60 protein-coding genes, 1 pseudogene, 3 riboswitches and 1 other annotated feature (2 of these 65 running past the window's edge) are annotated in these 56,779 nt (G+C 48.6%); of the genes and pseudogenes, 25 read left to right on the forward strand and 36 right to left on the reverse strand.

Translation table 11 applies throughout. From position 1 onward, the window contains the following. From sppA to FO446_RS23870, 6 genes and pseudogenes are all read left to right on the forward strand, one after another. Positions 1-166: the end of a signal peptide peptidase SppA gene (gene sppA, locus FO446_RS23845; RefSeq protein WP_173609994.1), read on the forward strand. The gene continues 800 nt to the left of window position 1, outside the view; 166 of the gene's 966 nt are visible here — the last part of the coding sequence; its start codon lies beyond the left edge, outside the window; it ends in the stop codon at positions 164-166. 28 nt (positions 167-194) lie between these two features. Further along, positions 195-686 (forward strand): RDD family protein, encoded by a 492-nt coding sequence (locus FO446_RS23850; RefSeq protein ID WP_173609993.1) that lies wholly within the window; start codon positions 195-197, stop codon positions 684-686. A 118-nt stretch (positions 687-804) separates the two neighbouring features. Next, complete coding sequence (locus FO446_RS23855) at positions 805-1,815, forward strand: CAP domain-containing protein (protein ID WP_237899285.1); 1,011 nt, start codon at positions 805-807, stop codon at positions 1,813-1,815. Positions 1,816-2,087: 272 nt separating this feature from the next. Next, a pseudogene (locus FO446_RS23860) lies at positions 2,088-2,321 on the forward strand (DUF4280 domain-containing protein); the annotation flags it as partial. Between the two features lie 121 nt (positions 2,322-2,442). Further along, entirely contained in the window at positions 2,443-2,643 is a 201-nt protein-coding gene (locus tag FO446_RS23865; protein WP_232773468.1) for a hypothetical protein, read from the forward strand. Positions 2,644-2,658: 15 nt separating this feature from the next. Then, the gene (locus tag FO446_RS23870; RefSeq protein WP_221867856.1) at positions 2,659-3,168 is read left to right on the forward strand and encodes a DNA polymerase III; all 510 of its coding nucleotides are present in this window, start codon (positions 2,659-2,661) and stop codon (positions 3,166-3,168) included. 228 nt (positions 3,169-3,396) lie between these two features. On the opposite strand, the gene FO446_RS23875 is transcribed toward FO446_RS23870, so the two are convergent. The 10 genes from FO446_RS23875 to FO446_RS23920 all read right to left on the reverse strand — a co-directional run bounded on the left by FO446_RS23875 (position 3,397) and on the right by FO446_RS23920 (position 13,929). Next, positions 3,397-3,549 carry a hypothetical protein gene (locus tag FO446_RS23875; protein ID WP_197245029.1) on the reverse strand — a complete coding sequence of 51 codons (153 nt, stop codon included), beginning with the start codon at positions 3,547-3,549 and terminating at the stop codon, positions 3,397-3,399. A 132-nt stretch (positions 3,550-3,681) separates the two neighbouring features. Further along, complete coding sequence (locus tag FO446_RS23880) at positions 3,682-4,866, reverse strand: MFS transporter (RefSeq protein WP_221867855.1); 1,185 nt, start codon at positions 4,864-4,866, stop codon at positions 3,682-3,684. Positions 4,867-4,894: 28 nt separating this feature from the next. Then, positions 4,895-6,979 (reverse strand): ABC transporter ATP-binding protein, encoded by a 2,085-nt coding sequence (locus FO446_RS23885; RefSeq protein WP_173609990.1) that lies wholly within the window; start codon positions 6,977-6,979, stop codon positions 4,895-4,897. 19 nt (positions 6,980-6,998) lie between these two features. Further along, positions 6,999-8,741, reverse strand: a complete 1,743-nt coding sequence (locus FO446_RS23890) for an ABC transporter ATP-binding protein (RefSeq protein ID WP_173609989.1) — start codon at positions 8,739-8,741, stop codon at positions 6,999-7,001. A 136-nt stretch (positions 8,742-8,877) separates the two neighbouring features. Then, a complete protein-coding gene (locus FO446_RS23895; RefSeq protein WP_173609988.1) occupies positions 8,878-9,453 on the reverse strand; it encodes a GNAT family N-acetyltransferase in 576 nt (191 codons plus the stop codon). A 98-nt stretch (positions 9,454-9,551) separates the two neighbouring features. Then, positions 9,552-10,592, reverse strand: a complete 1,041-nt coding sequence (mtnA, locus tag FO446_RS23900; protein ID WP_173609987.1) for an S-methyl-5-thioribose-1-phosphate isomerase — start codon at positions 10,590-10,592, stop codon at positions 9,552-9,554. Next, positions 10,589-11,818 carry an S-methyl-5-thioribose kinase gene (gene mtnK, locus FO446_RS23905; protein ID WP_173609986.1) on the reverse strand — a complete coding sequence of 410 codons (1,230 nt, stop codon included), beginning with the start codon at positions 11,816-11,818 and terminating at the stop codon, positions 10,589-10,591. The genes mtnA and mtnK overlap by 4 nt, the downstream gene beginning before the upstream one ends. A 158-nt stretch (positions 11,819-11,976) precedes the next feature. Continuing rightward, positions 11,977-12,122: riboswitch (SAM riboswitch) on the reverse strand. Positions 12,123-12,218: 96 nt separating this feature from the next. Continuing rightward, entirely contained in the window at positions 12,219-13,406 is a 1,188-nt protein-coding gene (locus FO446_RS23910; protein ID WP_173609985.1) for an anti-sigma factor, read from the reverse strand. Beyond that, complete coding sequence (locus FO446_RS23915) at positions 13,406-13,609, reverse strand: RNA polymerase sigma factor (protein ID WP_330873224.1); 204 nt, start codon at positions 13,607-13,609, stop codon at positions 13,406-13,408. Before FO446_RS23915 ends, FO446_RS23910 begins: the two co-directional genes overlap by 1 nt. A gap of 53 nt (positions 13,610-13,662) precedes the next feature. Then, entirely contained in the window at positions 13,663-13,929 is a 267-nt protein-coding gene (locus tag FO446_RS23920) for a sigma factor (RefSeq protein WP_237899288.1), read from the reverse strand. Positions 13,930-14,059: 130 nt separating this feature from the next. After that, positions 14,060-14,237, forward strand: a riboswitch (SAM riboswitch). Between the two features lie 85 nt (positions 14,238-14,322). Between FO446_RS23920 and FO446_RS23925 the strand changes: the two genes are divergently transcribed. Genes FO446_RS23925 through FO446_RS23940 form a run of 4 tightly spaced genes read left to right on the forward strand, consistent with a single transcriptional unit; the run spans position 14,323 to position 17,388 of the window. Beyond that, on the forward strand, positions 14,323-15,537 hold the full coding sequence (locus FO446_RS23925) for a 2,3-diketo-5-methylthiopentyl-1-phosphate enolase (RefSeq protein ID WP_237899290.1): 1,215 nt from the start codon (positions 14,323-14,325) through the stop codon (positions 15,535-15,537). Then, a complete protein-coding gene (locus FO446_RS23930) occupies positions 15,534-16,202 on the forward strand; it encodes a 2-hydroxy-3-keto-5-methylthiopentenyl-1-phosphate phosphatase (protein ID WP_173609983.1) in 669 nt (222 codons plus the stop codon). Before FO446_RS23925 ends, FO446_RS23930 begins: the two co-directional genes overlap by 4 nt. Before the next feature lie 3 nt (positions 16,203-16,205). Beyond that, a complete protein-coding gene (locus FO446_RS23935; protein ID WP_064201529.1) occupies positions 16,206-16,862 on the forward strand; it encodes a methylthioribulose 1-phosphate dehydratase in 657 nt (218 codons plus the stop codon). A gap of 13 nt (positions 16,863-16,875) precedes the next feature. Then, positions 16,876-17,388 (forward strand): 1,2-dihydroxy-3-keto-5-methylthiopentene dioxygenase, encoded by a 513-nt coding sequence (locus tag FO446_RS23940; protein WP_015893125.1) that lies wholly within the window; start codon positions 16,876-16,878, stop codon positions 17,386-17,388. Between the two features lie 51 nt (positions 17,389-17,439). Here the strand turns inward: FO446_RS23940 and FO446_RS23945 are convergent, their stop codons facing one another. The 8 genes from FO446_RS23945 to FO446_RS23980 form a co-directional block, all read right to left on the reverse strand. Then, the gene (locus tag FO446_RS23945) at positions 17,440-18,558 is read right to left on the reverse strand and encodes a Ger(x)C family spore germination protein (protein ID WP_221867852.1); all 1,119 of its coding nucleotides are present in this window, start codon (positions 18,556-18,558) and stop codon (positions 17,440-17,442) included. Next, positions 18,555-19,655 carry a GerAB/ArcD/ProY family transporter gene (locus FO446_RS23950; RefSeq protein ID WP_173609981.1) on the reverse strand — a complete coding sequence of 367 codons (1,101 nt, stop codon included), beginning with the start codon at positions 19,653-19,655 and terminating at the stop codon, positions 18,555-18,557. Before FO446_RS23950 ends, FO446_RS23945 begins: the two co-directional genes overlap by 4 nt. Beyond that, on the reverse strand, positions 19,655-21,199 hold the full coding sequence (locus FO446_RS23955; protein WP_173609980.1) for a spore germination protein: 1,545 nt from the start codon (positions 21,197-21,199) through the stop codon (positions 19,655-19,657). The genes FO446_RS23950 and FO446_RS23955 overlap by 1 nt, the downstream gene beginning before the upstream one ends. 313 nt (positions 21,200-21,512) lie before the next feature. Next, positions 21,513-23,291: an acyl-CoA dehydrogenase family protein gene (locus FO446_RS23960; RefSeq protein WP_106785262.1), complete on the reverse strand. Its 1,779-nt coding sequence runs from the start codon at positions 23,289-23,291 to the stop codon at positions 21,513-21,515. Positions 23,292-23,316: 25 nt separating this feature from the next. Next, a complete protein-coding gene (locus FO446_RS23965) occupies positions 23,317-24,495 on the reverse strand; it encodes an acetyl-CoA C-acetyltransferase (RefSeq protein ID WP_173609978.1) in 1,179 nt (392 codons plus the stop codon). Positions 24,496-24,513: 18 nt separating this feature from the next. Beyond that, positions 24,514-26,922 (reverse strand): 3-hydroxyacyl-CoA dehydrogenase/enoyl-CoA hydratase family protein, encoded by a 2,409-nt coding sequence (locus FO446_RS23970; RefSeq protein WP_232774084.1) that lies wholly within the window; start codon positions 26,920-26,922, stop codon positions 24,514-24,516. A 359-nt stretch (positions 26,923-27,281) separates the two neighbouring features. Next, a complete protein-coding gene (locus FO446_RS23975; protein WP_237899291.1) occupies positions 27,282-28,403 on the reverse strand; it encodes an S-layer homology domain-containing protein in 1,122 nt (373 codons plus the stop codon). Positions 28,404-28,850: 447 nt separating this feature from the next. Beyond that, positions 28,851-29,267 (reverse strand): hypothetical protein, encoded by a 417-nt coding sequence (locus FO446_RS23980; protein ID WP_173609975.1) that lies wholly within the window; start codon positions 29,265-29,267, stop codon positions 28,851-28,853. A 152-nt stretch (positions 29,268-29,419) separates the two neighbouring features. On the opposite strand from FO446_RS23980, the gene FO446_RS23985 reads away from it, so the two are divergent. From FO446_RS23985 to FO446_RS24015, 7 genes are all read left to right on the forward strand, one after another. After that, on the forward strand, positions 29,420-30,040 hold the full coding sequence (locus FO446_RS23985) for a hypothetical protein (protein WP_237899292.1): 621 nt from the start codon (positions 29,420-29,422) through the stop codon (positions 30,038-30,040). Positions 30,041-30,096: 56 nt separating this feature from the next. Continuing rightward, positions 30,097-30,344: a binding site (T-box leader), on the forward strand. Between the two features lie 123 nt (positions 30,345-30,467). After that, the gene (gene proB / locus FO446_RS23990) at positions 30,468-31,568 is read left to right on the forward strand and encodes a glutamate 5-kinase (RefSeq protein ID WP_173609973.1); all 1,101 of its coding nucleotides are present in this window, start codon (positions 30,468-30,470) and stop codon (positions 31,566-31,568) included. A gap of 40 nt (positions 31,569-31,608) precedes the next feature. After that, on the forward strand, positions 31,609-32,877 hold the full coding sequence (locus tag FO446_RS23995) for a glutamate-5-semialdehyde dehydrogenase (RefSeq protein WP_232774082.1): 1,269 nt from the start codon (positions 31,609-31,611) through the stop codon (positions 32,875-32,877). Positions 32,878-32,897: 20 nt separating this feature from the next. Further along, entirely contained in the window at positions 32,898-33,740 is an 843-nt protein-coding gene (gene proC / locus FO446_RS24000) for a pyrroline-5-carboxylate reductase (RefSeq protein ID WP_173609971.1), read from the forward strand. Between the two features lie 78 nt (positions 33,741-33,818). Continuing rightward, positions 33,819-34,625, forward strand: coding sequence for a hypothetical protein (locus FO446_RS24005; RefSeq protein ID WP_173609970.1), 807 nt, complete (start codon positions 33,819-33,821; stop codon positions 34,623-34,625). A 104-nt stretch (positions 34,626-34,729) separates the two neighbouring features. Then, entirely contained in the window at positions 34,730-35,050 is a 321-nt protein-coding gene (locus FO446_RS24010) for a ferritin-like domain-containing protein (protein ID WP_142497014.1), read from the forward strand. Positions 35,051-35,063: 13 nt separating this feature from the next. After that, positions 35,064-35,396 carry a spore coat protein gene (locus FO446_RS24015; RefSeq protein ID WP_173609969.1) on the forward strand — a complete coding sequence of 111 codons (333 nt, stop codon included), beginning with the start codon at positions 35,064-35,066 and terminating at the stop codon, positions 35,394-35,396. 42 nt (positions 35,397-35,438) lie between these two features. On the opposite strand, the gene FO446_RS24020 is transcribed toward FO446_RS24015, so the two are convergent. Next, positions 35,439-36,887: an aminotransferase-like domain-containing protein gene (locus FO446_RS24020; RefSeq protein ID WP_237901088.1), complete on the reverse strand. Its 1,449-nt coding sequence runs from the start codon at positions 36,885-36,887 to the stop codon at positions 35,439-35,441. A gap of 147 nt (positions 36,888-37,034) precedes the next feature. Here FO446_RS24020 and FO446_RS24025 point away from each other — a divergent pair, with 147 nt between their 5' ends. The 3 genes from FO446_RS24025 to FO446_RS24035 all read left to right on the forward strand — a co-directional run bounded on the left by FO446_RS24025 (position 37,035) and on the right by FO446_RS24035 (position 39,374). Beyond that, the gene (locus FO446_RS24025) at positions 37,035-37,649 is read left to right on the forward strand and encodes a LysE/ArgO family amino acid transporter (protein WP_173609967.1); all 615 of its coding nucleotides are present in this window, start codon (positions 37,035-37,037) and stop codon (positions 37,647-37,649) included. 81 nt (positions 37,650-37,730) lie between these two features. Further along, complete coding sequence (locus tag FO446_RS24030) at positions 37,731-38,348, forward strand: DUF47 domain-containing protein (protein WP_221867848.1); 618 nt, start codon at positions 37,731-37,733, stop codon at positions 38,346-38,348. Positions 38,349-38,366: 18 nt separating this feature from the next. Next, the gene (locus tag FO446_RS24035; RefSeq protein WP_173609965.1) at positions 38,367-39,374 is read left to right on the forward strand and encodes an inorganic phosphate transporter; all 1,008 of its coding nucleotides are present in this window, start codon (positions 38,367-38,369) and stop codon (positions 39,372-39,374) included. A 114-nt stretch (positions 39,375-39,488) separates the two neighbouring features. Here the strand turns inward: FO446_RS24035 and FO446_RS24040 are convergent, their stop codons facing one another. The 4 genes from FO446_RS24040 to FO446_RS24055 form a co-directional block, all read right to left on the reverse strand. After that, the gene (locus tag FO446_RS24040; RefSeq protein ID WP_173609964.1) at positions 39,489-40,037 is read right to left on the reverse strand and encodes a DUF4825 domain-containing protein; all 549 of its coding nucleotides are present in this window, start codon (positions 40,035-40,037) and stop codon (positions 39,489-39,491) included. Beyond that, positions 40,027-40,716: a permease prefix domain 1-containing protein gene (locus FO446_RS24045; RefSeq protein ID WP_173610241.1), complete on the reverse strand. Its 690-nt coding sequence runs from the start codon at positions 40,714-40,716 to the stop codon at positions 40,027-40,029. Before FO446_RS24045 ends, FO446_RS24040 begins: the two co-directional genes overlap by 11 nt. Beyond that, a complete protein-coding gene (locus tag FO446_RS24050; protein ID WP_173609963.1) occupies positions 40,716-41,063 on the reverse strand; it encodes a PadR family transcriptional regulator in 348 nt (115 codons plus the stop codon). The genes FO446_RS24045 and FO446_RS24050 overlap by 1 nt, the downstream gene beginning before the upstream one ends. A gap of 230 nt (positions 41,064-41,293) precedes the next feature. Beyond that, complete coding sequence (locus tag FO446_RS24055; RefSeq protein WP_232774080.1) at positions 41,294-41,539, reverse strand: hypothetical protein; 246 nt, start codon at positions 41,537-41,539, stop codon at positions 41,294-41,296. A gap of 106 nt (positions 41,540-41,645) precedes the next feature. On the opposite strand from FO446_RS24055, the gene FO446_RS24060 reads away from it, so the two are divergent. After that, complete coding sequence (locus FO446_RS24060; protein WP_173609962.1) at positions 41,646-42,035, forward strand: cupredoxin domain-containing protein; 390 nt, start codon at positions 41,646-41,648, stop codon at positions 42,033-42,035. Here the strand turns inward: FO446_RS24060 and FO446_RS24065 are convergent. The 3 genes from FO446_RS24065 to FO446_RS24075 form a co-directional block, all read right to left on the reverse strand. Continuing rightward, positions 42,025-43,245 carry an MFS transporter gene (locus tag FO446_RS24065; RefSeq protein WP_173609961.1) on the reverse strand — a complete coding sequence of 407 codons (1,221 nt, stop codon included), beginning with the start codon at positions 43,243-43,245 and terminating at the stop codon, positions 42,025-42,027. The two genes, FO446_RS24060 and FO446_RS24065, sit on opposite strands and share 11 nt — an antisense overlap. A gap of 67 nt (positions 43,246-43,312) precedes the next feature. Continuing rightward, a complete protein-coding gene (locus FO446_RS24070; RefSeq protein WP_173609960.1) occupies positions 43,313-44,248 on the reverse strand; it encodes a 4-hydroxy-3-methylbut-2-enyl diphosphate reductase in 936 nt (311 codons plus the stop codon). 60 nt (positions 44,249-44,308) lie between these two features. Then, on the reverse strand, positions 44,309-45,238 hold the full coding sequence (locus FO446_RS24075; protein ID WP_173609959.1) for a ketopantoate reductase family protein: 930 nt from the start codon (positions 45,236-45,238) through the stop codon (positions 44,309-44,311). A gap of 225 nt (positions 45,239-45,463) precedes the next feature. On the opposite strand from FO446_RS24075, the gene glnA reads away from it, so the two are divergent. After that, positions 45,464-46,882, forward strand: coding sequence for a type I glutamate--ammonia ligase (gene glnA / locus FO446_RS24080; RefSeq protein WP_173610240.1), 1,419 nt, complete (start codon positions 45,464-45,466; stop codon positions 46,880-46,882). 122 nt (positions 46,883-47,004) lie between these two features. After that, positions 47,005-47,718, forward strand: coding sequence for a L,D-transpeptidase family protein (locus FO446_RS24085; RefSeq protein ID WP_173609958.1), 714 nt, complete (start codon positions 47,005-47,007; stop codon positions 47,716-47,718). A 381-nt stretch (positions 47,719-48,099) separates the two neighbouring features. Here FO446_RS24085 and FO446_RS29125 read toward each other — a convergent pair whose 3' ends face one another. From FO446_RS29125 to FO446_RS24135, 10 genes are all read right to left on the reverse strand, one after another. Next, the gene (locus FO446_RS29125; protein WP_419466136.1) at positions 48,100-48,276 is read right to left on the reverse strand and encodes a YjcZ family sporulation protein; all 177 of its coding nucleotides are present in this window, start codon (positions 48,274-48,276) and stop codon (positions 48,100-48,102) included. 21 nt (positions 48,277-48,297) lie between these two features. Beyond that, complete coding sequence (locus tag FO446_RS24095; protein WP_232774078.1) at positions 48,298-48,744, reverse strand: hypothetical protein; 447 nt, start codon at positions 48,742-48,744, stop codon at positions 48,298-48,300. Positions 48,745-48,871: 127 nt separating this feature from the next. Further along, positions 48,872-49,426 (reverse strand): delta-aminolevulinic acid dehydratase, encoded by a 555-nt coding sequence (locus FO446_RS24100; protein WP_221867845.1) that lies wholly within the window; start codon positions 49,424-49,426, stop codon positions 48,872-48,874. Between the two features lie 200 nt (positions 49,427-49,626). Further along, positions 49,627-50,121 carry a hypothetical protein gene (locus FO446_RS24105; RefSeq protein ID WP_173609954.1) on the reverse strand — a complete coding sequence of 165 codons (495 nt, stop codon included), beginning with the start codon at positions 50,119-50,121 and terminating at the stop codon, positions 49,627-49,629. Positions 50,122-50,307: 186 nt separating this feature from the next. Then, positions 50,308-50,472, reverse strand: a complete 165-nt coding sequence (locus tag FO446_RS24110; RefSeq protein WP_173609953.1) for a hypothetical protein — start codon at positions 50,470-50,472, stop codon at positions 50,308-50,310. A 55-nt stretch (positions 50,473-50,527) separates the two neighbouring features. Next, positions 50,528-51,376, reverse strand: a complete 849-nt coding sequence (locus FO446_RS24115) for an energy-coupling factor ABC transporter ATP-binding protein (RefSeq protein WP_221867844.1) — start codon at positions 51,374-51,376, stop codon at positions 50,528-50,530. Next, positions 51,373-52,170 (reverse strand): cobalt ECF transporter T component CbiQ, encoded by a 798-nt coding sequence (gene cbiQ / locus FO446_RS24120; protein WP_237899296.1) that lies wholly within the window; start codon positions 52,168-52,170, stop codon positions 51,373-51,375. Before cbiQ ends, FO446_RS24115 begins: the two co-directional genes overlap by 4 nt. After that, positions 52,167-52,451 (reverse strand): energy-coupling factor ABC transporter substrate-binding protein, encoded by a 285-nt coding sequence (locus FO446_RS24125; protein ID WP_173609950.1) that lies wholly within the window; start codon positions 52,449-52,451, stop codon positions 52,167-52,169. Before FO446_RS24125 ends, cbiQ begins: the two co-directional genes overlap by 4 nt. Continuing rightward, positions 52,448-53,212 (reverse strand): energy-coupling factor ABC transporter permease, encoded by a 765-nt coding sequence (locus FO446_RS24130; protein WP_016742902.1) that lies wholly within the window; start codon positions 53,210-53,212, stop codon positions 52,448-52,450. The genes FO446_RS24125 and FO446_RS24130 overlap by 4 nt, the downstream gene beginning before the upstream one ends. Positions 53,213-53,354: 142 nt before the next feature. Beyond that, positions 53,355-53,549, reverse strand: a riboswitch (cobalamin riboswitch). 133 nt (positions 53,550-53,682) lie between these two features. Beyond that, positions 53,683-54,774, reverse strand: coding sequence for a quinone-dependent dihydroorotate dehydrogenase (locus tag FO446_RS24135; protein ID WP_173609949.1), 1,092 nt, complete (start codon positions 54,772-54,774; stop codon positions 53,683-53,685). A gap of 151 nt (positions 54,775-54,925) precedes the next feature. On the opposite strand from FO446_RS24135, the gene FO446_RS24140 reads away from it, so the two are divergent. Both FO446_RS24140 and FO446_RS24145 read left to right on the forward strand, forming a co-directional pair. Next, positions 54,926-56,026, forward strand: coding sequence for a GerAB/ArcD/ProY family transporter (locus tag FO446_RS24140; RefSeq protein ID WP_237899298.1), 1,101 nt, complete (start codon positions 54,926-54,928; stop codon positions 56,024-56,026). Next, a protein-coding gene (locus tag FO446_RS24145; protein ID WP_221867840.1) for a spore germination protein crosses the window boundary here: on the forward strand, positions 56,016-56,779 show its 5' portion. It continues 619 nt past the right edge of the window; 764 of the gene's 1,383 nt are visible here — the first part of the coding sequence; the start codon lies at positions 56,016-56,018; its stop codon lies beyond the right edge, outside the window. Before FO446_RS24140 ends, FO446_RS24145 begins: the two co-directional genes overlap by 11 nt.

Here is a 56,779-nt window from a genome sequence, read left to right on the forward strand (position 1 = left end):
GTCTGGAGAAAAAGAAGCCATGGTCATCCGCTATGCAGACCAGCTCTCCATCAGCAAGCTGTTATTCAGTATGAAGCAGTACTGGTCGAATCCTGATCCGCTTGGTCTCAATCGAATATGGGACCGCCAAAGCTCCCCTCGCCTCCTGTATCAATTCATGCCTTAGCCTGTTATTACGGAAAGGAGTGGTTATCATGAACCAGCTTCCCGACGAAGAAAAAGCACGTGAGCCTGATTCCTTTGAGCCATATTCAGAAGCCCATCCACAACATTTGTATGCTGGCTTCTGGATTCGTGTGGTGGCCTCGCTCCTTGATTCGATGTTCTTGATTGGGGTTAGCTACCTCATTTTCAATCCGTTGCGTCGTGTTTTTGCGGTTCCTTACGCCTCTTTTCCGTTCATAGATTTGTTGGAGATTTTGTTTGATCTCCTCTATATGATCATGCTGACCTGGTGGACCGGACAAACCTTGGGAAAGCTGATCACAGGCATCCGGGTCATCAGTGCCAAGCAGACGCGAGGCAATCTGACAGGCGGACAAGTATTATTACGAGAAGTCATCGGCAAATTCCTCGCTTCGCTCGTATTCGGCCTGGGCTATCTATGGGTTGCATGGCACCCACGTAAGCAAGGCTGGCATGATCTGATCGCCAAAACGTATGTCATCCGGGATCGTCGACCATAACCTCCGCTCCATTGCGGGGGTTTTTATTTTTGCTTCCTTGGTCCCTATTTTTGTAGAAGCTTCCTGCCGATACCATTACCAACAAGGCAGATTCTATCCCAACCGAGGAGGAAGATACATGCGTAAACACAAAGTAACTAGCATCCTCGCCCTGAGCCTTTCGCTGGCTCTGCTCGGCCACGTTGCCCCTGTCCTTCCTGTTTCAGCTGCAACGGCTGCCCCTCAAGCAACAGCCGTTAAAACGAATAATGTCTATAACCTTCAACTAGGAATGAGCACCGCGCAGGTAGAACAAACATTAGGCAAGCCTGCTCGCATTGATCCTAGTCATACGGGTGTGGAATGGTGGATTTACAATCAGGATTTGAACAACTACATTCAAGTCGGCATGCAAAACGGCAAAGTCGTAACATTGTTTACCAATGGCGCCAAGCTGAATCTGAATGGTGTCACGATTGGATCTACTACTAAAGACCTACAAAATAGCTGGGGTGTACCGCAAGAAACGCTGACGATCATCCCGAGTCTGCGTATCCAAAAAAATACCCTTGCTCACCCGACCTATATCCAAAACAATCAGGCGATCACCTTCTCTATCGATCAGCTGGGTGGAAATAAGGTCGCAGGAGTGCGCATCTCTACTCCTGAGCATTTTGCCACCATTGCGATTGGCTTGATGTATCCCATTTCCTATACAAAGTTACCTGAACTGCCGAAACTGGCAGACGTACAAATAAAGCAAGCAGCGCTTGCATACGAGAAACAAAATTTGGACTTGCTCAACGTCGCAAGGCAACGTGCCAAGCTGTCGGTTGTCACTTGGGATGAACAAGTTGCAGCAGTGGCCAGAGCCCACAGCCAAGACATGGCCCAGCATAACTTTTTCAACCATACCTCCCCATCTACGGGTAGTCCGTTTGATCGTTTGAAGAAAGCTGGCATTCGTTACAGCTCAGCTGGTGAAAATATTGCCTACGGACAGCTAGACGGGGTCGAAGCCCACATAAGCTGGATGAACTCCGCAGGTCATCGTCAAAACTTGCTCTCTCCAAAATTCAAGCAGCTCGGTGTCGGTATCGTTATGAAAGACGGCCGCCCGTATTTCACGCAAAATTTTGTTACTCGCTAAGTTTTGGGTAACTGATACAAAAGACGACCCTGTCCTCAAATTTTGGGGAATAGGGTCGTCTTTTCTCTGTTCCATCTAATATTTCTATCCAAGCACCTATAGATGTACGGTACATTCGAGACTTTCTATCTATTGTTTGTCACCACTACACATCCGATATCTCAATATATGGGCATTATTCCCTTTATTTATATAGATTGGATATCAGTCATCATCTTTCAACACAAGCATCTTCCATCTGTATAGGAATCTGCCTGAGAGGAGGAGACTGCATGCCCAATATTGAAGATGTCACCGTCCAGAAGTCGAATGCGGAACGAAAGAGTTACGTGGTTGTTGGTGCCATTCTATCATGTAGCAACGGCAGTAAGGTAAGTCGGTTAAAAATGCCATTCAGTCATGGTGTTTTTGTAAAAGGGAAACCCCAAATGAACATCATGGATTTTGTCCCCAATGTAAACATCATGCCTTTTGGTAAATGCAGTAGCTTGAAAAATCCCGTAGTCGCTTGGGAGCGATCCAAATAATTTTGTAAATGAGCATGCGAAAAAACATATGTACGATCCTAGTAAACCTTCATCCCAGTATGGTCAGGATGTTGATGTAAAAGAATTGAGAAGGGAAACCATGACCAATCCAGATAAAGCTTATACAAATTGGCCCAATCCTAATAATCCAAATCCAAATAAAATAACGAAATATTATAAGGAATTTGACGGGAATATAAGCACAACTGACACACCGACAGGAAGTCACAGGGTCTTCGAAAATTTAGATAATCCGAAAAACAGTTCCCACTTTCCGCATGTTCCTAGAAATAAAGAATAGAAAGCAGGTACACAAATGACTATGTTTCTATATCATGCAATATTGCCTGAAGATCATGATCATCATGTTTCAATCGAAGAAATTATGAGTCGAGGGATAAACTATTCAACAAAATCTAATAACTGGTATGGAAATGGTGGGGAGATTAAGTCACAGATAGCTGATAAGTTAAAACCTCTTAATGCACCTATCTGGGTGAACTTTCAGACAGCTATAGGAGTAAACTTAGAGCCTCACAAGCCGAAATCGTTTTACTTTCCTGTCTTTACTGAAAAAATTTTAGTTTTTGATGGGAATATTACAATGAATATATATGACCAATCTTTCTATGAAGATAATAAATTCACCTTTGAAGAGGCGTTGGATTTTGATACTGGTGAATCTCTTGAGCATTGGATCAATTTGTATTGGAATAGTATGATGACACTAGAAGAGTACTTGTTAAAAAAACCTTACCTAAAACCAGAAGTATTGGTTTTTGAGTCAATACCTAAAGAGATCATAGGTGTATGTGAAAATTCGTAAATATGTACATATGTCGATTTAACCTCTCAAAATTTCAGAAATACTTCCTTATTCTTCTCGCTTTGTCACCTGCATGCCCTTCAAATCTATAGGAGTCTTGGAAAAGATATCAAATAAGCACAATCGCATTTTTTCTAAAGGAAAAAAGGTACAGTCTCCTCATCTTTTGTGAGTGACTGTACCTTTCTCAGATCAACCGGTCTTTTTTTGTAGCCTCTTTGTCAGTTGCTATGGCTGCGAAGTTGCATTTGTAGTAGCAGGTGCAGGTGCAGACGGTTTCGGAGCCTGATCGTCATCTGAGAAAAACGGGATGATTACCAGACTAAGCACGAAAAATAAAATCCAGGCAATGCCTCTTCTGAAAATGCAAGGTGTCAGCATCGGGTAACCCCTTCCAATCATGCTGTTCTACTTACTATTCATACGCTTCCCTCCTTGGTGCCCGTTTATGCTTTTTTGGGCAAAAAATAAAAGCCTCGCCAAAAACTTGGCGAAGCTTATCCCTCATGGTTCTTACCCCTGTTTTTGCAACGGCATTGAATACGTCTGTTCCTGGGTTGCTTTTTGCTTGAAAAACAGGCAAGCTGCCGCGAAAACAATGAGCAGCGATCCCATCAGCCAAAAGATCGTCCACGGCTCCCACACGTCCATCAGCAGGCCATTCACATTCGGAGCCAAAATACTGGCGACACCAAAATTGACGCCCGCGATGATTCCTGCGGTAGGAACCATCGATGCTGGTAAAATATCTGCCGAAAAAGCCAAGCCCAGCGAGTAAAAGGAACCGACAGCCGCTCCTGCTATGGCCAACAACAGCATCATCAGCCATACGTTTTCACCTGCAAACGGGAACAGGAAGAAGGCCAATCCTCCTACAAGCGCACACACGAGCATGACCTGCTTGCGTCCTACACGGTCACTCAATGCCCCCAATGGCATCTGCAAGATAATGCTTCCCACGACAAACGACGGAAGGATCAAGGAAACCCATTCAACGGACAAGCCGGTACGCAACGCGTAAACAGGAAAACTGCCGTTGAGTGACGTTTCCATGAATCCGTACAAAAACGAAGGAATCAGCGCCAGCCAGGCAAGTCGCAAGACAAACGCATATTTGTTTTGCTTCTTTTCCGTTTGTTCGATCTGTGCCGGGAATTCATTTTTGATCCGGGATAATAATAAGAAGGCAATCAGATACAGAACGAGCAGACCGCCAAAAGGTACCCAAATCCCCAAATGCAGCACGCTTAAGCCTAGTGGACCAACACTAAAGCCCACGCCATATGCCAACCCGTAAATGGAAAGATCACGTCCACGATTCTCCGGAGCTGCGATCTTGGTCACCCACATTTGGCTGGCATAATGTAAACCACTATCGCCCACACCCATCAGTAAACGCAATACGAACCAGACCGCCAAATGACTGAACAGTGGGATGAGCGCTGTTGCGATTGTCACTAACAGCAATCCCCATAATATCGTGGCCCGGTATCCAATGCGCCGCAGTGGGATTTCCAAAAATGGATTGACCATGACCATCCCAATATACAAGGCAGCGGCGTTGAGTCCGTTCATCACGGATGAAACACCTTGTTTTTCCAATAAAACCGTCAGCATCGGGATCGTCAAGCCTTGGCTCACCCCCGCAATACCGACAACCAAAATCAACACCCAAAAGGTGTAACGTGACTGTGACATGGTGTTGTTTCTCCTCCCCAGCCCCCTACTAAGCACTCTCTACGGAAGCACTCCCCTGCTGAAGCTGATACATTTTTTGATAAAGACCATTTTGCGCCATGAGTTCATCATGGGTACCTCGTTCCATGATTTCTCCACGGGACAAGACAAGAATCTGGTCGGCGTGCTGAATCGTCGACAATCGATGTGCAATGATGAATGTCGTCCTACCTTTTGATAGTACATGCAACGCTTCCTGAATGGCTAGCTCGGTTTCACTGTCAATGCTTGCCGTTGCTTCATCCAAGATCAACATCGCGGGATCAGCAGCCAATGCACGTGCAAAAGAGATCAATTGGCGTTGACCGGCAGATAGTGTCATGCCTCGCTCGACGACTGGCTCGTCATAACCGCCCGGCAGCTTGGAAATGAATTCATCAGCACGGACGGCTTTTGCAGCCCGCTTCACTTCTTCATCCGTAATCGTATCCTTGTACATACGAATATTGAATCCAATGCTTCCCGTAAACAAGAACGGGTCCTGCAAAACGAGACCGACATGACTGCGCAATGAGTGCGTATCAATCTGTCTCATATCTTGTCCGTCGATCAAAATGCTCCCTTTCGTCACCGGATAGAACCCGAGCAGCAAATTCATCAAAGAGCTTTTTCCCGATCCGGTGTGCCCTACCAGCGCAATCGTTTGACCAGGCTGAGCCGTAAAGGAGACGTTTTTCAAGATATAATCGTCACCCTGATAGGCAAAAGAAACGTTATCAAAGACAACCTCTCCACGCGGGCGCTCGATTTGTGCACCCGTTTCTTTCTTCTCTGGCATCTCATCCATAATCTCGAAGACACGTCCCGCCGAAATAGTCGCCTGCTGCATTTGCGACAACCGATTCATGATCATGTTGATTGGTTCGAAAAAACGTCCCATGTAATCGACAAAAGCAAAAAGCGCCCCGAAGGAAATCGCGCTATGGAAGGAAGTTGAGCCGTAATACCAGACGATCAGGGTCAAGGAAACTTTCCAGATCAAATCCACCGCTGGGCGCAAAAGCAAGGATTCGAGGTTGATTTCTTTCATCCGCACCTTGAAGTAGCCTTCGTTTACATCAGCAAACTCCTTTTGTACACCTTTCTCCCGACGAAAAGCCTGCACGATCGTCATGTTTTGGATCATTTCATTGATCGTAGTGTTCATATCACCGAGCTTCGCGCGAATCACGGCATAGTAGCGAGAGCTGTACCTTTGATACACGTAGACTAACAGGACGAGCACTGGCACCGTCAAAAAGCAGAAGAGGGCGAGCTCAGGCTGCAAAAGGTAGAGCGCGATCAAGATTCCAATCAAGTAAAGACCGTTCTGTACAAATGTGGCGAGCACACTTACATACAGCTCACGGATGGCTTCTGTATCATTGCTCACACGGGAGACAAGCGCACCTACTGGCGTTTTGTCAAAAAAGGCAACCGGGAGCTTTTGCAAATGGATAAACAGCTTCATCCGCATTTGCTGAATGATGCGCTGGGCGATCTTTTGCAGCCACAAAATCTGGACGTAGTTGAAACCAGCTGAGAGCAAGATCAATGCTCCATAACCTACGGACAGCCAAACAATGGGCAAGACATCCCCCTGATACATCTCCTTGACTTCCTCTGCGGTCAGCCGAATGCCTGTGGAGGTCATCTTTTGACCTGATTGATCCTTCGTTGTTACCTCGAAGCGTTCCCTGCCGTTTTCTGGCGTAATCGGGGTGAATTGCTTCTCCGTGTTTGGATTCACTTTGCCGGACACCAGGTAATAGGTCGTGCCCTCAGTCAGTACCGTTACTTCTTTTTGATTGATCCTGTCCAAAGCAAGACCCGTCTTTGCTGCGACATCTTCACGAATATAGTTCGTACCGTTCAATGAGGCGACTTGCCCCGCTGCTTGTGGTGGCACTTCGTCCAGTTGATACCAAGGTTTTTGGATCGCCAGAATGTGATTATCAATCATGACCTTGGCTAAAAAAGGACCCGCCAGCTCTGCACTCGTCCCCAGCAAGAGCAGGAACAGCGCGCCCAGTATTTGCTTTTGAAATGGCCTGGCGTACTCGGTCAAACGCCCCCATACATTTTCTTTGCTCATGAAACGCTTTCCCCCTCTCTCAACCAGCCACATCCTGTTCCATTTGCTGACGACGGTACTGCTCTGCATACCAGCCGTTGCGTTGCATCAGCTCATCATGTGTCCCCCGCTCGACGATCTGCCCCTCATCCAGCACGAGAATCAGTTGAGCGTGCTGTACCGCAGACAGACGATGGGCCGTAATAATGGTCGTTTTATCCGCGCGCTCCTGTCGCAAATGACGAAGGATGCTTTCCTCCGTCCGCGCGTCCACAGCCGATAAAGAATCGTCGAGAATCAGAATACCCGCATCCATCAAAAGCGCGCGTGCAATGGAAATGCGCTGTTTTTGTCCCCCGGAGAGGGTGACCCCCTTCTCTCCAACCATGGTTTGCAATCCATCTCTGAATTGCTCCAGATCTCTCTTCATCTCCGCAAGCTCCAACGCATGCATCACTTCCTCGGTCGTCGCTTGTGGTTTTCCGAATGTAACATTTTCTGCAATCGTCCGTGAGAACAGCAAATGCTCCTGAGGCACGTAGCCGATTTTTTCCCGCAGCGTATCAAAAGCAAGTTCTTCAATCGGGATGCCCCCGATAAACAGGGCATGTTCCTTCATCTGATATTGATGCAATAAGGCACGGCACAACGTCGACTTGCCGCTCCCTGTCCGTCCGACAATCCCAAGCGTCTCTCCTTCACCCAAACGAAACGAGATGTCGGTGAGTGCCGGCTTGTCAGTGCCCGGATACGTAAAGGAAAAATGGCGTGCTTCCACGGTATTGGCTATTTGACTCGTGACCGGATTCGCTGCCTCTGTCACATCTGGCTGCTCCACCATTAGCTCTGTAAAACGCTTATGGGATGCGCCACCGCGCTGCAACACATTGACCAGCCAACCAAAGGCGAACATCGGCCAAATTAAAAGTCCCAAGTATAAATTGAACGCAACCAAATCCCCTAAGGAAATGGCGCTGGTGAACACCAAATACGTCCCATAGCCTAGCCCGATCAAAAAGCTGAAGCCAATAATAATCGCGATCGTCGGCTCGAACAGGGCGTCGATCCGCGAAACGCTCACATTTCGCTCCAACGTTTTCTCACTAACCCGGCGATATGCCTCGATATCGGCCTTTTCCTGAACAAATGCTCTCAATACCCGAACGCCAGATACGGATTGTTGAACATGATCATTCATCTCTCCGAAGGCTTCCTGCGCCAAGTAAAAACGCTCATGCAGCAGTCTTCCATAGTACGCCGTTGACCAAGCCAAAAACGGCATCGGGATCAGTGCAGCCAGCGTCAGCTTCCAATCAATTGCTGTTACCATGACGCCTAGTGTTAACAAGGTCATGAACAACGCATCGACAAGCGTAAGCACCCCTGTACTCGCCGTTTGTTCGATGGCAGGAATGTCGTTGGTGGCGACAGCCATCAGATCACCACTGCGTTTGCGATGAAAAAACGACGGGGTCATTCTGGTCAAATGGGCAAAAAGTCGCTCGCGCAACGTCCTCTCGAGAATTAAAGCTCCTCCATTTAACAAATACCGCCAGAGAAACCGCAATCCATACAAGCTAACACCCAATACGAGCAAGATGACCACTGTTTGCGTCAAATCAGCGTCCGTCAGGGAACTGTTGCGAATCGAATCCACCGTGTCCCCGATTAATTTCGGCGGCCAAAGCATGAGGACGTCGATGATAAACAGCACAGCGATTCCAATGACGTACCGTTTCCAATAGGCGCGGAAAAACCAAGATAATTGCCGAAGTGTCTGCATGTATTTCACCTCTATTTTTTTCAAGCCTAACAGCACGACTAAAAAAGGGCTTGCGAATCACACGCAGCCCTCTTGATCTGTCTTCACCATCGTAATTTACAGAATTTTCATTGTCAATCGAAGCATACAGTTCAATCTAAGATTTTTTATCGGCTTTCCAGTCAAGCCATTCCTCTTTTAGCAAGCTGTAAGTAGCATGATCCACGTAATGATCGTACAGGAATTCATTCCGGCGCAGTATCCCTTCCAGTTGAAAGCCTAATCGCTCCGGGATCGATCTGCTCTTATAGTTTTCTGTAGCAGCCTGAATCGTTACTTTTTCCAAATCCCATGACCCGAAGATTAATACGTCCAAGTAGGTCGCCACTGCTTCTGTCATCAGACCCTTGCCCTGAAATTGCGCACCCAGCCAATAGCCAATGGACGTCTTTTTGTTGATCCAATCTATCGTATGTACGCCGACTGTGCCAGCCAGACGTCCTTGGTACCAAATGCCATAGTTGATGCCGCGATTATCGTTGTACTGATGGATCGTCGCTTGGATGAATTGACGAGAATCCTCTACCTTCTTCGTATAATTCAGCCACGGCAGCCATTCCATAAGACTTTCCCGGTTCGAATCCGTAAGCAAAAATAACTCCTCAGCATCAGCTAATTCTAATTGTTTCAAGTACGTATCTTCATTGATGGCTATCCGTTGAATCGTTTGCATACGAATCTCCCCTTTTCTTGGATATTTTACTGGAAAACACCAAAATGAGCAAAAAGCGCCCGCCAGCAACAAAAGGCGAACGCTTATAAAAAGTTCTTTTATTTTTTGCTATTGCCGATCTCTTCCGGCTTGAAAATGCCTGTCTCCGTGACGATCGCTGTAATGTACTTCGCAGGCGTTACATCGAACGCAGGATTGTACACTTTGATATCGTCTGGAGCTACCTGTTTGCCCAAGCCATGGGTAATTTCCTCGGCTGGACGTTCTTCAATCGGAATATCTGCGCCTGTCGGTGTCTCCAGATCGACGGAGGACAAGGGAGCTGCCACGTAAAAAGGAATGCCGTGAGCTTTTGCCAATACCGCAACCCCATACGTACCGATTTTATTGGCGACATCTCCGTTCGCTGCTACGCGGTCTGTACCCACGATGACAGCCTCTACTTTCCCTTGGGACATCACCATCGCCGCCATGTTGTCGCAGATCAGCGTCACATCAATCCCTGCTTGCTGCAATTCGAATGCAGTAAGACGAGCGCCTTGCAGGACAGGACGAGTTTCGTCCGCGTACACCTTTAAGTTCCAGCCGCGTTCCTTTGCCAAATAAAAGGGAGCGGTAGCCGTACCGTACGCTGCCGTAGCCAATGCTCCTGGATTACAGTGCGTGAGAATTCCCATACCGTCATGCAACAGAGTCAGCAAATGCTCTCCGATGGTCCGGCATACTTCAGCGTCTTCCTTTTGAATCGCCAGTGCTTCATCGAGCACGGACGCCTTCAACTCGGCAATCGACGCACCGCTTTCTTTTTCAACACGAGCCTTGATGCGATCCAACGCCCAGAACAGATTCACGGCTGTCGGACGGGAAGAGCCCAAGTAGTCTGCCTGCTGGTTCAGTTCCTGCCAAAACTCGTCGTAGTTACTCGCTTCACTGCCACGAATGCCCAGGTAGAGCCCGTAAGCCGCCGCCATGCCAATCGCTGGTGCGCCACGGACTTCCAAGCGTCGGATGGAACCCCATACTTGCTCGGAGGTGGTCAAGTTCAAATAGATCGTTTCTACTGGCAGACGCGTCTGGTCAAGCAAGACCAATGCGTCATTCTCCCACTTAACAGGTGCCAATTGGGTGCTGGTTGTCATACTGTTGTAGCCTCCTGATAGTAACGTTCGGTCACAGTGCGTACGATGTCCGTGATATCTGTCGATTCGTCGATGCCGCCGCGACCGAGAATCAACGCTTCTCCTATCGAGAGCGCCAGACGTTCTGCTTCTGCGCGAGTCTGGTCGTCTTCAATGGCATTCAGGTCTGCTACGCCTGCCAAACCGATGACACGGCGCAAGATTTTGCAGCCGGCATAGCCTGCTGTATCCTGAATCAAGCGCTTCACGTAGCTTTGCCACAGCCCTTCGACATGGGCGCTGCGCTCTTTGGCGTGCTTGTGCCAGAGTTGAACGAATTGCGAAACGAATTCATTCCAGACATCCTCGACCGTTTCCAGTAAGTATTCGCGGTACGCTTCCCGTTCTCCTTGATCTTTTTGCAAACCGTGCTGGCCTGCGTAGTTGAGCAGCAGATTGGCAATGACCGCCCCGATGTCAAAACCGATTGGGCCGTAGTAAGCAAACTCTGGATCGATTGCTTTCAAGCTGTTTTCCGTGATGAAAATACTTCCGGTATGCAAGTCGCCATGCAGCAGCGCTTCCGAGCGCGTAAGGAAATCGTATTTCAGCTTGGCGATTTCCAGCTTCAGCGGCCGGTTGTTCCAGATCGCCTCGACTTCTCGGCGAATCAACGGATTGAAATCGTTGGTAGGCGCATTTTCATATGGATCGGTAAAGACGAGATCTTCTGTGATTTTGCATAATTCTGGATTTATGAATGTTCCGACTAGCGCTTTTTTATCGTACGGATGCGCGCCCAGATCGGATGTGAAGAACAAGGTTTGCGCGAGAAAACGGCCAATTTGCTTCGCGAATAGCGGGTACCGCTTTCCTTCGATCAAACCTTTGCGCATGATGATGTGGTCCCCGACGTTTTCCATGACAGTCAACGCAAGCTCCCCGTCGAAATGATACACCTGCGGCACCAGGTCTGGAACGTATTTGTGCTGAATGCGGAGTGCCTCGCTCTCGATGCGAGCCCGATCAATCGTAAGCGGCCAAGATTCTCCCACGACGCGGGCAAAAGGCAGTGCTTGCTTGACAATGACGCTCTTACCGGTTGCCGGCTCCAGAATGTCAAAAACCAGATTGAGGTTACCATCCCCGATTTCACGGCTGGTCAGCTCTGCTCCTTCGCTAAAAAGATCCGGTATTCCTTTTACGTACTCCACTGCTTCCTGTTCAGTCAATGCGCGATATGCCATGATTCCAAAACTCCCCTCTACGTATTTTTCCTCTATCTCTACTTGTTTTGTTTGTGTCCCGAGAGTATTAATTTTAAAATTCTTATCGACGAAAAAAGACCTCTTTTCCCGAAGAAAAGAGGTCGCCGTCGTCACGTGTAAGAACCGTGTTGATGTCCCCCTTATCTTCCAGACCACTTTTGTTTCTGCAGGAATTAGCACCGTGCATGTCGCCTGTCAATCAGTCGCTTCCTCGCGTCTGAATGGCGTCATGTCGGTTGCCGGGTATCATCGGGCCAGTCCCTCCACCTTCTCTGGATAAGGTATCCAAAACGTATTCGGTTTTTGATTTAGTTTGAATCATACAACCAACGCTTCCACGATGTCAACACCCTTTTGTGCAAAAATTCGCACCTTGCTATCAATAGCTGGATTGTGTTCCCGATGCCGCAGGGTGATCCCAATTCCACCAGTCTACTTTGCCTAAAAACGCTGCTGTTATCGACTTTTCGGCCTTGAGCTTCAACAGTTCTTTCGTCGGTCCAGTGAGGACGGCGCCGTAGATTCGCACTCCGTTTTGCTGCATGTAGTTGTATCGTTCGGCTATCTGAAGGTCGCTACGAAATAGCAAAGATCTGCCGACATCGCGAGCCAGATCTTCTTGCTCAGATAAGTACTTCATCTCTTCTAAGTAGGCGGCCATTCTTCTGTTCCCTTCCCCGTTTACCCGAATGGGCGCATCTCCGTAATCCAGTTCATGCTGCGCAAATCCCCACACGTACCCGGGACCGAGAAATCGATTTGCCCCATCGTCTTCTGCTTGCTTTCGCTCCACCCCTGTGTCTACCGCAAACCAAACCGTATCTTGTCCCGAAGAGGTGACATGGCGGGAAACCAATTCATAGTACTCCTCGTATGTTAGGAAGTGATCGAAGGAAATCGCGAGCTGAGAAACGGTCCCCTCAGGTAGCTTCTCCATCGTTGTCCAGGCAGGTGCAGTGCGAGATTCCGTATCCCCCATTTCCCCGTCTGTCGGATAACGGAAATACAGCTTCTGTTCCCTAACCCCGTTCGTCCATTGCGGCTTCGTATTTACGTTCCATAGCACATTCGTACTCTCAAAACGACCAGCGACCTTTTCTTCCCCCCCAACCCGCTCACGTAGTTCCATGCTGATGTTTCCGTACAGCAATCCGACCTGCGAGCCACTACTACCCACTCTCACACCTGGCTGAGTAAAATTGACTATCGACTTCGCAACGCGGAACAGATCTTCATGCATCAGCGACCCGACCCAGCCATTCAAAATCAGCAACACAACTCCGGCCAAAAAGGGAAGCCCTATGGTGAACCCAGCGTTGGACAACCGATTTTTCCATTTCCCCCGGCGCACAATGGCACGCTGTTTTTCAGCCGACAGTGCTTCAGGCTGGTTTATTTTCACCTTGTCCTCCCCCGTTTCTTCCCCCAACAAAAGCCTTTCCAACCGCTGTGCGTACTCCACGTCAGCCGCTATTTCTTCCTCGAATAGTTTTGAATCTTCTTCCGCCATTTCCCCACGCAAATAAGCAAGCAGCCTTTGCTCGCGATGATTCTCATCCTTGTTCATCACTGGCTTTCCTCCCTCCACAACTGCCGCATCTTTTGTCGTCCCCGAAACAAGGAACGCTTGACGTCTGCCAGCTCAATCCCGAGTACCTCTGCCATCTCCGCATAGGAAAACTGCAATGCAGACAACAAAATGACCTGTCTCTGCTTTTCCGGAAGCTTCTCCAAATAGTCGTGGGCCACTTCCCACAGCTCCTGATTCACGACATGCTCAGCCGGATCAACAGCCGAATGATCAGGTCTTTCTGGCAGGGCTTCTACAAACGCAAATCGTTGTTTCGTCCTCTCCTCTTACGATAACCATCCACGAAAGCGTGATAGGCCACCTTGAACAGCCAGGGCCGTACTTTTTCCCCACGGTAGTCGTCCAAGGAAGAGAAGGCGCGACAAAAGGTTTCCTGTGTCAAATCCTCTGCCAGCTTCTCATCTCGTGTCAGCCGGAAAAGATAGCGGTAAATATCGTTTACATGCAGCTGGTACACATCCTCCAGACCTACTTTCCCAAACCGTTCACACCCCTTCATCCCTTACCACGAAGGAATTGCCAAAAAGTTTCACCTTAGTCTCATTTTTCTCATAACTTGCTGCACATTCTCTGCAAAAACAAAGATTGACTCCTGACAATGAACGTCATATCATGGGGGAAACGAATAACTCTTATCGCGAGCTGGCTGAGGGACTGGCCCTATGATGCCCGGCAACCGGCGCTATACCATGATTCGTACGCTCATAATTGCGTACCTTGGATAGCGAAACGGTGCTAATTCCAACGGATAAGAGTCGAGATCGAGCACTTTGGGCTCGTTTCGGCTACTGACCCGAGAGATGAGAGGAGACGAGACGCTTTCATAGTCGACAACCGCCTCCCCGCTCAATGGGGAGGCTTTTTTAATAATTCAAGGAGGATTAGGCGTACCATGAGTGAACAACGTATCCTCGTCACCTATCTCACACAAGCAAAAGACTTGAACAAGAAAGCGCAAGCCATTGCTGTCGGCATGACAGTCGGTTCCTGGACGGACCTGCCGCTTGCCAAGCAAGCTGAGCTAGCGCCTTATCTCGGTGAAGCCGTGAGCGCGACACCGATTGCGACACTGGAAAACGGAGAAACACGCGGTCTGATTACCGTTAGCTATCCGACTCGCAATTTTACAGCAGACATTCCATCCTTGTTGACCGGAATATTCGGTAAACTGTCGATGGATGGCAAAATCAAGCTCGTTGACGTTGTTTTCCCTGACTCATTCCTTCAGGCCTTTCCTGGACCGAAGTTCGGCATTGATGGTCTGCGCGAACGTTTAGGGGCACATGACCGTCCACTCTTGATGAGCATTTTCAAATCGTGCCTGGGTCTTCCTTTCGACGATTTGAAGACACAATTCCGAGCACAAGCCTTGGGCGGAGTTGATCTCGTGAAAGATGACGAAATCTTCTTTGCAGACGACCGCGCTCCTTTTATCGAACGGATCAAAGCGTTTAAGCAGATCTCCCAGGAGACCGAAGCCGAAACAGGCAAGCCCGTCCTCTATGCAGCCAACCTGACTGGACCTGTGCATGAGCTGAACGAAAAAGCGAAGCGTGCGGTAGAGGCGGGTGCTGACTGCCTTTTGTTCAACGTGCTGGCGTTTGGCTTCGATGCTCTGCACCGTTTGGCAGCCGATCCTGATGTACACGTACCGATCATGGCACATCCGGCTTTGGCAGGGGCTTACTATCCTTCACCTGACTACGGTATCGCCACCCCGCTTCTACTCGGCACGTTGATGCGTGTAGCTGGGGCAGATTTGGTACTCTTCCCGTCTCCGTACGGCAATGTCGCCCTGGACAAAACAGAAGCGTTGCAGCTCACCAAGCATTTGACTGACCCACTGAATGGTGTACGACGTTCCTTCCCGGTTCCATCTGCCGGCATTCATCCGGGGCTGGTTCCACAGCTGTATCAAGACTTCGGTATCGATCAAATCGTCAATGCAGGGGGCGGAATCCACGGTCATCCTGGTGGAGCAACCGCAGGAGCAAAAGCTTTCGTTGCCGCGATTGAGGCAGTCACCGCAGGTCGAACATTGGAAGAGGCTGCTGCTGAATCACAAGAGCTGGCGATCGCTCTGGAAAAGTGGGGTGGCGCACGATGAGCAAGAAGCTCGTCCTGTTCTGCGATTTCGACGGAACGATTACCGAAAAAGACAACATTGTAGCGATTGTCCGCAAGTTTGCTCCCCCTGAGTGGGAAGGCTTGACGGAGCAAATCCTTTCGCAAAAAATAAGCGTTCAGGAAGGGGTTGGCAAGCTGTTTCAACTCTTGCCCTCCTCCTTGCGCCAGGACATTATCGATTTTATTGTCCATGAAGCGACCATTCGCCCGGGATTTGCTGAATTTGTGAGCTATTGCCGCGCAGAAGGCATCGAGCTGTTGATCACGAGTGGCGGCATCGACTTTTTTCTGGAGCCTATCCTGGCACCCTTCGATCTTACCGATGTGCCGATCTACTGTAATGGCAGTGATTTCAGCGGCGAGCGTATCACCATTACGTGGCCCAACGCTTGCGATGAACATTGCACGAACGGCTGCGGCATGTGCAAGACGACCATCATCCGTCGTTACGATCCAACAACTCATTTCCGCATCGTCATCGGCGACTCCATCACTGATTTGGCTGGAGCCAAAATCGCTGACTATGTGATTGCCCGTTCCTTCCTCGCTGACAAGGCGGAAGAGCTGCAATTGCCGCATAGCAAGTTTGCCACGTTCCACGATGTGATTCGCATTTTACAGCAAGTCCAACAGGAGGTCGTCTAATTCATGACTGCAACACTCGAACAACGTCTGGATGCCTTTCGCCGTCTGGATGACGCCAAGCTGACATTTGCCCGCCGGGACTGGTTTCCCGGCACCAGTGGCAATCTCTCTATTAAAATACAAAACGATCCCTTGCAATTTGCTGTAACGGCAAGCGGCAAAGACAAAACCAAGCTGTCCCCCGAAGATTACCTGGTTGTGGATCAAGACTCTCGTCCAGTGGATGAAACTGCTCTCAAGCCGTCCGCAGAAACACTCATCCACGCCGTCGTATACAAAACGTTCCCGAAGGCAGGGGCTTGCTTCCACGTCCATACCGTATGGAACAACCTCATTTCCGAGCTGTACTTTGGACAACGGGCTTTCTCCATACAAGGACAAGAGCTGATCAAGGGACTCGGAATCTGGGAAGAAAACGCACGCATTACTGTTCCGATTGTTGAGAACTTTGCTGATATTCCGACCTTGGCTACCGAAATTGAAAAAGTGATTACACCAGAAGTTCCCGGCGTACTCATCCGTAACCACGGTATCTACACGTGGGGCGGCAATGACTTCGAGGCTAAGCGCCACCTGGAAGCCTTTGAGTTCCTATTCGAGTATCACGCCCGCTGGCTGCAATTGCGCCAAGCAGTCGTGTCCACTACAACCACCAATTAAGGAGGAATAAACGATGGCACAAATTCGTTTTCACGACAACAATGAGTACATTTCCGCACCCGAGGAAGTTGTCTCCTTCCTGGATACCCAAGAGATCATTTATGAAAAATGGGGCGTGGATCGCCTTGATCCAAAGCACCGTGATAACTACAGCCCGACAGACGAGGAGAAACAAGAGATTCTCGACACCTTTAAACCGGAAATCGATGCAATCAGCCAACGTCGCGGTTACTTGACAGCGGACATTATCGTCCTCTCTGACAAAACACCTAATCTCGACGAGCTGTTGGTGAAATTCAAGGGCGAGCATCACCACACCGACGATGAGTGCCGCTTCTGCGTCGATGGTCACGGTATTTTCGCTATCAAGGGCAAAGACGGTCGCTACTTCGACGTCGAGCTGGAGCCGGGCGATCTGATCTCCGTACCACCGAACTACCGCCACTACTTCACCCTGATGGACGACCGCAAAATCAAGGCGATTCGCCTATTCGTCACTCCAGCAGGCTGGGAAGCGATCTATTAATAACGACCCCCTGGCATTTACTGATTGCCAGGGGGTTTTGTCTTTCACCCTTCATTTTATGACACCATTTCCCTTGATCGATACGTCTGGCTTGATTTCAACAACGGCATTGGAAAACGCCTTCGTCCAATCATCCTCTACCTTTTTGTATTCCTTATATTCATGAGCACGCGCATAGAGACCAAACCCAAACGGATCTATACCGGTTTCCTGGCATTTCTTGATTAACTTCATGTAATCCTTCTGCAACTCGTCACTGATCATTCGCTCCATCTTTTTGTAGTCCTTTTCCATGTTGAACGGAAACATGCGCTCCGATATGGAAACTCGCAACCTGAAATGAACGTCAAAATGAAACCGACCGTTCTGATAGGTTGTTTTTACTTTTTTTTTGACGCCCTTGATAAAAAAACTGATCCTGTCTTTCGTAATTTGTTTTTGATCGTCCGTATCTTTAATCGGGATGGTGACAGACAATTCCCCTTGTTTTTCATGGATCAGCGTTTGCAAAAGAATCGTATCCCGCGGTTCTATCGAGTCTACGTACGTTCCATTTTTTTTTAACAAAGCTGTCCCCATTACCTTGACCGCCCGCTTTTCTTTCTTCAACTCAGTCAAGCTAGGTGTCATCCCTTTTTCATACATTTGTCGATGGAGCTCCTGCGCCCTCGTCTTTACTGTCAGATTTCTTTTATTGGCTGTGTCAATCAGCGTTGTTACATGAATGGACAGACGAGGCTTGTCCTTTGGTTTATAATCAAACAACTCATGCAACGGACCATCAAGCATAGCCACGCGGGCGTTGACACTGAACTTTGCATCCCGAAAAACGACATCCAGCAACCGAAACCAGTCCGGGTGAGCCAGTAGCTTTTTCCCAAACACGAGCACCTGAATTTTGCCTGCTTGGGTCAAGCCTGTTACTCGCTCATCAAACCCCATTCTTGACTCTCTAATCGTAGATGACCGAATGCCGTATTCCTCAGATTTTTCCTTTGCCTCACGATTGAACACCGGGCTTGAGATATAAAAGAGAAGCTCGTTTTTTTCGTTCAAATCAATTCCGACCATCAGCGATAAAGTAGTATCCTCCAAATTGATTTGATCCCTGCAACCTGCCAACATGGTTACCAGCAAGCTCAATAACAGTACCTGAGCAAATGCCCTCATGCTTTTTTCCCCCCTTCTGCTCGTTTCGATAGCCTGATCGGCCCCCAAGCCAATAAAGGAAGTGCATAAGCAAAAACCAAGCCTGCAAAGCTCCAAATTTGTATCGATTTCTTCAGATCAATAAAGGATGGCGTATAAAACCATAGCGCCACTGGAACCAGAAGAAGGAACAGGCGCAAATGCTTGCGGTGATCCTTCATGCCGAATAACTGACTGGATGAAAAGACACAGAAATAGATGTACGGCAATGCAGTCGTTGACAATATAAACATATAAGTAGAGAGAAAAAGAATATCGACACGTTCTAAAAAGCGGAACTCAATGGCTTTCCATAAATTGAGCGTAGGCCATGTATACTGCGTGATTTCATCGGGGCTAAAGTATGCAAAGGAAACGACAACGACAGACAGATACACGAACAACGTCAATGTATTCGCAATGACAATGCCAAGAGGCGCATATTGCTTTTTTTGAAGAAAAGGGTAGGCAAAATAACCAAACTCAAATCCAAGAAAGGAGAGTACGGTCGATTTGCTCGCTTCCCATATCGGGTGCCAGCCCTCCTTGATCACTGGCAGCAAGTTTAGCCAATGAACCTCTCGATAAGCCGTCGTGAGAACAAAAGGTATCCAAAGCGTAAGATAGAATACGAGCTCGGCGTACCTTCCGATGGCGCGAACCCCTCCCTGGAGAACAAAATAAGTTGGCAGCGTAAAAAGGAACACGACGACATAGGCGGGTGTCTGAGACAGGAGCCAAACATTAATGATTCCCGTGGCATTTATCAGCAAAACGAACGCTGCAACCCCGCAATAAATGAACATGAGAACAATAGCGACTCGACCGAGCCACTTCCCCAGGATCAATGGGAATATATCGATGATCGTCTTCTCGGGATACTGCTTCATCATGTTCGTGATGACGAGACTGACTAGCGTTGCCGCAAGCCATCCGATCAAAAGCGATATCCATCCATCGGTGCTCGCCTTCTCCGCCAAATCTCTGGGAATCGTCAACACGCCGATCCCTACTTGTGCCCCATGAATGAGGAGAATGTACTGAAGGACGCTCAATTGGTTGTACGTGTACTTTTTCATCACCCGTCCTCCCTTGGCCGATTATCGCCTTGTCTTTCCTCTTCAATCGTATGGGTTGACAGGGGACGCTCTTTCATTTTCCACAGTGGCAGGCGGATAAACAAATCCTTCCAATCGCCGAAGCGCACAGGAGCAAGAGGGCCTCCATAAGGAACGCCTAATGATTCCAGCGTAATCAAATGGCCAATCAGTGCCATTAATCCCACAATAATTCCAACGAACCCAAACATCGCAGCGAGGATCATCATCAAAAAACGAATAAGCCTGACTGCCGAGGCCATATCGTAGTTCGGAATAATAAAGGATGAGATCGCTGTAAATGCAACGACGATCACCATAATATTGCTCACAATCCCTGCTTGCACAACCGCTTGACCAATCACGATACCTCCCACGATACCCACAGTTTGTCCAATAGGAGCCGGCAAGCGAATACCCGATTCCCGGAGCATTTCCAGTGTGAGCTCCATAATAAATGCCTCTAACAAGGGTGGGAATGGAACCCTTTCGCGGGACTCTCCGACTGACAAAATCAAATCGAGTGGGATAACCTCATAATTGAAAGAAATCAACGCAATATAAATCGCAGGTAAAAAAGTAGCAATCAAAAAAGCTAAATATCGAAGCAAACGAATAAACGTGGCAACAGGCCAGCGAGTACCATAATCATCCACACTTTGAAAAAAGGAGGCGAAAGTAGCTGGACCGATTAATACGCTCGGGGAGCGATCCACAACGACAGCAATCTTCCCTTGCAAGATGTGAGAGGCGACTGTATCCGGCCGCTCTGAGGTCAAAAACTGCGGAAACAGTGAGTAAGGATTATCCTCGATATACTCCTCCAGTTCAGACGCGTTGAGAATCGAGTCAACCTTGATCATCTTGAGCCGATCCTCCAGCTCCTGTAATATTTCCGGATTCGCCACATCAGCCAAGTACATGAGCGAGAGCTTTGTAAGGCCTCGTTCTCCCAACCACATTTCTTTTATTTTTAATTCACGGTTGGGAATATAGCGGCGAATAAGGGCAATGTTATGCGTGTCCGTTTCGACAAATCCTTGGTGTCCGCCTTTAAGCGCAGCCTCCAACTGTGGATCTTCTATCGCCCGCTGCGGCCATCCATTCGTTTCAATCACAAGCACTTCTTTTCGACCCTCGATAAATAAAAGACTGCTCCCAAGCAAAATCTCGGTTTCTACTTTCCGAAAGTCGTAAGCAACGGATACCTTTCCGACAGATAACAGGTCAAAAACAGTCGATTTCTCACCCTCTGGGTGTGACAAAAGCGGACGAAGCACATTGTTGTTTATAGAGTTTTTGTCAACCAAGCCATTCAGGTAGACGAGAGCAACCATCCCCTCTATATGCTGGCACGCAAACGTCCGAATGACCAAATCGGGTGTCAGCGTAAATATTGCATTCAGCTCCGCAAGGTTATCACTTAATCGCTCACTGATCTCACGGACACGGATAGGCTCACTCGAGTGGCTCATCCTGTCTTTGACAGATGTCTTTTTTCTTCTCAGCCACCCTCTCATCGCCATCTGCTACAGCTCCCGCCCTTTTCCGAAGTATGTTCCATTAGCGTTCGTGAGAGCCTCCCAAAATATGCATGCAACTTGGCACATCTTGCCGCTGAATCGAATAAATCCCAATACCCTGCAAATCGCAAATAACCGTAAGAATGGAAACAGAATGCAGCTAAATGGAGTGCTACCGCTTTAGCCATCTTCTCTGGAGGCGGTGAACGTCAAAGTGACGATTCACGGGGCGAGATTTCGAAGGTGAAGAAAGTGCGTGAAATGCGAAAAGAGCAAAGCATTGAGCTTTGCTCTTTTTCCCATTTCCTTTTTGAAACTACACTACATATGCTCCTGCTTCGATCACGCGATCAGCAATCGAACGTTTGAGTGCCACCGTGTTGATCGGTGTGCGGCGGGTCAGCTTTTTGAGGATCGAGAGGCGCAGTCGAAGCTCGTCGCCCTCTTCCATCGCCGCCAATGCTTCTTTTGCCCAGCCTTCGATTCGATCGAATGCTTCATGCACATAGACAGCGGTCATTTCCAGCTTTTGCTGCTCAGCTTCGATGCCATTTGCCGCCATTGCTTTCTCTGTCCGCTTCACGATGCTGTCCATAGCATACAGCTCGATCAGCATGTCAGCCGCAAATGCCAAGAGCTCCTGTTCTTTGGACATTTCCTGTTGGTATTTCATCAACGCAGATCCTGCCACCATCAAAATGATTTTGCGCGTGATGTTGATCAGATGCTTCTCCATTGCCAAAGGTGCATCTTCAATCTCTTCTGGATAATAGCTCATCAGATCTGCTTGCAGACTGCTCGCTGCTTGCATGAGCGGTAGTTCGCCTTTCATCGCCTTTTTCACGAGCGTATCCGGGATGAGCATGCGGTTGATTTCGTTCGTTCCTTCGAAAATGCGGTTAATCCGTGAGTCACGGTACATGTTCTCGATCTCATACTCGGACATAAAGCCATATCCGCCGTGGATTTGCACGCCTTCGTCCACGCAGTAATCCAAAACCTCGGTGGCAAATACTTTATTGATCGAGCATTCGATTGCATAATCCGCAATCGCCTTCGCAACCTCGGCGCCATCATCCGCTTTTTCACCCAATCGAGTCAGCGCTGTATCGAACAGACCGACTGTCCGATAGACGGAGCTTTCTGCCGCATACGTTTTCACTGCCATGTTCGCCAGTTTGTTTTTGATTAAAGTAAAATTGGCAATGGGCGTTTTGAACTGCTTGCGTTCTTTTGCGTAGTTCGTCGCGAGTTCCACCGCTTTTTTCGAGGAGCCGACTGCGCCCACCGCGAGCTTGTAACGACCAACGTTCAAGATGTTGAACGCGATCACGTGACCTCTTCCAGGCTCACCGAGCAGATTGGCTACCGGCACAGGTACATCTTGCAAAATGACCGTGCGCGTCGAGGAGCATTTGATCCCCATCTTCTTCTCTTCCGGTCCAAACGAAACACCTGGGAATGTACGCTCGACGATAAAGGCAGTAAATTTCTCGCCATCAATTTTCGCGTATACGATGAACACATCAGCAAAGCCAGCATTCGTTATCCATTGCTTCTCTCCGTTGAGAATATAGTGCGTGCCATCTGCGGAGAGCGTCGCTGTCGTTTTCGCTCCCAATGCATCTGAGCCAGAGCCTGGCTCTGTCAAGCAGTAGGCAGCGATTCGTTTTCCAGACGCCAGATCAGGCAGATAACGCTGTTTCTGCTCCTCGTTTCCGAAGTACACGATTGGCAGTGACCCGATACCGACATGGGCGCCGTAGCTGAGCGCAAAGCCGCGAGCCAGCGAGAACTTCTCTGTGACGAGTGCAGTGCTGACTTTATCCAGCCCCAGTCCCTCGTATTTCTCCGGAACGTCACCAGCCAACAAACCAAGCTCCCCTGCTTCCTTCAACAGCCGAACCGAAATATCAAATTGGTGGTTTTCAAGCTCTTCCAGATGAGGACGAACTTCATTGTTGACGAAATCCTCCGTCGTCTTGGCAATCATCTTTTGCTCTTCAGTGTACTCTTCTGGCACGAATACATCGTCAGCTGAACCTGCATCGATCAAAAAGCTTCCACCGCGGATCAAATCTTTTGTTTCTGCCATTACTATCCCTCTCCTTATTTTAAAATTAGATCATCTCAAAAACGCCAGCGGCTCCCATTCCCCCGCCGATACACATCGTAACGACTCCGTATTTGCCGCCTCTGCGCTTCATTTCATTCAAAAGCTGGACGGTCAGCTTGGCACCACTGCAACCGAGTGGATGCCCTAATGCGATAGCTCCACCATTTACATTGACCTTTTCAGGATCGAGTCCCAGCTCGCGAATGACGGCAATCGATTGAGAAGCAAACGCTTCGTTTAGCTCAAACAGATCGACATCCTCCAAGCTGATCCCCGCCAGCTTCAATGCTTTTGGAATCGCAACAACTGGACCAATCCCCATGACATCAGGGTCTACGCCGCCAACCGTAAAGGAACGGAACTTGGCAATCGGCTCGACACCCAGCTCGGCTGCTTTTTCGGCAGACATCACGAGAACTGCTGCCGCACCGTCGCTCGTTTGCGAGGAGTTTCCTGCTGTTACGCTGCCTTGCACGTGAAAGACTGGTCTGAGCTTGGCGAGTGCCTCCATCGTCGTGTCCGCGCGTGCTCCTTCATCCTTGTCGAAAACACGTTCCTGGACGTGAAGCTTGCCTGCTTCATCCACAAAATGCTGCTTGATTGTCAATGGTACGATTTCATCCTGGAATTTCCCTGAAGTAATCGCAGCCGTCGCACGCTGATGGCTTTGCAGAGCAAAAGCGTCCTGATCCTCACGAGAAATGTTGTACCTCTTCGCTACTTCTTCAGCCGTATGCCCCATGCTCATGTACGCTTCCGGCTTCGTTTCTACGAGAGTCGGGTTGAGTGCGATTTTGTGACCAAGCATCGGCACCAGACTCATGCTCTCCACCCCGCCAGCGACAATCACATCGGAGCTGCCGACCATGATCTGCTGAGCAGCGTAAGCAATCGTCTGCAAACCGGAGGAACAAAAGCGATTGATCGTGATTCCCGATACATTGGTCGGCAATCCGGCACGCAGTCCGATCAAGCGAGCCATATTCATGCCTTGCTCAGCTTCCGGTACAGCCGTCCCCATGATGATATCCTCGATATCAGCCGGATCGAGCTGTGGAACGCGGCGCAACAGGTCGCTTACAACTGCGGCTCCCATATCGACTGGGTGAAAATCCTTGAGACTTCCTTTTTTCGATTTACCGATAGCGGTGCGGGCGCCCGCGACAATAACTGCTTCTCTCATCGTTATCCCTCCCTCTCCCTAGTTACGCAAAGGCTTGTTTTTAGTCAGCATGTGCTGCATACGTTGCTGGCTTTTCGGCGTCTTGATCAGTTCGAGGAACGCTTGCTTTTCCAGCTCGAGAATGTAGCTCTCTGTCACTTCTGTACCCGCTGGCACGTTACCACCGGACATAACATAGGCAACTTTGCTTGCGATCAGCTCATCATGGTCTGAAATATATCCACTCTTTTTCATGGCGTAAATATTTTGGCGCAGGTTCGCATAACCCGTCTCGCCGATAACGCGAATTTTGCGTGGCGCAGGCGGTGTGTAGCCTTCTTTATCCATCGTAAGCACCAGTTGCTTCGCATCGTATAGCAGATGATCAGCATTCACGCTGATGCGGTCGGTCGGTCGCAGGTACCCCAGATTGATGGCTTCCTGACCACTCGTAGATACCTTTGCCATGGCAATGGCTTCAAACGCTTTCGCAACGAACGGGAACGGATCAACTGGCATGCTGCCCCCCTCCGGAACGTTTTCCATTGCTCGGAACAGCATCTCCTTCGTTCCTCCGCCACCTGGCAGAAGTCCTACTCCCACCTCTACCAATCCGAGGTACGTCTCTGCCGATACCTGCACACGATCCGCGAGGTAGACCACCTCCACACCGCCGCCCAGCGTCATGCCGAACGGTGCTGCGACGACTGGACGATGCATATAGCGCAGTGCCCGTGCGGTTTTGTGGAAGTTCGTGACAAGCATATCGAGCTCCAGCCAATTCTCATCCTGTGCTTCCATCAACGCCATCGCGAGATTCATCCCGACGCAGAAGTTTTTGCCTTGATTACCGATGACCAGACCGGCGAAGTTTTTCTGCACTTCCTCTGCGGCCTGACTTGCCATGTGCAAGACATCCATTCCGAGTGCATTGTGCGGGGAGGTGAATTCCAGACATGCGACTCCATCGCCCAAATCGATCAAAGCGGCACCCGCATTTTTCTTGATCAGCTTGCCTTGTTCCTTAAGGGCTGCCAAGTTGATGTTTTCCTTGCTCTCTTCGATGTCCTTGTATGTGCCTCCGATGGAAAACACGCTGCGCTTCCCTTGCTCTTTTTGATAAAAGGAAGTTTTCCCGCTCGCGAGCAGCTCCTCGACAAGTGCCGGAATCTTCTCGTTTTCTTCACGCATTTTTGCCACTGACTTTTCGAGACCAATGGCATCCCATGTTTCAAACGGCCCCATTTCCCACCCGAAGCCCCACTTCATGGCCTGGTCAACAGAGACGATATCGTCAGCGATCTCATAAGCCTTTTCCGCAGAGTACAGCAGTACCTTTTTGAAGACATTCCAGACAAACTCACTGCCCTTGTCCTTGCCATATGCGAGCGCTCTCAACTTCTCAGGCAAAGTCTTGGCTGTTTTGGCCGCTTCCAGGGAAGGGAACTTCGGCCTTACACTTGGACGGTATTCCAGCGTGTCAACCGACAATGCCAAAATCTCTTTGCCTTTCTCCGTTTTCACCTGCTTGAAAAAGCCTTGACCTGCCTTTTGCCCGATCCATCTTTTCTCCACCATTTGCAGAACAAATTCTGGCACTTCAAAAACGGAGCGCTCCTGCTCATCCGTGCTTTTGTTCCTGACGTTACCCGCCACATGCACGTACGTATCCAGTCCGACGACATCGAGCGTGCGGAAAGTCGCGCTTTTGGGACGGCCGATGACCGGACCTGTCAATGCGTCTACCTCATCTACTCCAAGCCCTAGTCGCACCATTTCGTGGATCGACACCTGCAACCCATATGTACCGATGCGATTGGCGATGAAGTTAGGCGTGTCCTTGCAAACGACCATTCCTTTACCGAGCACGTGCTCACCAAAATGCTTCATGAAAGAGATGACTTGGGGGTCTGTATCAAGACCTGGGATCAGCTCCAACAGTTTCAAGTAGCGCGGTGGGTTAAAAAAGTGTGTGCCGAGAAAATGCTTGCGGAAGTCATCAGAGCGTCCCTCTGCCATTTCGTTGATAGAAACCCCAGACGTATTGGAAGACACGATGGTTCCCGGCTTGCGATGCGCTTCTACCATAGCGAAGACGCTTTTCTTCACCTCGATGTTCTCGACAACTACCTCAATAATCCAATCGACCTCGCTCAAGCAAGTAAGATGGTCCTCGAAGTTACCAACTGTAATCAGGTCGATGTTCTTTTTATCGTAGAGCGGCGCCGGCTTCTCCTTCAAAAGTCGGTCACGGCCCGCTTGTGCTATCCTGTTTTTCACCACGCTATCAGACAAAGAAAGTCCCTTTTTACTCTCATCTGCTGTCAATTCACGCGGCACGATGTCCAGTAAATAAGTGGGAATACCGACGTTGGCTAAGTGTGCTGCGATCCCGGCGCCCATGACGCCTGAACCGAGAACTGCCGCCTTGCGAATTTTGCGTTCCATCTCCAAATCCTCCTTTTTAAAACCCTAGTCATGGCTTATTCATGGTCAAAAGAATGGCCTCGCAACAGTGAATACCTAATATTCAGACTAGCAGAGTATTTTTAAAACTTCTACTTTCTCCATAGATATTCCTGTGTGCCTCAACACATGTCTTGTGTTGAATGAATGCTCATTCAGTATGTGGGTTAAAAAATGACATCCCACTTTTTGGCTGTCTTACAAGCCCGGAGATGCTACGCTCCCACCAACTGAATCACCGTTCAGTTTTTATTGTAATCGAAAATTCTGTCAGTTGCAATCGTCACTTCACGAAAGAAATGAAAAAGGGCACACGGTTGTCCAGTGCCCCCTTTTCTGTGCTACTTTTGCGAATAAATCAGCGCTGTGATCTTGCGTCCGTAAGCGTTGGACGCGTCTTCTTCCAATCGGTATTCAATCTGGAAGTCTCCGTTTTTCGGGTCTTGATAATGAGCAATCACCCAGAGGGTTTTCGAATTGTTTTCGTCTGCCTTGACCGATACTTTTACCGGTCCGTTGTATGCAGGGACTTGCTCCAGCTTTGCCATGCTTTTTATCGCATCGTCTGTAAAGAGCGCAGACAGCTGTTTCTGATTTTTGGTTTCGTACGCCAAATTCGCAGCTCGTAAATACACCTGCGCGATGTGCTGCTGATTCGCAGGTGAACCACGGAACTGCAAAGCTACATCCGTCCGGTAATAATCAATCAGTCGATCCATCACAACGATGTATTCTGCACGCGTCAGGATCTTGTTTGGAGAAAAGTTCTTGTCCGTCAGAAACAGATTGAATTCCCGGATCGCCAGTGGGTATGGCGAATATGTATCCCGATAAAATCGGTCGCGCTTCCATTCATAATAGCTGTTAAAGAAAGAGACTGTATCTTGTGGTTTTATATTGGCCGTTCGGAATTTTTGTGGTGCGAGCATATGAAACATGATCAAGCTGGCCTCTTCTCTTGTCAGTGGCCACTGCATCCCGCCACTGGACATCCACCAGTCCGGATTTTCCTTTTCTTGCTTTTTCATCAAGTGCCCGGTTTCAGCCAAATATAGATAGTACAGCATCCGGTCTCCTGGATCAAACTTGCCCAGATCGTCCGTTTCGATTTTCATCATGGTCTTTAGATTGCTCAGCAGTTGCTCTACTTCCCCCCGGAGTAGATAGCGATGATCCAGGTTTGGCTTGCGTACTGGCTTTTCTATCGGTCCGTATACGGTTTCAAATACGCGATTCAGCATAGCCAAAGCTTCGCCTCGAGTAACTGGCTTGTTTGGGTAAAAAGGCTGATATCCCTGTCTCTTTATGATGCCCAAATCCGCCATTTTGTCGATCTGCTCACGTGCCCAATGTCCCTGTATGTCCGTATACATACCAGGCGTAGCCGCATTCGCACTCCCTGAAAAAACGCTTTGCACTACTAGCAGTGCCAAGAGAAAAACGATAGCAAAACGCTTTACCATGACTTACGATGACTCCTTTCTTTTCATGATCGTTTCCCTACTCCCTTTTTTTGGTAATTCGACCCCAGTAGCATCCATTCCTGCCATATTGGTCTATTTTCCTGGGTCTGATCTCTCCTTTTCTTGTATCGGGAGGAAGACCGAACTTTGTTATACTTTTTCAAAATAAATGAAAAAGAGCCGCACTTTGTATGAGCGGCCCAATTATATCCTTTTTCTCTATGCGCTGACTATCCTTCAATCTGCTCTGACCAGCCTGGTCCCTTGGTCACAAGCAGCCGAGATAAGAAAATGTTGATGAGGGTGAACAGGACGATAATCCCAAGAGCGGTCCCTAACAAGGATGTCCCTAGCGAAAAACTGTAGAACGACTAGGCCTCCTGCCATAAGGCCTGTAACCAGAGGAAATAAAAAAAGAGCCGTCGGTTATCCCAACAGCTCTCATGATTAGTTTTGTGGTACAAAGCTACCATCACGCAGCATAGTCAATTCGCCCATGATGAATGCTAAATCTTCGTTTTCGTCCAATTTGCCACTTTCTTCCAATGCTTCCAAACGACGCAGCAGCATATTGGCAAAATCTTGAATTTGTACCGGTTGTCCTTCCGTATCCGCATCATCCAAAATTACAAAACCAGTCAAGGCTTCCAAGTGGGTCACGATACGGAAACCGCCGATTTCCCCCAGGAACTCTGGCTTGTTCATTTTTGATTTCTCCAATTTTTGCAGCATGGACAAAATATCATTCGCTACCACGCTCGGAAAAGCAACCTGATAAAAGTTGCGATTTTTCGCTTCATCGGTTTTGATAATCAACACATCAATACCGTCCGGTTTTTTTGCTTTTTTGCCAAACCCAAACATATATTCCACCTCAATCGTTCGATCTGTCCAACTCTCTCCATGATAGACATAATCCGAGAGTCAGACAACCCCTATCCATATATTTACTAGGCTATTTGTCTTTTTTGACACACACGCTAACGTTAAACCACTGCTCCCAAGTGAGGTGCGCCATGAAAGTTAACTGGAAAAATTGGATGTTTATTCTCGCTCTTTCTTTACTCGTCACAGGATGCCTGACGCAAGTAAAGCAGGATCAGCAGGCAAAAACCAAGGCCAAAACACAGAGTAAGCCTGCCAAGCAGTCTGCCATCCAAAAGCTTGGCGACAACAAGATGGATGTCGTCCTTTTTTTGAAACAAGCCGAGCATCAGCTGGAAAATGTATATTACGCTGCTGCGGACAATGCGAAGGGCAAATCTGTGATTGAGGATGGTCTCGTCTTTCGGGAATTGCCTAAGCGCTTCGACAGTAAAGACAAGATAACTGGGTACTTCGGTCGTTTTTGGAGCCGTCCACTGGCAGAAGCCATGTACGACAACATGACAACCAAGCTGGTGAAGGAAAAAGTATACGTAGCTATCCCACGCGTCGACTATCCGACTTTGATCTCTGTACGAAACACGACTGTTCAAAAAAACAATGGAGAACTCAGTGTGACTGTAGAAGATGTAACCGATTCCTCCTTTGCTTCTGACCGCACGCTGCGCTACCGACTCGTACGCGATCAAAAGACAAAACGGTTCGAAATCAAATCACGGATGGGCGCTTATGGAAATGAACAATTTCAATAAGCCTCTTGACATTTCTTATGGACCCAGCGAATAATAGTGAATTAATAAGCACATAGTGAGCGGCAATGACGGGGAATAGTAAAACCGCCCTTCAGGTCCAGAGAGCGAAATCCACCGGCTGAGAGGTTTCGTCCTTGAATCGGTTTGAACCCACCCCAGAGCATCCAGGGAAGACCTGGACAGGTTTCTTTCACCTGTTATCAAAGAAAGAGAGCCGGGCGTTTCATGGCTGAAGTATGCCTTCAGTCCAAAACGTCAAATAAGGTGGTACCGCGTGAGGTCTTCAAGCCCTTTCGTCCTTATCAAAGAGACGAGAGGGCTTTTCTCTGTGAAAAACGTCTCGACGTTTTTCATAAAGGTGGATGCGACCGCTTGCGGTCAACAAAACGGTCATGACCGTTTTGTATGCAAGAAGGGGGTTTTGAACATGAAAAAGGGTAAGTTGCGTTTGGTAGTAAAGGTGGGGAGCAGTTCAATTGCAGCAGCTACAGGCGGTGTTGATCCGGCGAAAATGTCGCTGCTCGTCTCTGCTATCAGCCAGTTGCGCGAAGCGGGTCATCAGGTTGTCTTGGTCTCCTCGGGAGCTGTCGCCAGCGGCTATCAAAGTCTCGGCTACCAGCAGCGACCGCGATCCTTGGCAGCCAAGCAGGCAGCGGCAGCCATCGGGCAAAGCTTGTTGATGCAAACCTATACGCAAATGTTCGGCGCCCATAACTTCAGCGTGGCGCAAATCTTGCTCACACGCGGTGACTTTTCTCACAAGGAACGGTATCAGCACGCATTCTCCACGCTGTCACTGCTTTTAGATAAAAACATTTTGCCAATCATCAATGAAAACGACACGGTATCTGTAGCGGAATTGACTTTCGGCGACAATGATATGCTGGGCGCACTCGTCGCTGGTCTCATCCATGCCGATTTGTACATGATCCTGACTGATACGAATGGCCTGTATGACAAAGACCCGCGTTATCATGCGGATGCCAAACACATGGGCTGGCTCGAATGTGTGACGGACGAAATCGAGGCACTTGCAGGCGGAGCTTCCCAACTGGGAACAGGCGGTATGCGCTCCAAGCTGATCGCAGCCAAAACCGCCCAATCATTAGGAATTCCCGGCTTTATCGGAAAATTGACGAATCCCACTGATTTGCTAGATGTCCTTACTGGCAACGGGAATGGCACCTACGTCAACTATCATCCAGAAGCACCTGCAACGAACGGCGTTCCTACACGTAAGCAATGGATTGCGCTTCACTCCCCTACCCGCGGAAAAATTACGGTGGATAGCGGTGCAGCAGAAGCGATTTTGGAAAACAGCAAAAGCTTGCTCTTGGCAGGTGTCCGCGATGTATCCGGCATGTTCGAGCAAGGTGAAGTTATCGAGGTTTACTGTGAGGGTACGTTGATTGGTCGCGGCATCAGCAGATTCACTGCAGCACAGCTAAGTGACTTTCTTTCCCCTGATAACGTAACGCGACACAGCGGTACTGTTATACATCGGGATGAATGGACACCTGTCATCTAAACGAATCCATGTAGATAGAAAGATAGGAGTTGGAGAAACCATGGAAAACTTGAAGGAAAAAGTGCACACACAAATAAGCCTGGCCAAACAGGCTTCACGAAAAATGGCAATACTCTCACGCAAAGAAAAAGACGAGGTACTCGTCGCAATCGGCAACCAGTTGCTCGCTGATGAGGCCGTCATTCTCTCCGAAAACGCCAAGGACATCGCCATCGCGGAAGCAGACGGTCAGCCTGCCTCCTATCTGGATCGTCTCCTGTTGACGCCGGAGCGAATGGCACAGCTAGTAGATAGCCTGGCGCAGCTGGTATCTCTCGATGATCCGGTCGGGGAACGGATGGACTCATGGACGCGGCCAAACGGACTTTTCATCGAACAAATCCGCGTCCCTCTCGGCGTCATTGGAATGGTGTACGAAGCCAGACCGAACGTCACCGTTGACGCAGCAGCTATCGCCATCAAAACAGGCAATGCGATCGTCTTGCGCGGCAGCCACAGCGCTGTTCATAGCAACCTCGCGTTGGTGACCAGCATTCGTCAGGCGCTTACTGCGACCGGACTTGACGCGGAAGCGGTGCAGTACTTGCCTTTTGCCGAGCATGCCTCAGTCGATTACTTGTGCACCGCCAATGGTCTCGTCGATGTCATCATCCCTCGGGGTGGCGCAGGACTGATCCAGCGGGTTCTGCAAATCGCAAGTGTTCCCGTACTCGAAACAGGCGTCGGCAATTGCCACATTTATGTGGATGAGGCGGCTCACTATGACATGGCTGAAAACATCGTGATCAATGCCAAAACAAGTCGGCCTGCCGTATGCAATGCTGCCGAAACACTACTCATGCACCGCAGTTGGCCACAGGAAAATCAACGTGCCTTGCTCCAAAAGCTCCTGGCAAAGGGCGTTGAGCTCCGCGTTTGTGAGCGTACGATAGAGCTGCATTCCGACCTAGCCTCTCAGTTGCACCATGCAACATCAGAAGACTGGGATACGGAATACTCTTCTCTGATTCTGGCAGTTCGCACTGTCGATAGCCTGAGCGTGGCCATTGAACATATTACAGCGCATACTTCCGGCCATTCCGAGGCAATCGTAACGGAAGATGAAGTCGCTGCCCGTCAGTTTTTGACTGCGATCGATGCCACAGCGGTTTATCACAACGCCTCTACCCGCTTTACAGATGGGGGAGAATTCGGCTTCGGTGCTGAGATCGGCATCAGCACGCAAAAGCTTCACGCTCGTGGGCCAATGGGCTTGTCAGCGCTCACTTCTTACAAGTATGTCGTACGCGGAAACGGTCAAATTCGATAGTCAAAAGGGAGGGAATCACCATGGGTAACCAAGCAACAGCGATTACAGAAGGACGGATCGGTTTTCTCGGTGCAGGCTCGATCGTGGAGGCCATGCTTTCCGGTATCGTAAAGAAAGGCTTACTCCCTTCTGAGCGTATTTCCGTCACCAACCGCAACAACATGGAGCGTTTGGAGCAGTTGGCAAATGACTACGGGGTAACTGCTACCCAGGACAAATTTGAAGTAGTCCGTTCTTCCGATATTTTGATTTTGGCCATCAAGCCGAAGGATACAGCAGAGGCTTTGCAGGATTTGCGTGGGGTCGTTCGTTCCGACCAATTGATCATTTCAGTGGTCGCTGGCGTCTCCACCAGCTTGATCGGAGAGTGGCTCGGCGCAGAGTGCCCGATCATCCGCACGATGCCCAATACATCGTCTGCCGTTGGTTTGTCCGCTACCGGACTGTCCGCGAATCCGTTTGTCCAGGAAGAGCACCGCGAGCTGGCTACCAAGCTTTTCGAAGCAATTGGTACCGTATATGAAGTCGCCGAGGAAGAGCTGGACATCATTACTGGATTGTCTGGAAGCGGTCCTGCTTATATTTACTATTTAGTAGAAGCCATGATGGGGGCGGGTGCCACAGCGGGACTGGATCGGGAAATGGCACGCCAATTGACGCTGCAAACCGTGATTGGGGCGGCACATATGCTACTCGATACACGCGAAGAGCCTTCTATTCTCCGGCAAAAAGTAACGAGTCCGGGTGGAACGACTCAGGCAGGACTGGAAGTATTGGAGGCCTATCAGTTTCAGGAGGCCGTTACTGCAGCCATCTTGCGTGCTGCCGAAAGATCGCGGGAGATGGGGGCACAATACCAGTAAAGTCGTTTTGTCCCCCCTTCTTGTCATGTATAATAAAAAAGATCAAGCATAATCGAGAGAAATGACGAAGGAGGTCCCATGGAAATTTACGCCTTGTACGGCACCAGTGGAACAGGAAAAAGCACCAGTGCATTAGAACTTGCTCACCGAATGAACATCGACGCCATTATTGATGATGGCATCCTGATTTACCAGGGACGCAAGGTGGCCGGAACCTCTGCCAAATATGAGAAGACAAAAATTCAGGCGGTCAAACGAGCAATTTTTCATTATACGGAGCACGCTGAAGAAGTACGGCGAAGTCTTGGCCAGATTCAACCAAGCCGACTACTCGTGTTAGGAACTTCGCAGCGGATGATTGGTCGTATCGTCGAAGCGCTGCATTTGCCTTTTCAGGTGGACTTCATCCCGATTGAATCCATCAAGCCTCCGCAGGAAATCGAGGCTGCCCGCTACATTCGGGAAACAATGGGCAAGCACACGATACCGATTCCGCGTGTGGAAGTAGAAAAAGATTTCCTTCAGCGCCTCATCTCTTCAGCCCAACAGATTTTCAGCTCGAAAAAAGAAGTCATTGGGGAAACAACCGTGGTTCATCCTCCGTTTTCAGGTGGACGCATCATGATTCATCCTCAGGTGTTGCGAAAAATCGTGGAAGCGACCTGTGACCAGTTTGACGAGGTCCATCATGTGGTCAAGATCGTCTCCAGCTTTGAGGATTTGCCTCGGTTTCAGGTTTCGATTGCTCTTAAACTGCCTTACATGACAAATATTCCAGCACTTATCCATGCCCTTCAATCTACGTTGTACAAAGAAGCTCAATATTGTCTCAATATCGCTCCCGCCAGCATCGACATTGTCGTTTCTTCTCTGGAGCTAACCTAATCCGGTCCTTTGCGACCGGATTTTTTTTTGGCTGCAATCCTCAGGGGTTACATCCTGACTTGTTGCTCATCCTATACATGATTCCATCTGAAAGGAGCAACCCGATGCCATCCATCCTGTCTTCCAAGCCCTTTACACAAGCTCCGATTCCCGAACCGCCGAAGGTCATTTCGACAAAGGACTTGAGCTATCTCAAAGATGCTTTGTCTTGGGAACTGATCGCTTTCAAAAAGCTGCATGCTTTTGCACAGCAAGCTACTGATCCCCAGGTCAAGCAATGTCTGGAACAGCAAGGACAAATGCACCAGCGACACTACCAAAAGCTGCTGAGTCACCTGCAAAACAACAACACCGCAGTGATGGCGACCATTCCGCAGATGCAGTCCCAGCAACAGCAATCACAACAGCAACAACAAATGCAGTAAGGGAGGAATCGGGATGCCAAACCAAAATCAGATCGCCAATCCGCAATCCGGTCAGCTGCCACAAGTAAAAGGTCCGCAAATGAACGATCGTGATTATCTCAACGATTGTTTGGCTACCTGCAAATACTTGACAGATAACTTTAACATTGCCGTTCGTGAAGCCAGCCACCAACAGCTTTATGATGACATGCTGCAAATTTTGAATGAAACCCATCAATCAGCCCGCGATGCTTTTAATCTCATGTTTCAAAAGGGATGGTACAAGCTGGAGGCTGCCGAGCAGCAACAACTTCAGCAAGCTTATCAGCAGTTTAGCGGGTACTCCACGCAGTTCCCTTATCATTAAACAGCAGCCAGACACCTGACCCAAACAGGTGTCTTCTTTCTTTTATCCCTTTCCACGCAGGAGCTGCGATATTACAAATAGCGCCTTTTCCATATCTGCTTCCTCTGCGTACACGTAGGACAAGCGAAGATGATGACTATCCGTCTGATCATAAACAAAGCCGGGATTTAACAGAACTCCTTTTGCCAGTGCTTCCGTAAAAAGCTTGCGCATGGAAACCGCCTGATGCAGACGCAGCCAAATGTAAAAACCACCATGCGGCATACGCCAATCTGCCAAATCGCCAAACCAGCGAGCAAGGCATTCGCACATCCTGTCCCTTCTATGTCGCAGAGCTTCTCTAAGCTGATCCAGATGCCGGGAATATCTATCGCTTGTGAGCCATTCTGTCGCCACCCATTGAGAAATAGCACTCGCTCCGTAATCCGTCTGCATTTTCACATCCGCAAGGCGTTCAATGACAGGCTCAGGACCTACAATCCAGCCAATCCGCAGTCCCGGACTGAGTGTTTTGGACAAGCTGCCCAAATACAACACCAACCCGCTCTGATCTCTCGCCTTCAACGGCAATGGTCCCGGCTCATCTAACCACAATTCTCCGTAAACATCGTCTTCCAACACAGGCAGTCTCTCCCGCTCACATGCCGCCAACACCTGCTCCCTTCGGTTCTCTGACATACTAATTCCTGTGGGATTGTGGTATGCCGAAATTGTATAGAGAAGCGCCGCGTTATGCGCCTGTTTTTGTCTCGTTAGCACTTGGGGAGAGATTCCTTCCGCATCCATCGGTACACCAACCAGCCGCATTCCCGATGATTGAAACAAAGGCAGTGAGAATAAATACGAAGGCTGTTCGAGCAAGATGGCAGATCCACGGTGAAGGATGCCAATCGATATCAACTGCAAGGCTTGAAGGGCTCCCGACACGACCAAAATAGATGCTGGTGAAGCTTCGATCCCCCTGCTCCGCAAATGATTGCTGATCGCCTGGCGCAAAGGCAACAGCCCTTTTGGCTCCGAATATCCGAGCTGAGTCATTTTGCCCTGCAAGCTAGCCATGACCTCTTCCATCTCCGCAACAGGAATCAAGCTCGGCGACAGCTCACCTGTCCCCAAACGAATGTACCTCGGGTCTGGCTCATAACGATTGATATCCTGAATCGTTGGCGAATTGGGGAGATGAGCTCCGGCCTGTACGTAGCCCAGCCAATTTGGTGGTGGTGAGGTCGTCAATAAGGACCATGTATTGTTGCTAACGACGGAGCCACTGCCTACTGTTGCTTCAATGAAACCATCCGCTTTTAGCTCTTCCAAAGCCGTCACTACCGTGCTGCGGTTTACATCAAAGGCTTGTGCCAATGCTCTTTGTGTTGGCAATTTACTATTGATCGGCCACTCTCCGCCTGCTATTTTCCCCTTCATATAAGCCACGATCTGCACGTAGATCGGTATATCTGATGATTTGTCAGGCTTCCAGTCTATCGTCAGCACAGGCACATTCCCCCTCGTCTTATCATTGTACAAATTGGTTGGTTTGGATGTAAACCAATTGGCTGGAGACAACGGATTCACAACCATGAATAATGACAGTAATGCAAATGGTCTTTGCATCGAGAGAGAAACGGGGAGGAAATGATCATGCTGGAAGCGATTTTGCACGGTTTTGTGCTTGCTTTTGGACTTATTTTACCGCTCGGCGCACAAAATGTTTTCGTTTTTAATCAGGGGGCTCTACAACCTACATTACTTCGCGCCATGCCCGTCGTACTGACTGCGGCACTCTGCGATACCCTGCTCATTTTATTGGCGGTATTAGGAGTTTCTTTGGTCGTATTGACAGTCACATGGCTGAAAACGGTTCTGTATGTGGTCGGCTTCTTCTTTTTGGTGTACATGGGATATTTAACGTGGCGTAGCCGTCCGAATACGGAGGCTGGAGAGAAAGAGCGCTTTTCCGCCAAAAAGCAAATCATGTTTGCTGCCTCTGTCTCTTTGTTGAATCCGCATGCGATTCTCGACACGATCGGGGTGATTGGTACCAGCTCACTGAGCTACACCGGAACAGAAAAATGGGGTTTTACGATTGCCTGCATCCTCGTATCCTGCATCTGGTTTTTTGGCCTTTCTGTAGCTGGTCGTACGGCAGGACGATTGGACCGGTCTGGAAAATTGCAGCGTGGCCTGAATATGGTTTCAGCCGTGATTATGTGGGGAGTGGCCGTCTATATGGCAGCCCAATTACTCATCTCGTAAAGAGTTCATGAAAAAGTGAATAATCCCCATCCCCTCCACTCAAAATACTCCTATTCGGGTTTTGAAGTGGAGGTTTGTTTAATGCTTTTTACCAAATCGGATGCACTCTTGGATGACTTGTATGAGATTGCGAAAAATGTGCATCAGACGGCGATCTATTTTAATGAATACAAAATCACTTCATTAGAGACAGTCAAAACCTTTGCTACAGAGATGAAGGAGTACGAAACAAAGGGCGACAAGCTCATCCATGAAATCATCGTGCAAATCAACAAGACATTTATTACCGCCATCGAGCGCGAGGACGTTCTGGACCTTGCCGTCAAGCTGGATGATGTGCTGGACGGATTAGAGTTTTGCGCTTCGCGACTCTATATGTACGACATCATGGAACCAGATCAAACGATGGTGCGATTCGGTCAACTCATCGAAGAAGCTACCAAACAAATTCTTCTCGCCATCGAACTGCTCCAAAAGCAAAAGTTGTCCGCTATGAAGGAGTACATCATCCGCATTAACGATTTGGAAAGTGAAGGGGATGAATTGGTGCGGGGCAGCATCCGGCAATTGTTCAAAACCTCAAGCGATCCGATTCACATTATGCAGCTCAAAGAGGTTTACGAAGTGCTCGAAGATGTCATGGATCATTGCGAGGATGTCGCGGATGCGATGGAATCCGTGATCATGGGCAACTCTTAAACAAGGAGACCTACTTTCATGTATACGAGCCTTCCCCTTGTTATTGCCGTTATCATTTTGGCTGTTTTCTTTGATTTCATCAACGGGTTTCACGACACTGCCAATGCCATCGCAACCACCGTATCCACCAAAGCTCTCCCGCCTAAGATTGCCATTGGCCTGGCGGCTATCATGAACTTTATCGGTGCCCTGACGTTTACCGGGGTCGCCAAAACGATCGGTGGAGATATCGCCGATCCAGCCAAGCTGGAATTCGGTGTGCTTGTGGTCATGGCTGCTCTCTTGGCTGCGATCCTTTGGAATTTGATTACGTGGTGGTACGGTATCCCCAGCAGCTCGTCTCACGCTCTCATCGGCTCACTCGTAGGGGCAGTCCTCGCTTCCGCAGGGAGCGCGCAAATCAACTGGGCTGGTTTTTTGAAAATCTTCCAGGCGCTTATTGTGTCACCGGTTATCGCGCTGGTTGCCGCTTACCTCATGATGAATTTGGTTTATTTCATTTTCAGTCGGATCATGGTTCCCCCTTCCAAGGTCAACCGGGGATTTCGCTTCTTTCAGATTTTCACGGCGGCCCTGCAATCCTTTACACACGGAACGAATGACGCACAAAAAGCGATGGGCATTATCGTGTTCGCTCTCGTAGCCGCTGACCTGCATGCAGATACAAGCACGATTCCTTTCTGGGTGCAGTTCATTTGTGCCCTCGCGATGGGCTTGGGAACCTCTATCGGAGGCTGGAAAATCATCAAGACTGTGGGGGGCAAAATCACCAAGATTGAACCGATTAACGGAGCCACTGCCGATCTCACTTCATCTTCGATCATTTTTACCTTTACGCAGTTAGGATTGCCTGTGAGCTCTACCCATGTCATCTCTTCCGGGATCATGGGGGTCGGTGCAGCCAAACGGCTGAAAAGCGTCAATTGGGGCGTTGCCAAACGCATCGTGATCACCTGGTTTATTACGCTGCCGATCTCTGCCTTGCTCGCTGCATCCATCTATTTGTTGCTACATGTATTTATCTAAAAGCAAAAGGGACGAGTAACAGGCTCGCCCCTTTTTTCTTTTATCCGAATGAAAAGCCCAAGTAAGACTTTGTTACCATCGTTCATTTCTCCTCTTCCGTTTTACCTCTTTTACCTATGTACTCTCTATTTCCACCATACCCTCTTCAACAAATTGATCATCCCGCAACTTGTCCTGTACACCTGTACGCCACTTTTCTTTTGTCAAAAGCGATGCCAAATCCTCACCGAAGAGGCCTTGTATGGCACCTCGTGTGGCAACAATCGTAGTATCTGCAAAACGATATTCGACAGTTTGCAAATTGTCTACCAGTGCAAAGGCTGCCACAGAATTATACAGCATCGCTTGCTTGAACAATTTCGCCTCGATATCGGTCGTCTTGTCCTCGTAATGGATCTCAATCGTAAACTTCTCCGGACGGAGCTGAAAGGTCCGCTTAAAATCACTTAACGGCAGATGATTGAACATGACCAGATTCGAAGTTGCGCCCATGTACTTGTTTTTGTATGGCAAAATGGATTCCAAATCGTGAGTCAGCGGGTTTTGCTGAGCCAATTGATATTGCTCGGATTGCGCTTCGTTCTGAGGAATAATCATGATCTGAATGGCCATGAACAGGACAACCCCGATGAGAACCAAAGCAAGTATGATTTTATTTCGCATGGAGATCACCCTCCCCTGCATCGTATTTTAAAATAAGTCGCGGAATGGCCTGGAGCCACAGCGGTATGAGGATGGAGAGAAAAGGTAGCGCATACGTTACAGCAATGTTCGCGAATTGATATGGTCCAGTAAGATTCACTGGCGTTGAAAACCATAGATTACTGCCAAAATAGAGCGCAGTCGTAAACACGAGTGTCCCGACAATATAAAGCGCCCACAGCATCCAGCCCGTTTTTCGCAACAAAAAGGCAAATTGCACATTCATGCTGGTCAATTGACGAGAGGAAGCCGGTCGGTTGAACCTTAGCAAAACCAAATAGACGATCCCGATGAGGATACAAATCGCAAACAGACCATAGTTCAAAAAGATACCCTTTCCCCAGATTCGCAAGGGCATAGTCACAATCCAGGCAATGAGTCCGTACAGCAATCCGAGCTGCAACAACTCTTGCAGAAGTGGAAGCATGTATACTTTACGTCGTTCTCCGACAATCGAATCAATCGATGGCAGATTAGCCTTTGCTTTTTTCACCGCTTCACCCAGCGATAGCCCATCTGCAACTAAGTCGGCGACCTTTGCCTCCAAATTGCTCAATACTTCCCACTTGAGCTCCTCGATTTGTTTACTTCCTCTATATTTTTGAAACAATTGATCGACATGGTGCTGCAAACTCTCCATCACACTTCGCCCCGCCTTTCGATTAGCTGGTCAATCAATTCTTTGGCCAATTTCCAGGATGCCAGCGATTTTTCGTACGCTTTTCTCCCTGTTTCTGTCACCTGATAATATTTGCGTCTGCCCCCCTGGCTCTCATCTCCCCAGTACGAAACGATCAGCTTGTGTGACTCTAATCTTTTCAGGCTGGTATACAGGGAAGGCTCTTTCAGTTCGTATCGCCCGCCGCTGTTTTTGAAAATGGCTTTGATGATTTCGTATCCATAGTTATCGCCATCACACAGGACACGGAGAATAATTGTATCGATATGACCGCGGATAATGTCACTGCTGATAATGCTGTCACTCATTTCGTTCACCTCGCAGCTATAGCATAACAGATATTACTATGTGTGACAAAGTAATATGTATTAAATTCCTTCTACTCACACAAAAAAACAAGACCACCCAAAAAGTTGAGATGGTCTTGAACAAATAGGCAGCCCGGTCGCATTATTGTTTCACCTGGTACACCAGATAGGGTGCTGGCGTCCGTTTTCCGTTTATTTCTGGCCAAACATAAAGCAGTTCCAGTGAGAGACTATTCCACCCAAACCTTATACTTGTGACTCTCCACTAATGCTCCATGTGTAATGGCAATGAAGTCTAGCCTGATTGCTGAGTCTTCCACCGCCGCGCCCTCCATTGCTAGCTGTGTGATTTGTCTTGGCAAATAGTACGCCAGTTTTTTGACACCGATTTGGGCTGCTTCTGCTTGGGACAGCTCCGGGGAAGTATGTGACTCCGTATTTTTTTCAACGTTAATTAATCGTAAGAAATAGATCATACCCGAAACTTCAATCGAATAGGGAAAAAGTGTTTATCCCCTTCACTCCGGGGACAGGATAATAGTAACTTCCCATGCTATTGTCCTCAAAGGAGTTGAAAGCAAAATGTCTCGTCACTGGTATCGGCAGCTTCGTTATCCAATCATCGCTCTGGCTGTGACATTAACGCTACTTTGGACACATCATCACCATCGTCTGCCCGCTTCGTACGCTGTCGCGACGCGGACACATACCGTTACGATTTCTAGCGCTGGCTTTTTGCCCAATCAATTGACTGCGCACGAAGGAGAGCGAGTCTCGTTGATGATCGTCAACACCGATACACGCCCTCACAATCTATCCATTCGTGATCTAAACCTTACATCCACAGAATTAAAACCGACTCAATCGACTCTCTTACAGTTTTCAGCCGCCAAACGTGGTCGGTATTATTTCGTATCAGACGCACCGGGCTATCCGGAAACAGGGTTCCAAGGCATGCTCGTCATTGACTAGCTTGCACCTCTTCGTCTGGTGAGATTTGCTTCCACCGTCCGAATTTTATTATGAGCAGAGGAATGATCCCGATCGCGGTGATGATTCCAAAAAACAAATAAATGGCTAGCACCGAAAACGAATCTTTGATCCACCCCGCTACCAAATTGCAAAACATCGAACCAAGCCCGCCTCCCACTGAAAAGAAGATGGCCAGTGCCGTCACCTGAAGGGATGCGGGCGTATTTTCGCGCACAAATTGGGCTGCTGTTGCCAAATAAAAGCCCACTGAAATCCCCTGCACAAAGAACATCGTAATCACGGCAGTGGTACTCGGAGCGGAGCTGTACCAGAACCAGCGCATCGCGCAAAAAATCGCCGATAGCAAGAGCGTCAACTCCAGTCCCCACCTGCGGACAATATAACCCGCCAGCTTCATAAAAGGAGCCTCACTGCCTGCAAACAACAAGAAGGCTAGACCGATCCCGGCAATAGTCCCTCCGATATCCTGATAAAACAGGGAAAACCAAATATTATTGGCATTGACAGAGCCCATCATGCAAAATGATGAAATCAAAAACAACGCAAATCGCGGAATTCGCGCCAAATCCCTTATCCCCGCAAGCATACTGACACGAAACCGCGAAGCCTCTGTCACTTCTTCCGGAACCTTCTGAAGAAACAGAATGGCAATCAGAAACGCCAAGCAAAACGAGTAAAAAAGAACATGTGGCCCCCACTGCTCAACGAGAAGACCGGTGATAAATGCCGCTAGCGCAAAGCCGATTGCTCCCCACAAGCGAATGTCGCCGAACTGAATGCCATGTCCCTTGGCATAACCGAGAGCCAAGCTATCTGAGATGGGCACGACGGCACTTTGAAAAAACGACAACAGGATGTAGAGCAAGAAGACGTAGACAAAGGTGGAGACACCCGTAAAGAGAAGTCCCACCAGCCCGGTGATGGTCAATGTCAGAATCAGCACAGTTTTGCGAATTTGATAGCGATCACAGATCATCCCCCACATCGGCTGTGCCACAATGGAAACGATCGGCGCGACTGCACTGATGAGACCGATTTGAGTCCCAGTTAGATGGATGGATTCGTAGTATTGCGTAATGAGAGGAGCAAAAGCACCAAGCCCGTAGTAAATAAAAAGATAAAGGGCGCAAAGACTAACGTATCTGCCTTTTGCGCCCCCCAGCCCGAAACCGGAGTGTGATTCTGGCATATAACTCTCCTATTTTGAGGTTAATTAACCGTGTAAGAAAACATAACACAAGGCATGCCTACATGATTTATTTTACCGTCGGCAATATTTTCGCCATGTTGACGGTCCGCTTTTTGTCCCATGTAGTCGGGTTGAACTCATCGAACTGCTCCAGGAAGGAGATGACTTCCTTCGTCAATGGAGTTGGCGTCGAAGCACCAGAAGTAACCGCAACATTTTTCTTTCCACGCAGCCATTCAATGTCCAGCTCAGACAAATCAGCGATTCGGTACGACGGAACATTCGCGATTTCTTCCGAGACCTGTGCCAAACGATTAGAATTGTTGCTGCGCGGATCGCCTACGACGATGCACAAATCTGCTTCTCCCACTTGCTCCGCTACAGCTTCCTGACGAACCTGCGTAGCGAGACAAATTTCATTATGCACTTCCACGCCGGGAAAACGTTTAAGAATGGCGTCCATCAGATGCTTAACATCCCATTGACTCATCGTCGTCTGGTTCGTAACGATCAGCTTGTCTGTTGGCAGTTCGAGCGCCTCCAGCTCTTCCAGCTTTTGAACCAGATGTACGTGATCCGGCGCGATCCCCATAGCGCCCTCTGGCTCTGGATGTCCTTTTTTCCCGATATATAGCACATGGTAGCCTTCCGCTACTTTTTCGCGGATCAAATCATGTGTTTTCGTTACATCCGGGCAAGTCGCGTCGACGACAGTCAAGCCTTTTTCGCGTGCTTTCTTGCGCACCTCAGGAGACACCCCATGGGCAGTGAAGATTATCGTTCCCTCATGAACCTGATCCAAGAGAGCCAGCCGATCCTCTCCATCCAATGTTTTTATCCCTTGTTTTTCAAACGCCTCAACGACGTGAGCATTGTGTACGATCATGCCCAAAATATGAATCGGGCGGGGCAAGTCAAAGTTTTGCGCTGTTCGCAGTGCCAAGACCATGGCATCGACTACACCGTAACAATATCCACGGGGGGAAATCTTGATGACTTCCATCTTTACCCCTCCTACTTTTTATAATGCGTGAGCAAAAGACATTTCACCCCGTATTATACCTTATTTGTCTCCTGCACGCTTCTGTTCGTAAACCTTCAGATTATTGTAGACAACTTTTAAAAGCGGCGTGGACAAGCCTTTTTGTTCCGCTCGCTCCAAGAGGTAGCCTTGAAGATGATCCGCTTCCACCGGAAGACCTTTTTCCATATCACGAAGCATGGACGATTTCGTTTGAGGACGCTGATTTTGGAAAGTCTCCATCTGTTTGTCGACGATATCCGGCTTAATTGGTGCCTCCAAAGCGTTCATGACAGAAGCGATTTCGTCTGCAAGCTGACGTGTCAGCTCTACACCCCAAGCCGATTCCCGGATCGGTCCAACAGCAGAATTCATCAATGTGGTAATACCGGAAAATGTCGCAATAAACAAGTATTTGTGCCAGGCTTCCCGTTGAATATTTGTGCTTGCGCGCATCGTTCCGTTGATCTTGGAAAAGGCTTGCTCCATTCGCTCTACACGCTCACTTTTGCCGCCTTCCCACTCACCGAAAACCGCATCATGAATAGGACTTGTCTGCACGACATCCCCATCCGCATTCAGCGTCGTCTCAATAAAACACAGACCCCCGAGCACGCGATCCCGGCCAAAACGATTCCACAAAAGTTCCATATGCGCGATTCCGTTCAGCAGCGGAATAACGACTGTGTCCTCGCCTACGTACGGAGCGATGGCATCCGCGCTATCTTCCAGCGTGTAAGCTTTGTTGGACAAAAGCACAACATCAAATGGTCCCGCTTTCTCTCCTGCTTGAATCAGTTGTGGCTGCTCCAAAAGCAAATCTCCATGAATGCTCTGAATGCGCAAGCCTCGCTCCTGCAGTTGTTTGTATCTACGCTCGCGCACAAGAAACGTTACATCTACTCCCGATTCAACCAGCCTGCCACCAAAATAACCGCCAATGCCCCCCGCTCCCAGTACGAGAACCTTCATCTATATCGCCTCCGCGTTTATAAGTCTTGATTTGTCTACATTTTATTAGAAAGTAACCAATTTCTAAACCCCGCAATATAATGTTAGAAAACTTAACATTCAACGTAAGAAAACCTCTTGACGAACAATAATAATTGTCGATATAATTCGGAATATAGAAACCAAGGAAAAGCCGAACGTTGATAATGAATTCTTAACTTTAATTCGTGAATGGAGTGAATCATGTTGGATATGAAAACAGTCTTGTCCATAATTGACGCAGAAAAAGTGGAATATGTAGATTTTCGCATCGTTGACCTGCTCGGCCGCCAACACCATGTCACCGTTCCTGCCTACGCGGTAGACGAAGGAACATTCCGCAATGGCGTCGCATTTGACGGCTCCAGTCTAATCGGCTACAAGTCCATTGAAGAAAGCGACATGGTAGCGATGCCCGATCCGGCAACCGCCTTCATCGATCCTTTCGTAGAAGCCAAAACCATGAATATCATCTGCAACATCGTCAATCCAGACAACACCGTCTACACACGCGATCCTCGCGGCATTGCGCTCAAGGCCGAAGCCTATCTGCAACAATCCGGCCTCGCTACCGCTGCTTATTTTGGCCCAGAATCCGAATTCTTCCTCTTTGACAATGTACGCTATGCCTCTGGTCCGTCTGGCTCCTTCTTCCACATCGATTCAGAAGAAGCTTACTGGAACACAGGGAAAGAAGGACAAAACCTCGGCTACAAAGTACGCAACAAGGGCGGATACTTCCCTGTTCAACCAACCGACTCCCAAATGGATATCCGCAATGAAATGTGCACGTTGATGACAAAATGCGGCTTGCATGTCGAGCGCCATCACCATGAGGTGGCAACAGCCGGTCAGGGTGAGATCAATTTCCGCTTCGATACACTGACTCGTACAGCAGACAATCTATTGTTGTTCAAATACATCGTGCGCAATGTAGCTGCGAAACACGGAAAAACGGCTACTTTCATGCCAAAACCAATCGTTGGTGACAACGGATCTGGAATGCATGTTCACCAAAGTCTGTTTAAAGGCGACACCCCATTGTTCTACGAGCAAGGCGGTTACGCAAACTTGAGTGAGACTGCGCTGCACTACATTGGTGGTATTTTGCACCACGCACCTGCGTTAATCGCTTTGACGAATCCGAGCACCAACTCGTTCAAGAGACTCGTTCCAGGCTATGAAGCACCAGTGAATCTCGTCTTCTCCAAAGGCAATCGCTCTGCTGCCGTTCGGATTCCGATTGCTGCCGTTACGCCAAAAGCGTCCCGCGTTGAGTTCCGCACCCCGGACTCTACTGCAAACCCGTACTTGGCATTTGCCGCCATGCTGATGGCTGGCCTCGATGGCATCAAGCGCAAGCTCGACCCGCGCGAACTGGGCTTTGGACCAATGGATAAAAACATCTACGACTTGTCCGATGCGGAAAAACACGAGATCAAGAGCGCTCCCGGTTCTCTCGCAGAAGCACTTGTAGCACTCGAACAAGACCATGATTTCTTGCTCGAAGGGAATGTCTTCACAAAAGAAGTAATCGAAGGCTGGATTGCACAAAAGCGCGGTGAGATTGAGCAAGTCGAACGGACAGTGAATCCAAAAGAGTATGAACTGTATTACGACCTATAAGCAAAGAAACAGCCCTTCTCTGATGAGGAGGGCTTTCATTTTCTCCCGAATAAAATGCTGTTTCCATTCACAAATTAAAGTTGTACTGTGAAAAAAAACAGATGATCGGATGAACGTTGACAATGGTGAATCGAACGATAACTCACTTGCTCATTTGTTTTGCTGCAATTCTTCTCCTAACCGTAAGCTTTCCTGCAGAAATCGAAATCGGTCAAAAAGTCGTTTACGCCGAGCATTCGTTACCAATCATAAGCGACCAAGGGATTATTACAATTGAGGTTTATCCCAGAAAACACAAGTTAATTGTCAAAAAGCATGGAAAAACAGTAAAAACGTATCCCGTTGCCGTTGGTAATCCTTCTACCCCTACACCAGTTGGAGAATACAAAATCATTTCCAAAGGAAAAGATTGGGGACCCTCATTCGGTCCACGATGGTTAGGTTTAAACGTCCCTTGGGGAATTTATGGCATCCACGGCACAAACAAGCCACACTCCATCGGACAGCATTTGAGCCATGGTTGTATCCGCATGCGAAACAACGACGTCATTGAACTGTTCACGATGATTCCACTCGGAACAAAAGTAACGATTTATGGTCATGTATTGGGGGACCCGAGCCACGATCCTAGAGATTTAGCCGAGGGAGACGTTGGTGGAGATGTACAGCTCATTCAATCTCGATTAAAGAGCGCTGGATATTATCACGGAATATGCGATGGGAAGTTTCGATCCTCGACAACTGCAGCTCTAAAGAAATTTCAACGGGATCGAAAATTAATACCGAACGGTGTCGTGTCCAGCAAGGTTTACCAAGAGCTGGGATTGCTGGAATAACTCTCGACAAGATTTGTAATCCACTACATGAACCTTTTAAACATACTTCCAATCCCATTTGTTCCTTGGAACGTTCTGAATACCTCGTTTGCTATGCGTACACCATTTAAAATGGTGTCCATATCAAGGTTTAGATTGGAAACCCTTGGCGGTCGGGACTCTTTTCTCGTCTTACGGCTTGTTTTTGCCCACTCTTGATAGTACTGGCCAAGGGATTCAGGATTTTTTTGCAGCTTTCTGACCGAGACCTTATTTGACTTGAGCCAGTCAGAAAACTCAGGGGTAAAACCATGGATTTTTCTAGCCACTTTTCACCCTCCCCTCCATTCGTAAATGAATAATGCAAAGGGATTGTATGTCCCTTTGCATTACTTTGTTTCCCTAACAATCACAACCGACAATTACCAGCAAAACGAAAAGGACCAGGATCAGAGCAAAGTCATCAAAGCCATCAAAGAAACCCATTCTGTCTCCCCCTTTCCTTAGACACACTACTCTATGCGCTTTTCTCATGATTTGCCTGTACCATGACCTACTAAACAAAAAGGACGCAAGCATTTGCCTGCGCCCTTTTTCATCCTATTGCAGTCCGATTTGCGATTTCACTTGCAGAATTCCGCCTCGGAAAGAAAAATTCGCATTTGCTCCAATCGTCCCTTCGCCCTCGTACATGTAGACGATTGTGTGTCCTTCCTCTCCCTCTTTCCCAACCTCAGCAAGCAGTTCGCCTTCCCCGCCCACTATTTTTTTTACTTCCTCAAAGCTCATCCCATTTTCAATCTGTTCAAATTCACTCTTCGTGATCGTTGCTTTCTCTGTCGTTGCAGGAGCATTCGATTCTGCTGCTGGTGTTGCTGGCGCGGTTGCCTCAGCTGGAGCCGTGCCAGTTGGCGTCGCTGGCGTTGTTGCTGGTACCGTACCTGTTGGCGTTGTTGGTGAAGATGCTGCCGTTTCTGTTGATTGCCCGGAGCTACATCCAGCCAACATGATGGCGAAAGCCACTATGAAAAAAGCCAATTTTTTCAAAGAAATACCCCCATAATTGAAATAAGTCTCTCCTACCATAATCCAAAATATGACTGCCAACAAGAATAACAACCTGACAATTCTCGACACAAAAAGAGCCTCGTACAAGGCTCCCTTTGCGTTTCCATTACTCTTTTACATAAAGCTGATACATCCCGGTTTCTTCATCCGTTGCCTTTGCAATTCGAAAAGCTGCTTCCACGCTTTTCTTGTTTTGAATTACCTCGTAGAAAAAGCGCAGGGCGAACATAAGCGCAGAATTTCCGTCCGGGTAATCATCTGGCCCGATATACGTATGGCAACCACTGTCCAGAAAGGCCTTCGCTAATTCGGGATCACCAAGCGAGCATCCGTTACCTAACACGATTTTTCCATCCAACTTGGCAAAACGTCTAACCTCGTCAGAGCCAAAGTCACCCTTTGGTTCTCCTTCCTCGTAAACGTCCTCGCCTAGCTCTGGCATAATGAGGCTACCCTCATCTCCATGGAAATTCAGAACAATCATATCGGTATTTGGGTAAAGGTCGGTACCATTCAATACATCAATCAAATCGTTTGGTCGACCAATCCAGTACGTAAAGACTCGAGCTCCAAAATACTCAAGTGTATTTCGGATTGCTTGGCTATCCAAATCCGTATCCGGACCAATTACTAAGGCAACATTCATTTCAGGTTTACTCATCGTGATATTCCTCCATTTGGTTGTAAGTGGTTTTTATTTGTAGGAAAACAAAACCATTTACGTGGAGGGGGTCGGGCCAACTGGTGAATAGCAAGACGTTACTTCATAATCATCAAGTAGGAAAACTCCTCTTCAATTGGAATATTTTATAAATTCCCAGTAGTATATCACCCAAAACTTGGCATGTAAAGTTTCCCTCATTACGCAAACCCTTTTTTGATTTTGGTCTTCATATCACGATACAGCTCTCCGTATGTGATCGCATGCTCGATATGCGAATAGGAAAGCACGGAATCGCCATCCTTGCTCTCGCAGCACGCAAAGAATAGGCTTTCCATCAGATTGTGATTCTCGATGGAATTGGTAATATGAACGCAATCCTCAATCGAATCATGAGCGTCATGCTTGTAAAAAAGAAACGTCCCTTCTTTGAATGCCCCTTTTTTGTTGGCGTCTTTCCAGATGAGCATGCCCAAGGTAATAAAATACCCTTCCTGGAAGCGGATGACGCCTGTAATGACAGAATTAATCGTGGTCGGAATGATCGCAATCGAGTCATTGAGCTCATTGACGTATTCATACAACGCTTTATTGGATTCTCGAAGATCAGCGATTGGTACATGAAGAAGCTGCTTGTCTCTTAACTTTTCTACGAGTTGCTGAACGCATAGCGTCTTATTCAAAGTTGAAATCACAACCTCATCACTTCTCCCATTGTAAGTAAGTGCCTTCTTTACGTTATTCGTGATGAAATGACATATCCCTACAAAATCCGCACAAATCTTCTTACTTTTTCAGCGAGAATCAAATCCCTCTCTTACCTAAGACGTCCAAAAGCCCTTCACGCCTTTTTGTGGCGAGAAGGGCTTTTTGGCGCAAACTTACGCCTTTCCTTTTAGGTAATCATCCTTTATCTTCTTTTCCTGTTCAGCGGTGGTCATGTCTTTCTCCAATACCTGATACATCAATTCATCCTTTACTTGGCGAGGGACTCCTTTTTCCTGATGATTTGGGACAGATGAACTCGAGACAGAGTCATGTTCCATACTGCGTACCTCCATGGCTTTTTGGGGTTAGCTTACCCGAAAGCGCCCACTCCATTCACCACACCCGCTGAACACGGAGCATTTCACGCAGTTCATCGACCGAACGCGGAATATGTCCGCCCAACTCGCGCTTCCACTGCTCAGGCAGTGCCTCCCACACATCAACGAGCAACGGCATACCCAGATGAAGACTCTCCAGCATGGCTCTGTTTTCCAATGCCTCCTGCGGATCTCCCGCGAACACAAGCCTGCCTGCATCCATGATGCAAATCCACTCGGCCCATTCAAAGGCAATATCCATATCGTGTGTTGCCATCAAAACAGTTGTTCCTTGCCGGTGAATGGCTTCGAGCTCCCGCAGCAAATTTTTGGTCTGATAGCGATCCAAATACGCAGTAGGCTCGTCCAATAGCAAAAGCTCTGGCTCCATGACCATGACCCCCGCGAGCGCCAGCCGCCGTTTTTGTCCCAGGCTCAAATGATGAATCGGAGTTTCTGCCAGCTCTCTCAACCCGAATGCATCCAGCACCTTTTCTACCTTTGCCCGGATTACTTCCACAGGCAGCTTCTGATTGCATAAACCGTAGGATATATCTTCTGCGACCGTGCTTGCGATCAACTGATGCTCGGGATCTTGAAAGACCAAGCCCACCTTTTGCGTCATCTCTTGCAATGCGGCTCGCTTGTAGACAAGCGGTTTTCCTTTCCACAGCACTTGTCCCTGCTGTGGCTCGATGATTCCGTTTCCATGCAAGAACAAAGTCGACTTCCCACAGCCATTCCGTCCCAAAAGAACACATTTCTTCCCCTCAGGAATCCATAAGGACAGCCCTGACAGGACAGGTCCCCGCCCTCCCGGATACGTGTACTGCAAATCGATGAACTCCAACAACCGTGATGTCATAACCGCCAACCTCCTGTCCACCACTCAAGCAGCACCAGCAGCATACAGCCTGCGATTGCCTCCCACTCATAGCGGCGCGAGCGGGAGTGGGTATGAAACGAGAGCACCTGCATGCTCTCCCCAAAGCCCCTAGCCGCCATTCCTTTGTGCAAGGCTTCGTATTTGCGCATTGCTCTGACAAACAATTGAGCGACGAGAACCCCTGCATCCCGAAGCGTCGCTCGGAAGCCGCGATGACCTCCGCGCGAACGTTGGGCAATCCAGAGCTGATGAGAAATCGTTACCAACACAAAAATAAACCGATACATGATCATTAATAAGTCAGTTACAAGGACAGGCATACGTAGCCGGCGAAGCACCTGCAAAATATCAGCAAACGGCACGGTAAACAAAATGAAAGCAAAGCAGGATAAGCTCGCCATGGTACGCCAAAACAAGATCCAAGCTTTACTGAAGGACGACATCGGCACATAGAGCACATAAGAACCCAGCTCCCATGCTGCCGCGACCTGGACCTGCACTTCTCCTGCTCTCGCCCCTTCAACCAGTAGAGCAGGAAGCCCCGCAGCGAAAAACGAGAGCGACACGATCATAAAGGTAAAATAGATACGGACAGGAATCCGGGCATACACCACTACCCATACCGTCATCCACACAGCGACAGCCATCTGCATCCATACATGTCCTACCAGGACGAGCAGTAACAATGCGCTCGCCAGTAATAGCTTATGAGCAGGCGGCAGACGTTTCAGCCTGTTTTGATAAGAGAGAGAATCAAGCTGCAGACCGTTCATTTTTTCCGCTTATCCAACCGGCCTTTGTACAAGCCCACGGCGTAGCCAACCACTCCCGCTCCCAACGCCGCCTGCACCGCAAACAATAGACTCTCCGTCTCTCCCCCTGGCGGCTCTATCAGCGGCTGGAACCACGGTTCGTAGTTCGGGGCGATTTCCTTGATCGCTTCCTCTGCCACGCCATCTGCGCCGCCAAATTCCGAATCCTGAACCAGCAACAGCGGGACAATAGCCAGTACGATTACTCCAATGAGTAAAAGCCAGTTCCATCCTTTTTTCACAGCGATTCCTCCCGTTTGAGCAAACGAAGCTGTGTAAGCTCTTTTGCGTTGTAAGATAACAACCAGTTCCAAACAAGAACGGTCAACAGACCTTCACTGATGGCGAGCGGTACTTGCGTGAATGCAAAAATTCCTGCGAATTTGGCAAACGAGGCCAACACTCCGCCAGATTCAGCTGGAAATGCGAGTGCCAGTTGAAGCGAAGTCACTACATAGGTAGCGAGATCAGCCAAAGCCGCCGCCGCAAAAACCGCCAGTCGCTGGCTTCCTGCCACTTTCATGATCAACCGATAGATTCCGTATGCCACCATTGGTCCTACCACTGCCATAGATACAGCATTCGCCCCTAGCGTAGTCAAACCTCCATGCGCCAATAGCAGGGCTTGAAACAAGAGCACCATGCTCCCTAGCACAGACATCGCAAAAGGTCCAAACATAATGGCACCGAGGCCCGTTCCAGTCGGGTGAGAGCTGCTGCCTGTAACCGAAGGGATTTTCAGTGCAGATAAAACAAAGGCAAACGCTCCTGCAACGCCAATTAGGAGCTTCATTTCGGGATGTTCTTTTACAATTTTGTTAATCGAGCGAATCCCAAGAATAAAAAATGGCAAGAAGACAGCCCACCAAAATAAGGCCCAGGATAAAGGCAAATACCCTTCCATGATGTGCATCGCGTGTCCTGTCTCAGGTTCATTGAGCAAAAAATACAGGACGAAGCCCGCGATCATCAGACAAGTAGATACGAGACGAGATCGATTCATGTTCATTCCTCCTTCACTCACTTTCGTTCTTTCCTCCAAACAAAAAAATCCCATCCATCAATGGACGAGATGTGCACACAAAACAACAGACTGACTAGACAGCCTCATTGCCTCGTATTCACCGCTCCTTTCCGCGAAGGTTCTGTGGGTGTGGCTACTAGGTAGGTCTCCTGGCTTCCAGATCCATGCGCTCCTTGTCCTTCCCCATACGAAAATGAGTGGTTTCCTTCTCAAAGAGAGCTCCCTGGTTACAGTGGCGGGACCGCTCGGGACTTTCACCCGATTCCCTGTTACCCTTTATACGTCACATAAAGGCACCTAACGCCGACTATATGCAATTGACTGACAATTCATGTTTGTCCCACATCATTATACCGGATCCCTACATAAATCGGAAGAATATAAGCAAAAACGCATAAGCAGAAGACCCGCTATAAACGGAGCCATCGACCTATGCGTACTTGTTTTATCTATTCTTTTGCGTCTACGCCAATCACTTCACTAATATGTTTAAAGCCATCGCGTTGCATGAGCTTCAGCAGTTTTTTGTTGATTTGCTTGGCGATACCTGGGCCCTGATAAATCATCCCTGTATACACCTGAACGAGACTAGCTCCTGCCCGGATTTTCGCGTAGGCGTCTTCCCCGTTATAAATACCGCCGACACCAATAATTGGTACCTTATCTCCTACTTCTTGATAAATCTCCTTCACCCAAGCCGTGGAACGCTCTGTAAGAGGTCTTCCGCTCAAGCCGCCCGCTTCCTCGGCAAATCGATGTCCGGAAACCGCCTCGCGTGACAGTGTCGTATTGGTAGCAATAATTCCGGAAATGCCTTCTTCTACAGCAGCGTGAACCACATCGCGCATGTGCTCATCTGACATGTCTGGCGCTACTTTCAACAAAATCGGCTTTTTCTTGATGGAACGCGCTTCCATTTCGGTTGCCTTTTCCCTTACTGCACGCACCAAATGACGCAAGCTCTCTGTTTCCTGCAAGTCACGCAGATTCGGGGTGTTCGGAGAGCTGATGTTAATGACGAAATAGTGACCGTATGCATAGAGCATGTCCATACATTTGCTATAGTCGACGGCCGCTTCTTCATTCGGCGTTACTTTGTTTTTCCCAATGTTAATCCCAATCGGAACATCTGAGTATGCGTAATCGACCAAATGCTGGGAAGCCAAATACGCACCATGATTGTTGAAGCCCATTCGGTTAATGACAGCTTGATGTTCCGGCAATCGGAACAATCGGGGCTTCGGATTGCCTGGCTGCCCCTGCGGCGTCAATGTCCCGATTTCCACAAATCCAAAACCAAGGGCACCCAACGCATGGTAGACTTCTGCATTTTTATCAAAACCGGCTGCAAGTCCGACTGGATTCGGAAACGTCATTCCCCACAGCTTATTCTCCAACCGCTGGTCTTTTACCTGATAGATCATCTTCAGGATGCTTTTGCCTGGAGCAGAATCCTCCACCAGCCTTAAGGCACCAATTGTCTTTTCGTGAATCTCTTCCGCATCTTGCTGGAACAGATATTTTCTTATGAGCTGATACATCGGCTGCACTCCTTACTCCGTTTCTACCTTTTTACCTCATAGTAGAATACCATACTTTTTCGGGAGGATGTAACCTTTATACGTGATACATATTTCCAGCCAAGCAGGCAAATCCTAACAGCACCACCACGCACAGGGGGATAAGTCTTTCATGAAAGTGGACGGAAAAATCGGGATTGGTCAAGCCATTATGGTGATGATGCTGACGATCGGCATTACGAACCACGTAACCGTTATCCCCCTCTTATTGAGTAAAGCCGGAAGAGATGCTTGGTTGAGCGTGTTGATTGCCGGTATCCCTTTTTCCTTCTGGGCGTACTTGCTGTTTGTGGTTAATCGAAGTACGAAGCAACAGTCTTTGCATGAATGGCTTGCGCAACGCTCAGGAAAAATCGTCAGCCATCTGTTGCTCACCCCGATCATGGTCTGCCTGTACATGATGGCCCTAACCAACCTGATCGATACCCAGACATGGACGACCGTCAACTACTTGCCTCGAACACCCGAGTGGGTGACCGCATTAGCCTTAATGGGTTTATGCATACTCGCGTCTATCGGGGGAATAACCTCCGTAGGAATCACAGCAGGAATCTTGTTGCCTGTCGTGGTTTTGCTCGGATTTTTCATCGCTTTTGGCAATATTCCTAAAAAGGATTATAGTCTTTTGTTGCCGCTTTTCCAGCATGGGCATGGTCCTCTTCTTCACGGGATGCTCTATGTAGGCGGCGGTATTTCAGAGATGTTTCTGCTGCTATTGCTCCAACCTCATGTACGTAAGCCCTTGCGCCTCGTACACTTTTTGGTCATGCTCGGCATCACGCTTCTGCTGACACTCAGTCCGTTGACAGGGGCTATTGCGGAATTTGGACCTATAGAGTCTGCGCGCCAACGCTTTCCGGCATTTGAGCAATGGCGGCTACTCACGATTGGAAAAGACATCGAGAACATGGAGTTTTTCTCCATTTTCCAATGGCTCGCTGGGGCTTTTATACGCATCACGATTTGCTTGCTGCTCTTGGGAGATTTACTCACCATCCGTACCCAAAAAGAACGCAGATTCATGATGATTTTTCTAGGCGGAAGCATGATCGCCTTTACCAGCCTCCCATACAGCGACATGCAGTTCGTATCATTTCTGACGCACGTATACTATCCGCTTTACCTAGTCATTATCGTTGTGATTACTCTCGCACTCATGCTGGTTACTCTGCGCAAGCCATCCAGACAGGAGGGAATAGGCCATGACCCTTGAAGAGGAACTGCGGGAAAAATTCGCGCATTGTGCGGACGTCGTTTTTATGCGAACAGTCACAACCGAGGACCAGCCTGTATTGATGCTTTATTGCGAAGGACTTGCAGACGTTCGTCAATTACAAGATACGGCATTGCCGCAATTGGAGCGATTCCTGGCTATTGGTGATTTGCGTTCCTTGCCTCTTTTCCCGCTCTTCACGAATCCAGAGTTGTGGGTAGAGCGACTGTTTGCAGGAGATTTGCTGATTTTCATTGGAGACTCTCCTCCATTCGCCTGGGATATCTCCAATCGACCGGAGCGCGGCCCTGAGGAAGCCAATACAGAAATATCGATCAAAGGTCCACGCGACGGCTTCGTCGAGGATCTCTCCACGAACGTAGCTCTCATTCGCAAGCGTATGCGAACCATTACCCTGGCCTATGAGCCTTTTATTCTCGGAACGCGCTCGCGTACGAGAGTTGCGATGCTGTATATCACAGATGGAGTATCTTCGGATCTCGTGGAGATGATGCGCGAGAGGCTCCTCAATTGTCGGTCAAAAAAAATCTTGAATAGCGCTATCCTGGAGAAATTACTCAGTGACAATACTCATTCGCTGTTTCCGTTAGTTGATTATACGGGACGTCCTGACTATGCAATTTACATGCTGCTGCAAGGGAAAGTGGTCGTATTGGTAGACGGCTCACCTTTGGCAATCGTGGCACCGGTTACCTTGCTCGAACTCATCAAATCTCCCGAAGATGATCAGTA

The sequence above is a fragment of the Brevibacillus brevis genome, assembly GCF_022026395.1.
In the GTDB taxonomy this organism is placed as follows: domain Bacteria; phylum Bacillota; class Bacilli; order Brevibacillales; family Brevibacillaceae; genus Brevibacillus.

Bases quoted from the DNA above. Each gene is read 5' to 3' on its own strand.
- FO446_RS23850 (WP_173609993.1), top strand. From the start codon at position 195: ATGAACCAGCTTCCCGACGAAGAAAAAGCACGTGAGCCTGATTCCTTT.
- FO446_RS23855 (WP_237899285.1), top strand. From the start codon at position 805: ATGCGTAAACACAAAGTAACTAGCATCCTCGCCCTGAGCCTTTCGCTG.
- FO446_RS23865 (WP_232773468.1), top strand. From the start codon at position 2,443: ATGACCAATCCAGATAAAGCTTATACAAATTGGCCCAATCCTAATAAT.
- FO446_RS23870 (WP_221867856.1), top strand. From the start codon at position 2,659: ATGACTATGTTTCTATATCATGCAATATTGCCTGAAGATCATGATCAT.
- FO446_RS23875 (WP_197245029.1), bottom strand. From the start codon at position 3,549: ATGCTGACACCTTGCATTTTCAGAAGAGGCATTGCCTGGATTTTATTT.
- FO446_RS23880 (WP_221867855.1), bottom strand. From the start codon at position 4,866: ATGTCACAGTCACGTTACACCTTTTGGGTGTTGATTTTGGTTGTCGGT.
- FO446_RS23885 (WP_173609990.1), bottom strand. From the start codon at position 6,979: ATGAGCAAAGAAAATGTATGGGGGCGTTTGACCGAGTACGCCAGGCCA.
- FO446_RS23890 (WP_173609989.1), bottom strand. From the start codon at position 8,741: ATGCAGACACTTCGGCAATTATCTTGGTTTTTCCGCGCCTATTGGAAA.
- FO446_RS23895 (WP_173609988.1), bottom strand. From the start codon at position 9,453: ATGCAAACGATTCAACGGATAGCCATCAATGAAGATACGTACTTGAAA.
- mtnA (WP_173609987.1), bottom strand. From the start codon at position 10,592: ATGACAACCAGCACCCAATTGGCACCTGTTAAGTGGGAGAATGACGCA.
- mtnK (WP_173609986.1), bottom strand. From the start codon at position 11,818: ATGGCATATCGCGCATTGACTGAACAGGAAGCAGTGGAGTACGTAAAA.
- FO446_RS23910 (WP_173609985.1), bottom strand. From the start codon at position 13,406: ATGAACAAGGATGAGAATCATCGCGAGCAAAGGCTGCTTGCTTATTTG.
- FO446_RS23920 (WP_237899288.1), bottom strand. From the start codon at position 13,929: ATGAAGGGGTGTGAACGGTTTGGGAAAGTAGGTCTGGAGGATGTGTAC.
- FO446_RS23925 (WP_237899290.1), top strand. From the start codon at position 14,323: ATGAGTGAACAACGTATCCTCGTCACCTATCTCACACAAGCAAAAGAC.
- FO446_RS23930 (WP_173609983.1), top strand. From the start codon at position 15,534: ATGAGCAAGAAGCTCGTCCTGTTCTGCGATTTCGACGGAACGATTACC.
- FO446_RS23935 (WP_064201529.1), top strand. From the start codon at position 16,206: ATGACTGCAACACTCGAACAACGTCTGGATGCCTTTCGCCGTCTGGAT.
- FO446_RS23940 (WP_015893125.1), top strand. From the start codon at position 16,876: ATGGCACAAATTCGTTTTCACGACAACAATGAGTACATTTCCGCACCC.
- FO446_RS23945 (WP_221867852.1), bottom strand. From the start codon at position 18,558: ATGAGGGCATTTGCTCAGGTACTGTTATTGAGCTTGCTGGTAACCATG.
- FO446_RS23950 (WP_173609981.1), bottom strand. From the start codon at position 19,655: ATGAAAAAGTACACGTACAACCAATTGAGCGTCCTTCAGTACATTCTC.
- FO446_RS23955 (WP_173609980.1), bottom strand. From the start codon at position 21,199: ATGGCGATGAGAGGGTGGCTGAGAAGAAAAAAGACATCTGTCAAAGAC.
- FO446_RS23960 (WP_106785262.1), bottom strand. From the start codon at position 23,291: ATGGCAGAAACAAAAGATTTGATCCGCGGTGGAAGCTTTTTGATCGAT.
- FO446_RS23965 (WP_173609978.1), bottom strand. From the start codon at position 24,495: ATGAGAGAAGCAGTTATTGTCGCGGGCGCCCGCACCGCTATCGGTAAA.
- FO446_RS23970 (WP_232774084.1), bottom strand. From the start codon at position 26,922: ATGGAACGCAAAATTCGCAAGGCGGCAGTTCTCGGTTCAGGCGTCATG.
- FO446_RS23975 (WP_237899291.1), bottom strand. From the start codon at position 28,403: ATGGTAAAGCGTTTTGCTATCGTTTTTCTCTTGGCACTGCTAGTAGTG.
- FO446_RS23980 (WP_173609975.1), bottom strand. From the start codon at position 29,267: ATGTTTGGGTTTGGCAAAAAAGCAAAAAAACCGGACGGTATTGATGTG.
- FO446_RS23985 (WP_237899292.1), top strand. From the start codon at position 29,420: ATGAAAGTTAACTGGAAAAATTGGATGTTTATTCTCGCTCTTTCTTTA.
- proB (WP_173609973.1), top strand. From the start codon at position 30,468: ATGAAAAAGGGTAAGTTGCGTTTGGTAGTAAAGGTGGGGAGCAGTTCA.
- FO446_RS23995 (WP_232774082.1), top strand. From the start codon at position 31,609: ATGGAAAACTTGAAGGAAAAAGTGCACACACAAATAAGCCTGGCCAAA.
- proC (WP_173609971.1), top strand. From the start codon at position 32,898: ATGGGTAACCAAGCAACAGCGATTACAGAAGGACGGATCGGTTTTCTC.
- FO446_RS24005 (WP_173609970.1), top strand. From the start codon at position 33,819: ATGGAAATTTACGCCTTGTACGGCACCAGTGGAACAGGAAAAAGCACC.
- FO446_RS24010 (WP_142497014.1), top strand. From the start codon at position 34,730: ATGCCATCCATCCTGTCTTCCAAGCCCTTTACACAAGCTCCGATTCCC.
- FO446_RS24015 (WP_173609969.1), top strand. From the start codon at position 35,064: ATGCCAAACCAAAATCAGATCGCCAATCCGCAATCCGGTCAGCTGCCA.
- FO446_RS24025 (WP_173609967.1), top strand. From the start codon at position 37,035: ATGCTGGAAGCGATTTTGCACGGTTTTGTGCTTGCTTTTGGACTTATT.
- FO446_RS24030 (WP_221867848.1), top strand. From the start codon at position 37,731: ATGCTTTTTACCAAATCGGATGCACTCTTGGATGACTTGTATGAGATT.
- FO446_RS24035 (WP_173609965.1), top strand. From the start codon at position 38,367: ATGTATACGAGCCTTCCCCTTGTTATTGCCGTTATCATTTTGGCTGTT.
- FO446_RS24040 (WP_173609964.1), bottom strand. From the start codon at position 40,037: ATGCGAAATAAAATCATACTTGCTTTGGTTCTCATCGGGGTTGTCCTG.
- FO446_RS24045 (WP_173610241.1), bottom strand. From the start codon at position 40,716: ATGGAGAGTTTGCAGCACCATGTCGATCAATTGTTTCAAAAATATAGA.
- FO446_RS24050 (WP_173609963.1), bottom strand. From the start codon at position 41,063: ATGAGTGACAGCATTATCAGCAGTGACATTATCCGCGGTCATATCGAT.
- FO446_RS24055 (WP_232774080.1), bottom strand. From the start codon at position 41,539: ATGATCTATTTCTTACGATTAATTAACGTTGAAAAAAATACGGAGTCA.
- FO446_RS24060 (WP_173609962.1), top strand. From the start codon at position 41,646: ATGTCTCGTCACTGGTATCGGCAGCTTCGTTATCCAATCATCGCTCTG.
- FO446_RS24065 (WP_173609961.1), bottom strand. From the start codon at position 43,245: ATGCCAGAATCACACTCCGGTTTCGGGCTGGGGGGCGCAAAAGGCAGA.
- FO446_RS24070 (WP_173609960.1), bottom strand. From the start codon at position 44,248: ATGGAAGTCATCAAGATTTCCCCCCGTGGATATTGTTACGGTGTAGTC.
- FO446_RS24075 (WP_173609959.1), bottom strand. From the start codon at position 45,238: ATGAAGGTTCTCGTACTGGGAGCGGGGGGCATTGGCGGTTATTTTGGT.
- FO446_RS24085 (WP_173609958.1), top strand. From the start codon at position 47,005: ATGGTGAATCGAACGATAACTCACTTGCTCATTTGTTTTGCTGCAATT.
- FO446_RS29125 (WP_419466136.1), bottom strand. From the start codon at position 48,276: ATGCTTGCGTCCTTTTTGTTTAGTAGGTCATGGTACAGGCAAATCATG.
- FO446_RS24100 (WP_221867845.1), bottom strand. From the start codon at position 49,426: ATGAGTAAACCTGAAATGAATGTTGCCTTAGTAATTGGTCCGGATACG.
- FO446_RS24110 (WP_173609953.1), bottom strand. From the start codon at position 50,472: ATGGAACATGACTCTGTCTCGAGTTCATCTGTCCCAAATCATCAGGAA.
- FO446_RS24115 (WP_221867844.1), bottom strand. From the start codon at position 51,376: ATGACATCACGGTTGTTGGAGTTCATCGATTTGCAGTACACGTATCCG.
- cbiQ (WP_237899296.1), bottom strand. From the start codon at position 52,170: ATGAACGGTCTGCAGCTTGATTCTCTCTCTTATCAAAACAGGCTGAAA.
- FO446_RS24130 (WP_016742902.1), bottom strand. From the start codon at position 53,212: ATGAATCGATCTCGTCTCGTATCTACTTGTCTGATGATCGCGGGCTTC.
- FO446_RS24135 (WP_173609949.1), bottom strand. From the start codon at position 54,774: ATGTATCAGCTCATAAGAAAATATCTGTTCCAGCAAGATGCGGAAGAG.
- FO446_RS24140 (WP_237899298.1), top strand. From the start codon at position 54,926: ATGAAAGTGGACGGAAAAATCGGGATTGGTCAAGCCATTATGGTGATG.